Annotated in this window: 55 protein-coding genes, 2 tRNA genes, 2 pseudogenes and 2 riboswitches (2 of these 61 cut by a window edge); of the genes and pseudogenes, 21 read left to right on the forward strand and 38 right to left on the reverse strand. The window is 68.9% G+C overall.

The window, feature by feature from the left end; all coding sequences use genetic code 11:
- From HC028_RS07605 to mobA, 3 genes are all read right to left on the reverse strand, one after another.
- Positions 1–415 carry the start of a YbjN domain-containing protein gene (locus HC028_RS07605; protein WP_168074508.1) on the reverse strand. Its footprint begins 677 nt before the window's first position, so 415 of the gene's 1,092 nt are visible here — the first part of the coding sequence; the start codon lies at positions 413–415; its stop codon lies off the left edge, out of view.
- Between the two features lie 90 nt (positions 416–505).
- Complete coding sequence (locus tag HC028_RS07610) at positions 506–760, reverse strand: DUF6457 domain-containing protein (RefSeq protein WP_168074510.1); 255 nt, start codon at positions 758–760, stop codon at positions 506–508.
- Positions 744–1,376 carry a molybdenum cofactor guanylyltransferase gene (gene mobA / locus HC028_RS07615; protein ID WP_168074512.1) on the reverse strand — a complete coding sequence of 211 codons (633 nt, stop codon included), beginning with the start codon at positions 1,374–1,376 and terminating at the stop codon, positions 744–746. Before mobA ends, HC028_RS07610 begins: the two co-directional genes overlap by 17 nt.
- Before the next feature lie 60 nt (positions 1,377–1,436).
- Here mobA and fdhD point away from each other — a divergent pair, with 60 nt between their 5' ends.
- Positions 1,437–2,288: a formate dehydrogenase accessory sulfurtransferase FdhD gene (gene fdhD / locus HC028_RS07620; RefSeq protein ID WP_168074514.1), complete on the forward strand. Its 852-nt coding sequence runs from the start codon at positions 1,437–1,439 to the stop codon at positions 2,286–2,288.
- Positions 2,289–2,291: 3 nt separating this feature from the next.
- Here fdhD and HC028_RS07625 read toward each other — a convergent pair whose 3' ends face one another.
- Both HC028_RS07625 and HC028_RS07630 read right to left on the reverse strand, forming a co-directional pair.
- Complete coding sequence (locus HC028_RS07625; protein WP_168074516.1) at positions 2,292–3,431, reverse strand: DUF4192 domain-containing protein; 1,140 nt, start codon at positions 3,429–3,431, stop codon at positions 2,292–2,294.
- A gap of 128 nt (positions 3,432–3,559) precedes the next feature.
- The gene (locus HC028_RS07630; RefSeq protein WP_168074519.1) at positions 3,560–4,153 is read right to left on the reverse strand and encodes a GNAT family N-acetyltransferase; all 594 of its coding nucleotides are present in this window, start codon (positions 4,151–4,153) and stop codon (positions 3,560–3,562) included.
- Positions 4,154–5,313: 1,160 nt separating this feature from the next.
- Here HC028_RS07630 and pdhA point away from each other — a divergent pair.
- The 6 genes from pdhA (at position 5,314) to HC028_RS07655 (ending at position 11,381) form a co-directional block, all read left to right on the forward strand.
- The gene (pdhA, locus tag HC028_RS07635; RefSeq protein WP_168074521.1) at positions 5,314–6,453 is read left to right on the forward strand and encodes a pyruvate dehydrogenase (acetyl-transferring) E1 component subunit alpha; all 1,140 of its coding nucleotides are present in this window, start codon (positions 5,314–5,316) and stop codon (positions 6,451–6,453) included.
- Positions 6,450–7,427, forward strand: coding sequence for an alpha-ketoacid dehydrogenase subunit beta (locus HC028_RS07640; protein ID WP_168075120.1), 978 nt, complete (start codon positions 6,450–6,452; stop codon positions 7,425–7,427). The genes pdhA and HC028_RS07640 overlap by 4 nt, the downstream gene beginning before the upstream one ends.
- A 2-nt stretch (positions 7,428–7,429) precedes the next feature.
- Entirely contained in the window at positions 7,430–8,758 is a 1,329-nt protein-coding gene (locus HC028_RS07645; RefSeq protein WP_168075122.1) for a dihydrolipoamide acetyltransferase family protein, read from the forward strand.
- A 215-nt stretch (positions 8,759–8,973) separates the two neighbouring features.
- Complete coding sequence (locus tag HC028_RS28080; RefSeq protein ID WP_275408249.1) at positions 8,974–9,105, forward strand: hypothetical protein; 132 nt, start codon at positions 8,974–8,976, stop codon at positions 9,103–9,105.
- A gap of 188 nt (positions 9,106–9,293) precedes the next feature.
- Positions 9,294–10,694, forward strand: a complete 1,401-nt coding sequence (locus HC028_RS07650) for an LppU/SCO3897 family protein (RefSeq protein ID WP_168074523.1) — start codon at positions 9,294–9,296, stop codon at positions 10,692–10,694.
- Positions 10,695–10,817: 123 nt separating this feature from the next.
- A complete protein-coding gene (locus tag HC028_RS07655) occupies positions 10,818–11,381 on the forward strand; it encodes a class I SAM-dependent methyltransferase (RefSeq protein ID WP_239075265.1) in 564 nt (187 codons plus the stop codon).
- Positions 11,382–11,419: 38 nt separating this feature from the next.
- Here the strand turns inward: HC028_RS07655 and HC028_RS07660 are convergent, their stop codons facing one another.
- The 4 genes from HC028_RS07660 to HC028_RS07675 all read right to left on the reverse strand — a co-directional run bounded on the left by HC028_RS07660 (position 11,420) and on the right by HC028_RS07675 (position 14,558).
- On the reverse strand, positions 11,420–11,599 hold the full coding sequence (locus HC028_RS07660; protein ID WP_168074527.1) for an alkaline phosphatase PhoX: 180 nt from the start codon (positions 11,597–11,599) through the stop codon (positions 11,420–11,422).
- Positions 11,600–11,752: 153 nt separating this feature from the next.
- A complete protein-coding gene (locus tag HC028_RS07665) occupies positions 11,753–12,385 on the reverse strand; it encodes a TetR/AcrR family transcriptional regulator (protein WP_168074529.1) in 633 nt (210 codons plus the stop codon).
- Positions 12,280–13,659: a methyltransferase gene (locus HC028_RS07670; protein WP_168074532.1), complete on the reverse strand. Its 1,380-nt coding sequence runs from the start codon at positions 13,657–13,659 to the stop codon at positions 12,280–12,282. The genes HC028_RS07665 and HC028_RS07670 overlap by 106 nt, the downstream gene beginning before the upstream one ends.
- A complete protein-coding gene (locus tag HC028_RS07675) occupies positions 13,656–14,558 on the reverse strand; it encodes a hypothetical protein (protein ID WP_239075263.1) in 903 nt (300 codons plus the stop codon). Before HC028_RS07675 ends, HC028_RS07670 begins: the two co-directional genes overlap by 4 nt.
- A gap of 243 nt (positions 14,559–14,801) precedes the next feature.
- On the opposite strand from HC028_RS07675, the gene HC028_RS07680 reads away from it, so the two are divergent.
- Complete coding sequence (locus HC028_RS07680) at positions 14,802–15,227, forward strand: nitroreductase/quinone reductase family protein (protein ID WP_168074534.1); 426 nt, start codon at positions 14,802–14,804, stop codon at positions 15,225–15,227.
- Between the two features lie 38 nt (positions 15,228–15,265).
- Here HC028_RS07680 and HC028_RS07685 read toward each other — a convergent pair whose 3' ends face one another.
- The 3 genes from HC028_RS07685 to HC028_RS07695 all read right to left on the reverse strand — a co-directional run bounded on the left by HC028_RS07685 (position 15,266) and on the right by HC028_RS07695 (position 16,778).
- Entirely contained in the window at positions 15,266–15,613 is a 348-nt protein-coding gene (locus tag HC028_RS07685; RefSeq protein ID WP_168075126.1) for a type II toxin-antitoxin system HicB family antitoxin, read from the reverse strand.
- A gap of 98 nt (positions 15,614–15,711) precedes the next feature.
- Positions 15,712–15,906, reverse strand: a complete 195-nt coding sequence (locus HC028_RS07690; protein ID WP_168074543.1) for a DUF397 domain-containing protein — start codon at positions 15,904–15,906, stop codon at positions 15,712–15,714.
- A gap of 29 nt (positions 15,907–15,935) precedes the next feature.
- Positions 15,936–16,778: a helix-turn-helix domain-containing protein gene (locus HC028_RS07695; protein ID WP_168074545.1), complete on the reverse strand. Its 843-nt coding sequence runs from the start codon at positions 16,776–16,778 to the stop codon at positions 15,936–15,938.
- Between the two features lie 573 nt (positions 16,779–17,351).
- Here HC028_RS07695 and HC028_RS26985 point away from each other — a divergent pair.
- Positions 17,352–17,777, forward strand: coding sequence for a hypothetical protein (locus tag HC028_RS26985; protein ID WP_203981141.1), 426 nt, complete (start codon positions 17,352–17,354; stop codon positions 17,775–17,777).
- Here HC028_RS26985 and HC028_RS07705 read toward each other — a convergent pair whose 3' ends face one another.
- Together HC028_RS07705 and HC028_RS07710 are read right to left on the reverse strand one after the other, a co-directional pair.
- Positions 17,778–18,353, reverse strand: coding sequence for a DUF305 domain-containing protein (locus tag HC028_RS07705; RefSeq protein WP_168074547.1), 576 nt, complete (start codon positions 18,351–18,353; stop codon positions 17,778–17,780). It lies immediately after the preceding gene.
- A gap of 70 nt (positions 18,354–18,423) precedes the next feature.
- Positions 18,424–19,182 (reverse strand): lytic polysaccharide monooxygenase, encoded by a 759-nt coding sequence (locus HC028_RS07710; protein ID WP_168074549.1) that lies wholly within the window; start codon positions 19,180–19,182, stop codon positions 18,424–18,426.
- Positions 19,183–19,322: 140 nt separating this feature from the next.
- On the opposite strand from HC028_RS07710, the gene HC028_RS07715 reads away from it, so the two are divergent.
- Complete coding sequence (locus HC028_RS07715) at positions 19,323–21,146, forward strand: NHL domain-containing thioredoxin family protein (protein WP_168074560.1); 1,824 nt, start codon at positions 19,323–19,325, stop codon at positions 21,144–21,146.
- A 110-nt stretch (positions 21,147–21,256) separates the two neighbouring features.
- On the forward strand, positions 21,257–21,880 hold the full coding sequence (trhA, locus tag HC028_RS07720) for a PAQR family membrane homeostasis protein TrhA (RefSeq protein WP_168075128.1): 624 nt from the start codon (positions 21,257–21,259) through the stop codon (positions 21,878–21,880).
- 53 nt (positions 21,881–21,933) lie between these two features.
- Here the strand turns inward: trhA and HC028_RS27435 are convergent, their stop codons facing one another.
- Entirely contained in the window at positions 21,934–22,251 is a 318-nt protein-coding gene (locus HC028_RS27435; protein ID WP_239075261.1) for a DUF6458 family protein, read from the reverse strand.
- A gap of 96 nt (positions 22,252–22,347) precedes the next feature.
- On the opposite strand from HC028_RS27435, the gene HC028_RS07730 reads away from it, so the two are divergent.
- Positions 22,348–22,845 carry a SixA phosphatase family protein gene (locus HC028_RS07730; protein ID WP_168074562.1) on the forward strand — a complete coding sequence of 166 codons (498 nt, stop codon included), beginning with the start codon at positions 22,348–22,350 and terminating at the stop codon, positions 22,843–22,845.
- Between the two features lie 95 nt (positions 22,846–22,940).
- On the opposite strand, the gene HC028_RS07735 is transcribed toward HC028_RS07730, so the two are convergent.
- A complete protein-coding gene (locus HC028_RS07735) occupies positions 22,941–24,797 on the reverse strand; it encodes an acyl-CoA dehydrogenase (RefSeq protein ID WP_168075130.1) in 1,857 nt (618 codons plus the stop codon).
- Between the two features lie 169 nt (positions 24,798–24,966).
- Between HC028_RS07735 and HC028_RS07740 the strand changes: the two genes are divergently transcribed.
- Positions 24,967–25,188 (forward strand): hypothetical protein, encoded by a 222-nt coding sequence (locus HC028_RS07740; protein WP_168074564.1) that lies wholly within the window; start codon positions 24,967–24,969, stop codon positions 25,186–25,188.
- Here the strand turns inward: HC028_RS07740 and HC028_RS07745 are convergent.
- Together HC028_RS07745 and HC028_RS28085 are read right to left on the reverse strand one after the other, a co-directional pair.
- On the reverse strand, positions 25,181–26,338 hold the full coding sequence (locus tag HC028_RS07745) for a PP2C family protein-serine/threonine phosphatase (RefSeq protein WP_168074566.1): 1,158 nt from the start codon (positions 26,336–26,338) through the stop codon (positions 25,181–25,183). The two genes, HC028_RS07740 and HC028_RS07745, sit on opposite strands and share 8 nt — an antisense overlap.
- 79 nt (positions 26,339–26,417) lie before the next feature.
- Positions 26,418–27,086, reverse strand: coding sequence for a septal ring lytic transglycosylase RlpA family protein (locus tag HC028_RS28085; protein ID WP_168074568.1), 669 nt, complete (start codon positions 27,084–27,086; stop codon positions 26,418–26,420).
- A 369-nt stretch (positions 27,087–27,455) separates the two neighbouring features.
- Here HC028_RS28085 and HC028_RS28840 point away from each other — a divergent pair.
- Positions 27,456–27,756: pseudogene (locus tag HC028_RS28840) on the forward strand (site-specific integrase); the annotation flags it as partial.
- A gap of 85 nt (positions 27,757–27,841) precedes the next feature.
- Here the strand turns inward: HC028_RS28840 and HC028_RS07755 are convergent.
- From HC028_RS07755 to HC028_RS07790, 8 genes are all read right to left on the reverse strand, one after another.
- Positions 27,842–27,912, reverse strand: a tRNA-Gly gene (locus HC028_RS07755).
- Between the two features lie 37 nt (positions 27,913–27,949).
- Positions 27,950–28,441, reverse strand: coding sequence for a pyridoxamine 5'-phosphate oxidase family protein (locus HC028_RS07760; RefSeq protein WP_168074570.1), 492 nt, complete (start codon positions 28,439–28,441; stop codon positions 27,950–27,952).
- Positions 28,442–28,573: 132 nt separating this feature from the next.
- Positions 28,574–29,551 carry a C40 family peptidase gene (locus tag HC028_RS28410; RefSeq protein ID WP_168074572.1) on the reverse strand — a complete coding sequence of 326 codons (978 nt, stop codon included), beginning with the start codon at positions 29,549–29,551 and terminating at the stop codon, positions 28,574–28,576.
- Between the two features lie 56 nt (positions 29,552–29,607).
- Positions 29,608–29,748: riboswitch (cyclic di-AMP (ydaO/yuaA leader) on the reverse strand.
- A 413-nt stretch (positions 29,749–30,161) separates the two neighbouring features.
- Positions 30,162–31,163: a C40 family peptidase gene (locus tag HC028_RS28415; protein ID WP_168074574.1), complete on the reverse strand. Its 1,002-nt coding sequence runs from the start codon at positions 31,161–31,163 to the stop codon at positions 30,162–30,164.
- 11 nt (positions 31,164–31,174) lie between these two features.
- Positions 31,175–31,316: riboswitch (cyclic di-AMP (ydaO/yuaA leader) on the reverse strand.
- Between the two features lie 253 nt (positions 31,317–31,569).
- Positions 31,570–32,598, reverse strand: coding sequence for a hemolysin family protein (locus tag HC028_RS07775; protein ID WP_168074576.1), 1,029 nt, complete (start codon positions 32,596–32,598; stop codon positions 31,570–31,572).
- The gene (locus HC028_RS07780) at positions 32,591–33,940 is read right to left on the reverse strand and encodes a hemolysin family protein (RefSeq protein ID WP_168075132.1); all 1,350 of its coding nucleotides are present in this window, start codon (positions 33,938–33,940) and stop codon (positions 32,591–32,593) included. The genes HC028_RS07775 and HC028_RS07780 overlap by 8 nt, the downstream gene beginning before the upstream one ends.
- A 160-nt stretch (positions 33,941–34,100) precedes the next feature.
- Positions 34,101–36,287 carry a (Fe-S)-binding protein gene (locus tag HC028_RS07785; protein ID WP_168074578.1) on the reverse strand — a complete coding sequence of 729 codons (2,187 nt, stop codon included), beginning with the start codon at positions 36,285–36,287 and terminating at the stop codon, positions 34,101–34,103.
- 231 nt (positions 36,288–36,518) lie between these two features.
- Positions 36,519–36,800 carry a cell division protein CrgA gene (locus tag HC028_RS07790; protein WP_168074580.1) on the reverse strand — a complete coding sequence of 94 codons (282 nt, stop codon included), beginning with the start codon at positions 36,798–36,800 and terminating at the stop codon, positions 36,519–36,521.
- A gap of 227 nt (positions 36,801–37,027) precedes the next feature.
- Here HC028_RS07790 and HC028_RS07795 point away from each other — a divergent pair, with 227 nt between their 5' ends.
- From HC028_RS07795 to HC028_RS07810, 4 genes are read left to right on the forward strand one after another with little or no spacing between them, the layout of a single operon-like run.
- Complete coding sequence (locus tag HC028_RS07795; protein ID WP_168074582.1) at positions 37,028–37,828, forward strand: DUF881 domain-containing protein; 801 nt, start codon at positions 37,028–37,030, stop codon at positions 37,826–37,828.
- Between the two features lie 10 nt (positions 37,829–37,838).
- Positions 37,839–39,419, forward strand: a complete 1,581-nt coding sequence (locus HC028_RS07800) for a class E sortase (protein WP_168074595.1) — start codon at positions 37,839–37,841, stop codon at positions 39,417–39,419.
- Positions 39,420–39,424: 5 nt separating this feature from the next.
- Positions 39,425–39,727 carry a hypothetical protein gene (locus HC028_RS07805; RefSeq protein ID WP_168074597.1) on the forward strand — a complete coding sequence of 101 codons (303 nt, stop codon included), beginning with the start codon at positions 39,425–39,427 and terminating at the stop codon, positions 39,725–39,727.
- Between the two features lie 5 nt (positions 39,728–39,732).
- Entirely contained in the window at positions 39,733–40,377 is a 645-nt protein-coding gene (locus tag HC028_RS07810) for an aminodeoxychorismate/anthranilate synthase component II (protein WP_168075134.1), read from the forward strand.
- A gap of 7 nt (positions 40,378–40,384) precedes the next feature.
- Here the strand turns inward: HC028_RS07810 and pknB are convergent, their stop codons facing one another.
- From pknB to HC028_RS07845, 7 genes and pseudogenes are all read right to left on the reverse strand, one after another.
- Positions 40,385–42,124 (reverse strand): Stk1 family PASTA domain-containing Ser/Thr kinase, encoded by a 1,740-nt coding sequence (gene pknB / locus HC028_RS07815; protein ID WP_168074599.1) that lies wholly within the window; start codon positions 42,122–42,124, stop codon positions 40,385–40,387.
- Positions 42,125–42,537: 413 nt separating this feature from the next.
- Positions 42,538–43,782 (reverse strand): annotated as a pseudogene (locus HC028_RS07820) (serine/threonine-protein kinase); the annotation flags it as partial.
- A gap of 10 nt (positions 43,783–43,792) precedes the next feature.
- The gene (locus HC028_RS07825; protein WP_168074603.1) at positions 43,793–45,286 is read right to left on the reverse strand and encodes a penicillin-binding transpeptidase domain-containing protein; all 1,494 of its coding nucleotides are present in this window, start codon (positions 45,284–45,286) and stop codon (positions 43,793–43,795) included.
- Positions 45,283–46,818 carry an FtsW/RodA/SpoVE family cell cycle protein gene (locus HC028_RS07830; protein ID WP_168074605.1) on the reverse strand — a complete coding sequence of 512 codons (1,536 nt, stop codon included), beginning with the start codon at positions 46,816–46,818 and terminating at the stop codon, positions 45,283–45,285. The genes HC028_RS07825 and HC028_RS07830 overlap by 4 nt, the downstream gene beginning before the upstream one ends.
- Before the next feature lie 28 nt (positions 46,819–46,846).
- Positions 46,847–48,235 carry a PP2C family protein-serine/threonine phosphatase gene (locus HC028_RS07835; RefSeq protein WP_168074607.1) on the reverse strand — a complete coding sequence of 463 codons (1,389 nt, stop codon included), beginning with the start codon at positions 48,233–48,235 and terminating at the stop codon, positions 46,847–46,849.
- Positions 48,232–48,711, reverse strand: a complete 480-nt coding sequence (locus HC028_RS07840; RefSeq protein WP_168074609.1) for an FHA domain-containing protein FhaB/FipA — start codon at positions 48,709–48,711, stop codon at positions 48,232–48,234. Before HC028_RS07840 ends, HC028_RS07835 begins: the two co-directional genes overlap by 4 nt.
- 48 nt (positions 48,712–48,759) lie before the next feature.
- The gene (locus tag HC028_RS07845; protein ID WP_168074611.1) at positions 48,760–49,614 is read right to left on the reverse strand and encodes an FhaA domain-containing protein; all 855 of its coding nucleotides are present in this window, start codon (positions 49,612–49,614) and stop codon (positions 48,760–48,762) included.
- A 221-nt stretch (positions 49,615–49,835) separates the two neighbouring features.
- On the opposite strand from HC028_RS07845, the gene HC028_RS07850 reads away from it, so the two are divergent.
- From HC028_RS07850 to HC028_RS07860, 3 genes are all read left to right on the forward strand, one after another.
- Positions 49,836–49,918, forward strand: a tRNA-Leu gene (locus HC028_RS07850).
- A gap of 173 nt (positions 49,919–50,091) precedes the next feature.
- On the forward strand, positions 50,092–51,165 hold the full coding sequence (locus tag HC028_RS07855) for an NAD-dependent epimerase/dehydratase family protein (protein ID WP_168074624.1): 1,074 nt from the start codon (positions 50,092–50,094) through the stop codon (positions 51,163–51,165).
- Positions 51,162–51,968, forward strand: a complete 807-nt coding sequence (locus HC028_RS07860; protein ID WP_168075136.1) for a WecB/TagA/CpsF family glycosyltransferase — start codon at positions 51,162–51,164, stop codon at positions 51,966–51,968. Before HC028_RS07855 ends, HC028_RS07860 begins: the two co-directional genes overlap by 4 nt.
- A 44-nt stretch (positions 51,969–52,012) precedes the next feature.
- On the opposite strand, the gene HC028_RS07865 is transcribed toward HC028_RS07860, so the two are convergent.
- The 5 genes from HC028_RS07865 to HC028_RS07885 form a co-directional block, all read right to left on the reverse strand.
- Positions 52,013–52,321, reverse strand: a complete 309-nt coding sequence (locus HC028_RS07865) for a hypothetical protein (RefSeq protein WP_168074626.1) — start codon at positions 52,319–52,321, stop codon at positions 52,013–52,015.
- A 149-nt stretch (positions 52,322–52,470) separates the two neighbouring features.
- Complete coding sequence (gene add, locus HC028_RS07870; protein ID WP_168074628.1) at positions 52,471–53,472, reverse strand: adenosine deaminase; 1,002 nt, start codon at positions 53,470–53,472, stop codon at positions 52,471–52,473.
- A gap of 41 nt (positions 53,473–53,513) precedes the next feature.
- Positions 53,514–55,148 carry a S8 family peptidase gene (locus tag HC028_RS07875; protein ID WP_168074630.1) on the reverse strand — a complete coding sequence of 545 codons (1,635 nt, stop codon included), beginning with the start codon at positions 55,146–55,148 and terminating at the stop codon, positions 53,514–53,516.
- A 391-nt stretch (positions 55,149–55,539) separates the two neighbouring features.
- On the reverse strand, positions 55,540–55,977 hold the full coding sequence (locus HC028_RS07880; protein ID WP_168074632.1) for a hypothetical protein: 438 nt from the start codon (positions 55,975–55,977) through the stop codon (positions 55,540–55,542).
- Positions 55,978–56,128: 151 nt separating this feature from the next.
- On the reverse strand, positions 56,129–56,200 hold the 3' portion of the coding sequence (locus HC028_RS07885) for a DUF397 domain-containing protein (protein ID WP_168074634.1). 153 nt of this gene lie beyond the right edge of the window; only the last 72 of its 225 coding nucleotides appear in the window; its start codon lies off the right edge, out of view; the stop codon is at positions 56,129–56,131.

The raw sequence follows: 56,200 nt of genomic DNA on the forward strand, positions 1-56,200 counted from the left end.
GGTTGGCGTCGGAGGCGGGCAACCGCAGGCCGAAGTAGTCCCCGGAGCCCTCGACCACACCCGGCGGCGACCAGCCCAGCGCCACCAGGGCACCGATCGCGGTTCGGTCGAGCCGGTACCCGTCGGGCAGCGCGGCGTTGCTGACCGCCACGGCGGTCAGCTCGCCGGACTCACCGGCCGTGAGCCGAACCTCGTACACCGCGTCACCCGTGCCCGAGGCGGTCGGGTCGAGGGTCACGTCGAGGACGGTTCCGGGTGCCAGTTGCGGAAGAACCGCGGCGAACGCCCGCGCGAGGTCCTGCCAGGCCTCCCGGACCTTGCCTTTCAGGTCGGCGCCGGCGCTGGTGTCCTCCTCGTCGAGCAGGAGCGCCTCCGCGGGCAGCGGGCCGGCCGTGTCCATGGGCTCAGCAGTCATGATCTCCTCCGTCCCCCACGGCCCCACCCTACCGAGCGGCGCGCGATGCCCCGGTCCCTCACTTCCGGCCCGCCCGTGCTCACCCGTCCGTCACTCGTCGGCACCCGGGTGCTGGGCTGCCCAGCGGGCGGCGAGCTCGCTGATCGCGGAAGCGGACGTGACCGGATCGGCCCCGCGCCCGACGGCGAGGCCGAGCAGGTACGCGGAGACGGGCGCCGCCGGCCGGAGCACGCCGTGGGCGACATCGCGGGCGATGTCGAGGACGAGCTTGTGCTCGTCGGGGTGGGCCGGCGTCAGTTCCAGCGCGCCGCGTACCTCGGCCATCCATTCATCGAGCTGACTCATGCCCGCCCCACTCCATTGCTCGTCGGTAGTCGTCTTCGGTGTCGCAGTCGTACCACGGCGGTGGCCCGGTGACCTCGCGCCGGTCCATTTCACACGGGCGCAGCCCGGCCACGACGATACGCATCGACTGCCCGGCCAGCGGCCCCAGACCGGCGAGCCGGGCGCGGAGCGCATCGGCTCGCCAGACTCCACAGAGCCACTGCTGCCGGCCGCCGGAGTCGACGAGGACCGCGCCATCGTGGTCACCCGCTGCCGCGGCCCGCCGGAGAACGTCGACGTCCGCGGCCGTGAGGAACGGCAGGTCAGCGGCGAGCACCGCAACGAGCGCGGGGTCACCGCCGCCACCCTGTCCGGGGCCCGCGTCCAGGGCCGCCAGCCCCGCGGCGAGAGCCGCGACCGGCCCACCGCCGGGCGGTTGCTCCCGCACCTGGCGAACATCCGGAGGTAGGTCAGGCCGCGATGGCCCGACCACGACCCGCGGCGACGCACCGGCCAGTGCGTCGAGGACGCGGTGCAGCATCGACCGGCCACCGACCGGCAGCGCTGGCTTGTCGCGCCCGCCCAGCCGACGACCGCCGCCTCCGGCGAGCACTATCGCCGCGTACCCCGCTGTCATCGGTCCCAGTCTGCCGGGTCGATCATGATGTCCGCGTCCCGGTGTGCGCAGAATAGACGAATGGCACGCCGAAACGTCAGGCACACGGTGACCCGCATCGACACTGCTGGCGCCACTCCGACCATCCGCCGGGCCCCGGACCACGTGGCGACCGAGGAGCCGCTTGAGATCCGGGTGGGCCCGGCCGGACCGGCCAAGCGCAGCCCGCTCGCCGTCACCATGCGTACCCCCGGCGACGACATCGACCTGGCGATCGGGTTCCTGCTCACCGAGGGGATCATCGGTAGCGCCGAGGACGTGTACACGGCCCAGCTGTGCGCCGGTGACGACGCGCCGAACACGTACAACGTCGTCGACGTCGTGCTGTCGCCCGGCGTCCCGGCGCCGGAGACCGACCCGACGCGCAACTTCTACACCACCTCCTCGTGCGGTATCTGCGGCAAGGCCAGCATCGACGCCGTACGCACCCGCTCCCGTTTCGACGTCGCCGCCGACCCGACAGTCGTCCCGGCCGCCCTGCTCGCCGACCTGCCGGACCGGCTGCGAGCCGGCCAGGTCGGCTTCGAGCGCACCGGCGGCCTGCACGCGGCCGGCCTGTTCACCACCGAGGGCGAGCTGGTCTGCCTCCGGGAGGACGTCGGCCGGCACAACGCGGTCGACAAGGTGGTCGGGTGGGCCGTCCGCCAGCGCCGGCTGCCGCTCGCCGGGCACGTGCTGATGGTCAGTGGCCGGGCCAGTTTCGAACTGACCCAGAAGGCCACGATGGCCGGCATACCAGTGCTCGCCGCCGTGTCGGCGCCGAGCTCGCTCGCTATCGAACTGGCCGCGGAGGCCGGTCTCGGGCTGGTCGGCTTTCTGCGTGGGTCGAGCATGAACGTGTACGCCGGCGAGAAGCGGATCGCCACCGACTGACCGTCAGCCGGTGCGCGTGGGCCGGCCTCGACGACGCCGCCGGCGGCGCTGGTCCGCGGGTTGCTCGTCGAGCAGCGACGGCGGCAGCGCCCGGTCGAGCGCCTCGCCGAGCAGCAGCGCCAACGAGTACGCCGGGTTGGAATCCAGAGCTCGCTGCACCGCGATCCAGGCGAGCGCCCCATCGCCCGAGCGCCACGCGGTATACCCGAACAGCGTTGCCGGAGCCGCCACCAGATCGGCCCGCGCGCGGCGGGTCACGTCGCGCCACAGGCGCAGGTGCGCTTCAAGCTGATCGCCGGCGACGGTGATCCGCGCCCAGCACAGGTCGCGCACGTCGATGCGCACGAGCAGCAGGGCCAGCCGGGCCACCTCGTCGTCGGTCAGCCGGCCGCCGTCGGCGTAGCGGCGCACCGCCAGCGTGAGCGCCCGCGCGCCGGCGCGGCGCCGGTCTCTCACCGGGCCGTCCCTGTCGCCCGGGTCGTCTTCGCCGCCGTCGCCCGGGTCGTCTTCACCGCCACCGGCCGGGTCACCCGGGGCGCCGCGGCCGGCCTGCTCAGCTTCCTCGCCGAGTTCGGAGGTGAGGGCGCGCGCGGCCCGCTCGGTGGCCCGCTCCATCGCCTCCCGTTCGGCACCCTCGGTCGGGGTCAGGCTGCGCTCCAGCGCCGCCCGGTCGGGCAGTGCGACCCGGCCGGCGTACGTGGCCGCGGCGGCCACCTCGGTGCCGGCCACGTCGTACGGGGTGCCCTCGGCAGGGCAGCACCGCACCGACTGGCAAAGGTAGGACCAGTAACGTGCGCCGTCGGCGCGGAGCATCTCGCCCACTGCCACGCCGTAGCCCCGCAGGGCGTCGCGCAGCGCGAACACGGTGCGGGTGACGGTCGCCGCCTCGCCGTAACCGATGATCAGGGCTATGTCGACGCGCTGACCGGCGAGCACCTCGCCCAGCTGGTCCGCGAGAGCGAGGGCCTCGTCCGGCGGCGCCTGGGAGGTAGGCAGGTCGGCGCGTGCGGTGAAGACGACCCGGGTGCCGGCCAGGCCGACGACCACCACGCTGTCCGCTGGATGGAAACCGAGCAGATACGGGACGGCGGCCAGGAGATCGGTCGGTGTGTGCAGAGTGACGCGTGACGTCGGAAAGCTCATAGCCGTTGAGCCTGGCCCGGTCGCGGCCATGACCGACACAGCGAGTTTGTTCTGTGGACAGCTCGTCCACAGATCCGTAGTCGACGATTGTGGTCGGGTACTTCATCCGGTATTGGACGCACCCCGAGTCAGTACCGGAAGGGGACTCCGTGCAGGTCGAGGCCGTCGCGCCAGTGGCCGTCACGTCCGGTCAGATCGAGGGCGAGCGTCACCGTCGCGGCCGCGTGGAACCCGGCCCGGTAGAGACACCTGATCGCTTCGAGGTTGCGCAGCGCGGGCGAGATCGTCAGATCCCGTATGCCCCGGCGGCGAGCCTGGTCGGCGACGTGCCCGATCAGGGCCCGGCCGATGCCCTCGCCGCGGTGCTCGGCGGTAACCACCACCGGGTCGACCGCACCGGCACGGCCCTGCAGGATCAGCCCGACGAACCCCATCACTCCCTCGTCGGCGTGCTGGGCCACCCACATGCCGGACAGATCCAGCCGCGTCAGGTACTCCTCGAAGCCGGCACCGCTCGCCGCGTCGGCGTCGGTCGCCGCGAGCCCGAGCTCACCCACCGCCGGAGAGGTCGCGGCGGGCACCTGCTGGCTGGCCGGGTAGAGCCGGCGGTGCTCGGACGTCAACTCGGCCCACAGACGCCGGCATGCACTGTGGTCGGCCGGCCGGTAGCCCCGGATCGCCACCGCGGCCGTCCCTCGCCTGGACGGAAGAGTTTGCGTCATGCGCTCATCGTCGCCCCGCTGCCGCGCCAGCGACACCCTCTATGACGCCAGCATGTCTACCAGTCCGCCTACGGCGCTGGTCAGGCCCGTGCCGGCTCCGGCCACCGGCAGCGAACTGATGGGCGCGTTCGACAGGATGCCGGGCAGGCTCGGCAACGGGATAGGAGGCACAACCGGGAGCGGGCCGCCCGACGACGGACTTCCCGACGACGAACTTCCCGGCAGCGGAGCACCCGGCAGCGGAGCACCCGGGGCCGGATTGCTCGGCGGACCCGCCGGGGAGCCACCGGTGCGCGTCGGCCGTGGCACCGGAGGCGTCCTGCGCGGGGCCACTCCGGGGCGCGCATCGGAGCCGCCACGGCCATACTCCCATCGCGAGGCCGGCTCGGTCGCGGCTGCCGGGTCGGCCGACGAGATCGCCGCCGTTGCCGATGACCCCGTGGTCGGTACAGCCCCGGCAGTCGGTACAGCCCCGGCAGCACCCCCGTCGGGCACGACGACCGGGGCCTGCGACGCCTCACCCAGGACCGGGGAGCGGGGGCCGGACGTGGTCCGGAGCGACTCCGATCCGGCTAGAGCCGCGGCGAGCACCGGGACAGACGCGAGCGTGACAAGTACCGCGACGACGACGGGGTACGGGCGGGCGATCTCCATGAAGCGGCGCCGGGGCGCACGGTGCCGCACAATCTGGCGTGGCTCAGGGGCGAACACGCGTGGACTCCTTCAGTGCGGGGCGCGCGCCTCCATGCCGAAGGCAGCGAAACGCCGAACCGGCCGAGACCCGGGAGCTGTCTAAAGAACAGTCCCTTATGTTCAACATGCGCTATGTGGCCACGGCTCGGCGTGAGAGTGGCGAGTTTCCGACCGTACGAAACGAGAACGTTTGTCCGACTTAAGGATTAATAAGGCCCAGAGAACGCCGGTCCACACTGTGGCGATGGTCACCGATTCTGCCATGCTGAGGGCGACGGCACCGGCGGTGGCTTGCATACCCTGCGATCAACGCTCCGGGGTCGTCGCTCCCGGAGGTGACGGGTTCCGCGAAGTCCCGCCACTTCCGAAGCTGCGCGCCGCCCCGACCGGGCCGACCGCGCCAGCTTGCAATCCGCTGGTCGGCAGGGCCACCCCGTGCCGACGCGAGAGACGACAGGGAGATACGGATGGCTAAGGGCGACGTAGCCCGGGCCCGAACGACGCGCGGGGCCAAATCCGCGCCGGCGCCGGAGTTCGTGCAACTTCTCACCCCCGAAGGGGAACGGGTCGACCACCCGACGTACGCGGTCGACTTCACCGACGAGGAGTACCGCGGCCTGTACCGCGACCTCGTCGTCGTCCGGCGGCTCGACGCCGAGGCGACGGCCCTGCAACGCCAGGGCGAGCTTGGGCTCTGGGCCAGCCTGCTGGGCCAGGAGGCGGCCCAGGTCGGCTCCGGTCGGGCACTGCGCGTACACGACATGGTCTTTCCGACCTACCGTGAGCACGGCGTGCTCTACTGCCGGGGCATCGACCCGATCATGCCGCTCGGCCTGTTCCGCGGCGTCGACCAGGGCGGCTGGGATCCGAATCAGTTCAAGTTCAGCATGTACACGATCGTCATCGGCGCCCAGACGCTGCACGCGACCGGGTACGCCATGGGCGTCGCCAAGGACGGCAAGGTCGGCAGTCCGGACGGCGAAGCGGTCATCGCCTACTTCGGGGACGGCGCGACCAGCCAGGGCGACGTCAACGAGGCGTTCGTCTGGTCGAGCGTGTTCAACGCGCCCATCGTCTTCTTCTGTCAGAACAACCAGTACGCGATCTCCGAACCCCTGGAGCGCCAGACCCGGGTACCGCTGTTCCAGCGGGCCGCCGGCTTCGGCTTCCCCGGGGTCCGCGTCGACGGCAACGACGTACTGGCCGTGTACGCGGTGACCCGCGACGCGCTTGACAATGCGCGGCAGGGCCAGGGCCCGACGCTGATCGAGGCGTACACGTACCGCATGGGCGCACACACCACCTCCGACGACCCGACCCGCTACCGCATCGCCAGCGAGGTCGAGGCCTGGCAGGCCAAGGACCCGATCAAGCGGGTACGGGCGTTCCTGGAGAAGCAGAAGTTGGCGGACTCGGCGTTCTTCGACGCTGTCGACGAGGAAGCCCGGGCGCAGGCCGTACACCTGCGCGAACGGGTCCTCGCGATGCCCGACCCGCAGCCGCTGAGCCTGTTCGACCACGTGTACGCCGAGGGCTCGCCCCTACTGGACGAGCAGCGCGAGCAGTTCGGGGCTTACCTCGCGTCGTTCGAGGGGAGTGGACACTGATGACCGAGACCCTCACCCTCGGCAAGGCCCTCAACCTCGGCCTGCGCCGCGCCCTCGAGCGCGACGACAAGGTGCTCATCATGGGCGAGGACGTCGGCAAGCTCGGCGGCGTCTTCCGCATCACCGACGGCCTGCAGAAGGACTTCGGCGAGGAGCGCGTGATCGACACGCCGCTGGCCGAGTCGGGCATCATCGGCACCGCCGTGGGCCTGGCAATCCGCGGATACCGGCCGGTCTGTGAGATCCAGTTCGACGGCTTCGTGTACCCGGCGTACAACCAGATCGTGTCCCAGGTCGCGAAGATGCACTACCGGTCGCAGGGCAAGGTCCGGATGCCGATCGTCATCCGGATCCCGTTCGGCGGCGGCATCGGCGCGGTCGAGCACCACTCCGAGTCCCCCGAGGCGTACTTCGCCCACACCGCCGGGCTCAAAGTGGTCACGTGCGCCAACGCGGGCGACGCGTACTGGATGATCCAGCAGGCCATCGCGTCGGACGACCCGATCATCTTCCTCGAGCCCAAGCGGCGGTACTGGGAGAAGGGCGAGGTCGACACCTCCGCCGAGTCGTACCCGCTGCACGCCACCCGCGTCGTGCGCGCCGGCACCGACTGCACCGTCGTCGCGTACGGGCCGATGGTCCGCACTGCGCTGGACGCGGCGTCGGCCGTCGAGGACGAGCGCTCACTCGAAGTGATCGACCTGCGCTCGCTGTCACCGCTGGACCTCGGGCCGGTGTACGAGTCGGTACGCAGGACCGGCCGGCTGGTCGTCGTCCACGAGGCGCCGTCCAACCTGGGTATCGGCGCCGAGGTGGCCGCCCGTGTGACCGAGCACTGCTTCTACTCGCTGGAAGCGCCGGTGCTGCGGGTGACCGGGTTCGACACGCCGTACCCGGCCGCCCGGGTCGAAGAGGATTTCCTGCCCGACCTGGACCGGGTGCTCGACGGCGTAGACCGGACGTTCGGGTGGTGACGATGACGCGAATCAAGGAGTTCCCGCTACCCGACCTCGGCGAGGGTCTAGCCGAGGGCGAGATCCTCAAGTGGCTGGTGGGCGTCGGCGACACCATCGAGCTCAACCAGCCGATCGTCGAGGTCGAGACGGCGAAGGCGGCGGTCGAGATCCCTGCGAAGTGGGCCGGCCAGGTCAGCGCCATCTTCCATGCGGAGGGCGAGACGGTCGAGGTCGGGACGCCGATCATCGCGATCGACACCGACCCGGGTGCGGGGCCGGCTGACCAGCTTGCTCCGTCGGCCGAGTCGCTCGCCGCGGTGACGGTCGCCCCGGCCGAGGGCATGGTCGAGCCCGGCATGACCGGCGGGGGGCGCACCCCGGTGCTCGTCGGGTACGGGCCGAGGAACGGGGCCGCCAAGCGGCGCGCACGGGTCACCGAGCCCGCCGCGCCAGCTCCGCCGCAACAGGAGAAGCCGGCCGCGACCGTGGACCGGCCCCTCGCCAAGCCGCCGGTGCGCAAGCTGGCCAAGGATCTCGGCGTCGACCTGTTCACGCTGACCGGGACCGGGCCGAACGGCTCGATCACGCGCGACGACGTACAGCAGGCGGTCCAGCGCCCGGCGGTGCCGGCCGCGCCGAGCTTCGGCCCGGGCCGGGAGCAGCGCATCCCGGTCAAGGGTGTCCGCAAGCTCACCGCGGCGAACATGGTCGCCAGCGCGTTCACCGCGCCGCACGTCACCGAGTTCCTCACGGTCGACGTGACCCGTTCCATGCGCGCTCTCGACCGGCTGCGGGAACTGCCCGACTGGCGGGGCGTACGCGTCTCCCCGCTACTGCTGGTCGCGAAGGCGGTGCTGGTAGCCATCAAGCGGTACCCGATGGTCAACTCGTCGTGGGCAGGTGACGACATAGTCGTCAAGGAGTACGTCAACCTCGGGATCGCGGCGGCGACCGAACGCGGCCTGATCGTGCCGAACATCAAGGACGTCGGCCGGCTCACCCTTCGTGAACTGGCCGATGCCATGAGCGCACTGGTCACCACCGCCAAGGAAGGGCGCACGTCGCCGGCCGACATGACCGGAGGCACGTTCACGATCACGAACGTCGGCGTGTTCGGGGTCGACACCGGCACGCCGATCCTGCCGCCGGGCGAGGCGGCGATTTTGGCGTTCGGTGCCGTTCGGGAAATGCCGTGGGTACACAAGGGCAAGATCAAGCCACGGCCGGTGACCACCCTTGGGCTGTCGTTCGACCACCGCATCATCGACGGGGAGTTGGGCTCGAAGTTCCTTCGGGACATCGGCGTCTTCCTGTCCGACCCGGAGGCGGCGCTACTCGCCTGGGGCTGACACCCGTGCACCTCAACGGCCTCCGGGGCTCGGCACACAGCCGACCCCCGGGGGCCGTTTTCGCACCAGCCACCCCTTTAGCAACCCAGGCGCTACGACACATAAACCTTCGAATCTTCGCTCGGTGCGGCAGATCACCTAACAATCGATAGAGCAGCAACTGTTAATCAGCTTTAATGGATTCACCGCACACCGCACTACCTGGAGCAAACGCCATGAGCACCTTGCTTGACCGGTACCGCGCCCGGCGCGCCGCGATCCGCCGCCGGGAAGCGATCGAGCGCGCCCTTTCCCAGATCCCGTCGCGCGCCGTCCGCGCCGAACTGATGGACCTCGCCAGCCGCTGACCGTTCTCCTTCGACCGCCGTCGACCCGGCCGGGAATGCCCGCCGAGTCGACGGCTTTTGGTTGCGATCGCCACGCCCTCGCTCCGGCCATGGCGTGTGCCAGGTAGGTTGAGCACTGCCATCCTGCTGGCGACCCCGTCGCCGCGCGGCGATCCAGGGTGGTCAGGTACGCGAAGGAGGAGGCACGCATGTCGCACGACGCCAACCCGAGCGGCCACGAGCCGTCGGAGGGCCACGCGGGTGCGGGCTCACCCTGGGCATCCGCGCCCGATCCGGACGAGCCCAACGCTGCCGAGAACAGCAGCCCGGCTCGTGCCCGCGCCTCGGTACCGCCGGTCAGGGGAAGCGCGTCGGTGCAGCCCCCCGCGCCACAGCCGGCGATCGGCGAGCGCGAGGACTGGCAGAACCCACCGGCCGAGCAGAGCAGCCGGCCCGGGCCGTTCCCGCCCGCCGGCCCGTCGCCGCAGGGGTACATGACGCCCCCGCCATCGGGCAGCGCTTCGGTGCCACCGCGGCCCGCCGGCTCGGCGCAGGTTCCCGGCATGCCGCAGCCCGGACCGGCCCAGGTCTCGCCCGCCAGCGGCTACGCCCAGGTTTCGCCGGCGGCTGGACACGCCCCGGTCTCGCCGGCGGCTGGACACGCTCCGGTCTCACCGCCACCCGGCTTCCCCCCGGGCGCGCCGCCGCAGACCTACGGGTCGCCCGCGCAGGATTACCGCCAGCCGACCCAGCCGATCAGTCGCAACCGCGAGTACGGCCAGCCCACGCAGGCGTTCAACCCGGACCAGGAGTACAGCCAGCCACCGCAGGCGTACCACCCCGACCAGGAGTACAGCCAGCCACCGCAGGCGTACCACCCCGACCAGCAGTACAGCCAGCCCACGCAGGCGTACCACCCCGACCAGGAGTACAGCCAGCCACCGCAGGCGTACCACCCCGACCAGCAGTACGGCCAGCCCACGCAGGCCTTCAACCCGGACCAGGAGTACAGCCAGCCACCGCAGGCGTACCACCCCGGCCAGCAGTACGGTCAGCAGTACGGCCAGCCCACGCAGGCCTTCAACCCGAACCAGCAGTACGGCCAGCCGAGCGAGGACTACCAGCCGCAGAGCCCGGCCGGCTACCCGGCTCCCCCGTTCCAGCCGCAGCGCGAGATGCCGACCAACGTGTACGGCACGCCGAGCGGTCCGCCCGCGCCCGGCTACGACCTCCAGGGCCAGGCGCCGCAGGGGTACAGCGATCCGGCATCCGGTGGCGACGACGAGTTCGCCCCGGAGGGCGAGGGCAAGAAGAAGCGCCTCCTGCTGATCCTCGCGCTGGTGGCGGCGGTCGTCGTGCTCGCCGCCGTCGGCACGGTGGTCACGTTGGTCATGCGTGGGTCGAACGCGAACTTCGCGATCAACGACTGCGTGAAGCAGAGCGACAGCAAGGCGGTCAAGGCCACCTGCTCCGACAGCGGCGCGTACAAGGTCGTCAAAAAGGTCAAGAAGCAGGAGGACTGCTCCGACCCCAACCAGCCGTTCGTCATCATCTCGAACAAGGGCGGCAGCGACGACGTGCTCTGCCTGCGGCCGGCCAACCAGCAGTAGCCGAGCGGCCACCCGGTCCCGGCGGGCTGACGGCGGTAGCGTGAGCGGATGCCAAGCCCGTCGGGCCGAGATGAGCGGTTACGCCGCCGTTGGGACCGGCACGCGAGGTCCTACGACAATCAGATGGCCTTCGCCGACCGGCGCTTCTTCGGCGACACCAGGCACTGGGTGTGCTCCCAGGCCACCGGTGACGTCCTGGAGGTGGCGATCGGCACGGGGCTCAACCTTGCCCACTACCCGGACGGGGCGCGACTGACCGGGGTGGAGTGGAGCCCGGCGATGCTCGACGTCGCCCGGCGTCGGGCGGCCGACCTCGGCCGCCCGGTGGACCTGCGCCAGGGCGATGCTCAGTCCCTGGACTTTTCCGCCGACTCCTTCGACACCGTTGTGTGCACGTTCGGGCTGTGCGCGATCCCTCACCACCAGCAGGCACTGGTCGAGATGGCGCGTGTTCTCCGCCCCGGCGGCCTGCTCCTGTTGGCCGACCACGTGGAGTCCGCGTCACGGCCGGTCCGCGCCGCGCAGTGGCTCGCCGAACTGGTGAGCGTCCCGCTCGGGGGTGAGCACTGGCGCCGCCGGCCGATCCGACACGTGCAGGCGATGGGCTTCACCATCGAACGCCACGAGCGGTTCAAACTCGGCATCGTCGAACGACTCGCCGCTCGCAAGCCCGTCAAGGCGGCATAACCGGGTGGAAGCCACGTGACCCCCACCCGGCAGGCGGACTACGCCGCTTCGGCCCTCTTCCAGGGGCCGGTGATCGCGTACGTGATGCCCGGCGTCTGGACGCTGGCGAACAGTGTCTTGCCGTCCGGGGAGGACACCACGCCGGCGAACTCCGAGTCGTTGAGCTCGTTGCGCGTGAACGTGTAGGCCTGGCCCGCTGGAAACGTCAACCAGGCCAAGGGCGATCAGGACCCGTCGACCCGGCAACCGCCGCTGTCGTCGTACCGATGCACCTACGCGAAAATGTGGACCCGGTCGAAGTACCGCTGGGGACTCAAGCTCCAGTCGGCGGAGAAGAGCGCCCTGCAGAGCATGCTCAACACCTGCGCGAGTTAGCTCGCTCGTGCCGCGCGGTTGATCTTCGCTTGTAGCGCCCGCCTCGCCAGGGGTCCCAGGTCGTCGACGATTTCGACGAGAACCGCCAGTTGTTCGAGGGCTGCCATCGCCTGTATCGCGCCGGCCTGGTCCACCCCCTCGTAGAGTTCGAGGCCGACGAACGCGGCGGAGACCGCACGGGCGAGGCCCGGAATGTCGGCGATCTCGGCGAACGGGGAGCCGGCCAGGATGCGCTGCAGCACCGACTCGATCTCGTCGATCCACAGCTGCAGCGAATCGGCGGTCGGTCCGGCGAGCCGCTCGTCGCTCTGCGCGCCGGCGAGTAGCTGGGCGAGGACCGAGACGTTCCCGAGCGATCGCTCCTGGGCATGCAGGTCACGACCGACGTCGAGCAGTTCGCGCAGTGACCGTACGGTGGCGAACCGCTCCGAGTAGTGCTTGACGCGTTCGGCGGTGCTGCTGGCGCAGGCCGCGGCGAGCAGGTCGTCGACGCTGCCGAAGTGGTAGAACACCAGCGCCTGGTTCACGCCGGCGGCGGCGGCGATGGTACGGGCGGAGACGCCGGCGATGCCGTGCTCCCGGACGGCGGCGAGTGCCCCGGTGAGCAGTCGAAGCTTGGTGTCGGACATCCCTCTCCTCGCGTACGGGCTGCGGGCGGGCCGGCGAGGTGCGGCGGCGCGATCATCGCGTCGGTCACGACCTGCGCCAACCAGCCGATCCCGGGTAGTCGCAACAGCCAGCCCACGTAGGCCCAGCCCAGGTTGACATGTTCCAGCCCGCGGGCGACGGCGGCCACCCCCCGTTCGCTGTGGCCGTCGCCGCCCGCGTACTGAGCTCGCCACAGCGGCCGCTCGTACTCCTGGGCCGGCGCCAGGGTCAGCCGACCGGGGCGCCGGCGTCGAAGGAAGCCCGCGGTCGCGGTGCACGGTCCGCAGTCGTCGTCGAGCCACAGCACCGCCGGGGTCCCGGGCAGGTACGGCGTCCACCGTGGCCACCAGTCGCGCACGTTTCGCCGGTACTCGTGCCAGTCCTGCCCGAGCCGGTTGCTCAGGTCGTCGTGCTCGTGGGGCCCCGCCACCCCGGCGGAGAACGCCACGGCGATCAGCGCCGCGGCGACGAGGGAGATACTGCGGGTCACGGCCGCGATCAGCAGCACGAGCGTGACGGCGCTGACCTGCATGGGGTTGGCGAGGTAGGCGTACGGGCCAGTGGCGACCAGCCGCCGCGGCGGGTCCCACGGGTACGGCGTCCCGCCACCCCGGACGGCGAACTCCCACACCGCGCTCAACGCCGGTACAGCGAGGAGCAGACCGACCTGGGCGATGACGAACAGCCACCGTCCGGACAGGTGGGTCAGCCGCGCCCAGGAGCCGTCGCCGAGTTCGAACGCCGCGGTCGGTACGAGCCACAGTGTCATGCCCGCGAACACCGTCAACTGCAGCAGCACCCGGGCGCCGAGGTGGCGCCGGTCGGCAGACCAGCGGCCGAGCAGTTGCGCCGGCAGCGCCACGGCCAGCAGACCGACGGCCTCGCCGAGCAGCCAGTGCGGCCCGAGGTGGACCAGCGGACGCAGCGCCGGCATCGTCGCCGCGTCCAGCCACAGCAGCAGGCCCAGTGCTACCGGCAGCGGCACGACGCGCCGCAGCAGCACGGGCACCGGCCCCCACAGCGCCGACCACCCGAGCCACAGGTCGACGGGCATCCCCCGGAACGCCCCCTCGACCGGGGCGAAGGTCCACCAGTTGGCCGGTCGTGCGACGTCGTGCAGCGCGGCCAGCCCGACGGCGACCGCGACGAAGGACAGCAGCGCGGCGGCCCGGGCGCCGCGCTCGCGTTCCACCTTCGCGGCGACGAGCGTCAACGCAACGGGAACCGCGAGACAGAGGTAACGCACGAGCGTCACTTCATCGCCATCGTGTCCATCAGGTGCCCCATGCCCTGGTGCATCAAGGCGTCCTGCAAGGGTCCGAAGTACCACGACGGGTCGAGGCGCCGCCGGTAGTTCACGGTCAGCCGTACCTCGGTGTGCTGGGGATCGATGGCACGCCACCTGACGTCCGCCTGCTGCCAGGCGAGCCAGCGAGCCGTGATCGAGCTGTCCTCGACGAACGCGAACGAGAGGTGGTCGGGCTCCGCCGTACGGACCTCGGCCACGATCTGCCCGCCGGGCCCGTGCGACGTCCCGTGGTACCCGAACGTCCACCTGTCGCCCGGCTTCAGCTTGCCGCCACTCACGTGCTCCGGCATCGGCACGGCGAGCAGCCGCAGTGGCACGGACCGCACCCGGGTCGGCTGTGGACCCGCGGCGAGGTGCGAGACGACTCCGCTGACCGGCATCGCGACAACCCTGACCACCTGTACGGACTGGTCGGGGCTGATCCGCAACGCGGTGGTGGTGCCTTCGACCGCCACCAGGAGCAGCAGCGGCACCGGCAGGATCGCGTACATCCCCGACGTCCGGGTGCACCAGCGGATCAGCGCCGTCGTGCCGTGCGCGACGAGGTAGACCAGCGGCGCCGCCAGAATCACGCAGATGGCCCCCTCGTGCAGCACCACCGCCGCGAGCAACAGGAAGACGGTCGTGAACCGGAAGACCCGACCGTGAGTGGTGCGCGACGGCGAGACGGCCAGCGCCGCGGCCAGCAGTACGGGTAGCCCGACGAACAGCAGCGCACTGTCGCCCCGCCCGCTCCGCACCGCGATCACGAACAGGACCGCGCCGAACACACCGATGAGCCCGGCCAGGATCCAGTTTGCGGTGCCCGGCCGCGACAGCGGCCCGCCGCCTCCGTACTCCGACACGTTATTCCCCCGTTCCCACCAAGTTGAGCAACTGCTCAAAGTGGAGCGTAGAAGAGTTTGAGCGACTGCTCAATAACAGACTGAAGATCGCTGAGCGCCCATCCGGCGATGGACATAAAAGGTATTTACCGGAAATCAGCTACAAATAGGTGGAGTTCCGGCTCGACAGGCGGCATGCCATGCTTGGCTTGCGCGCCGAGCTGAGCAGGCAGCCCGCAGAACCGCAGAATCCGGGAGGCATCCGTGCCGGACGCGAACGACTGGAACAGCAAGATCATTGCCGAGTTTCGCGAGAACGAGGGAAGAGTCGGCGGGCAGTTCGAGGGCGCGCCGCTGGTGCTCGTTCACCACAAGGGCAAGCGAAGTGGACGCGACTACGTCTCGCCGATGATGTACCTCCCCGGCGAAGGCGACCGCATCTACGTGTTCGCCTCGAAGGCCGGCGCTCCGACGAACCCGGACTGGTACTACAACCTGACCGCGGCGGGCCGCGCGACCGTCGAGGTCGGCACCGACACCTACCCGGTTACCGTCACCGATTTGGCCGGCGAGGAACGTGCCCGTGTCTTCGCCGAGCAGGCGCGACGCTATCCCGGTTTCGTGGAGTACGAGGAAAAGACGAAGGGCGTACGTCTGATCCCGGTACTCGCACTTGACCGTGTCCGCTGACCCGCCAATCACCCTCGGGGAGTCGGGCCCTTTCGCGTTCAACAGGTGGCGGTGAGCTTCCGTAGGACGTACTGGTTGAGGCTCATGCCATCCTCGGCGGCACGGATAGCCAGCTCGCGGTGCAGGCTCTCGCCGACGCGGAGGTTGAACTTGCCGGAGTATGTACGTTCAGCGAATGGCTGCGGCACCGGCTCGCCCTGCTCCTCCATGTCCGCGATCACGTCACGAAGCAGATCCTCAAGCCCCCGTAGAGCCTCGATCTGGGAGGAAGCCAGCCACGAGAGGGACGGGAACTCGGCGCAGGTGGCGAGGAACTCGCCGTCCTCAGCCGACCACGTAACGCGGTAGGTGTAGTGGGACACCTCAGGACGGGCAACGTTCTGCATCACATGCCCTCCTTCTTGTCGATCGCCTTGAGCACTTAGGCCCGGCGGGCGATGGAGTCCCCGAGAATGACCTCGGGGACTCCGTGGTGCGACCGTCCTCAGAGGTCGAACTCGCCCTGCTTGAATCCGTCGACCGCCGCTTCCCACTCGGACACCGTGAACCGGAGCACGTGGCCGCCAGTGACCTTGTCGTCCCCGACCTCGATCATCCCGTCCTCGGCACGCCGGACAATCATGCAGTCGCTACCGTTAGCGGAACGGCTGGGCTTCCGCCAGTTCTCGTCGAGCGGCATGGTCGCCGCCTCCCATCCCTGTACTCATGTCACCGCAAGACTCTCGCCGCCTCCTCGATCAAACGGATCGACTCGTCGGGGTGGAGCCCGGCGGCTCGCAGGCCGTTGAAGTGCAGCGTATAGGGGCGCGCGGAGTCCCCTTCCAGGAACTGGTCGGCGGTCGCGCCCTCGACATACACCACCTCAGGGTCACTGGCGAAGCTGAGAATCGTGAACGCGCCAAGCATCCCGGCATGGCCACCCGCAGCGAAGGGCAACACCTGTACCGTCACGTTCGGCAACCGCGCGGCCTCGACGAGCCGTTCCAGTTGGGCACGCATGACCGCAGGCCCGCCAACGACCCGACGAATGACCGCCTCATCGAGAATTGCCCAGAAGCGCAGCCCTTCCGCGAGCCGGCCCTGTCGCTCCATCCGGACCTCAACGCGCCGGTCAACTTGCGCCGCTGGGAGGTCGGGGCGCCCAGAGTGAATGACGGAGCGGGCGTAGTTCTCGGTCTGCAGCAGGCCGGGCACCACCAGCGCCCCGTGAGTCAGGACTTCTACGGCGCTGTCCTCGAAGCCGATGAAGGTGGCGTATCCACTGTCGATGACGCTCGCGTACGCACTCCACCACCCGCGCGTACGACCCTCACGAGCCATCTGCTCAAGGTCCGCGCGGATCGGGTCGTCCGGCTTGACGCCGTAGAAGTCCAACAACTCCCGTACCGTCTTCGCCCGGATGCCGCCGCGCCCCAGCTCAAACCGGCTGATGGTCTGAGCGGTCACCTCCATGTAGGCCGCCGCCTCGTCCCGGGTCTTCCCTGCCGCGTCGCGTAGCTCCCGGAGCCTCATCCCCAACCGCCGCCGCTTGACGGTTGACCCATCCGCCATGCCGGTCTCCCTCGGTCACCTCGTGGCGCGGCCATTCTCCGCCGCGGATGGAGCCGACACAACTCGTTAACTTCGATGGCGCTCACCAATTGCGCGCGCAGTTTTTGCGTGGCAATCTGTGCGTACCCGGCCGGGGCAGCGAGTGAGATCAATCCCTATCGCGACACGACTGAGCACGATGAGGGCTCCCAGGACGAGAGCGTGGCGGCTTCACAGAGCTGGGATTCGCAGGCCGACTGTCGTCCCCCGGCGGCGCGCCGGCCGTCACGCTCTCCCTCCCACGAAACTCCCGCGAGACTCCGCAAAACTCCCCAACGGAACTCCCGACGAGCGGCAGGGAGACCAGATGAAAACACGATCTACTTCGTACGCGCCCATGCACCGCCGCGACCGGCGCCGCTTCTGGCTCTGGTGCATCTGCGGCCTCCGTTGGCCGTGCCAGGACCGGTTCACCAAGGCGCGGGCCAGCGCACCCGCTCCACATTGGACCGCTCCCACTGAAGCGCACCCGAACGTCGGCCGGACCGGCAGCCTGACGGTCGCCGGTCGGTGGCGGGCGAACAGGGGTAGGTGGTGAGCCATCTCCCCCAGCGCCCCGACTGGCACTGCCGCGCCTGCCGGGAAGACTGGCCCTGCCTCGGGGCCCGCGCCGACCTGCTCACCGAGTACGCCAACACCCGTCCGAGCCTCGGCATGTACCTGGCCGCACAGATGATGGACGCCGTCCTCGACCTCGGCCATCCCCTCGACGCAGCAATGTACGACCGCTTCCTGAGCTGGGTGCGGCCGCGAGAACCGAAGCCGGCGTGGTTGGCCCCCACACCGAGGCAGTCCTACAGCAGGCGGGACATCGTCCAGCGCGCTCAGCAGATCCTCGACACCCACGTACGACTGCCGGCCACCGGGCTATGCGCGGCCTGTGGCGCGGACCGGTGCCCGCGCCGCGCCGGAGCGATCAGGATCTTGTACTCGCGGTACGGGCGCCTGCGCTGCGGCTGATCAGGGCTTCCCGAGGTACCCGAGCATCTGCGAGATCTGCGCGGTACCGGACTTGTTGATGCGCTCGGCCAGCGCTTTCGCCCCGGGATTCACGCCTTCACCGGTCTCCATCCGGGCCAGTTCGGTGGCGCCGTGCTGATGGCCGACGAACAGGCTCAGGAACTCGCGGTCGAACTCCTCGCCGCTCTTCGCCTTCAGGTCCGCGACCTCCTTGGGGCCCACGGCCGGCTGCCCGCCGTGGTTGGCGTGGTCAGCGTGCGAGCCCGGGCCGGCGGACGGCGGTTGCCCCCAGTTCCGCAGCCAGGCGGCCATCGTCTTGACCTCATCGGTCTCGGTGGCGTCGATGGCGGCAGCGAGCGTACGCACGTCGTCGCGGACAGCCTTGGTCTCCGCCAGCCGGACGAGCTCCAGCCCCTGCTCGTGGTGCGCGACCATCATCTGCGCGAACATCACGTCGGTGGCGTTGAAGACCGGCGTGGCCGAGGCGCTCGGGGTAGCGCTCGCGCTCGAGGTGGCGCCGCAGCCGGCGAGCGGCAGCAGGATGGCGAGGGTCAGCGCGGGAACGTAGCGCTTCATGGGGCTCTCCAATTCGGACGCGGGCGACGCGGACCCCCGACCCGTTGGGGGCGAGGGTCCGCAGGGACCGTCAGACCTTCAGCCAGAGCGCCGGGGTGTTCGGCGGCTCCCAGCCGGCCAGCGCGGTGTGCGCCTGCCGGCACTGGTACGTCGCACCGCCGTAGGTCACCTTGTCGCCGACCTTGTACGCGGTGCCCGCCGCCCAGGTGCCGCCCGGCTGGGGCGCGGAGGTAGGCGCGGGCGTGGCCGTCGGCGTGGGGCGCGGGCTGGGGGTCGGTGCCGCCGTCGGAGTCGGGGCCGGGTTACCGCCTCCCCCACCGCCGATCTGCACGTCGATGCAGGAGTAGAACGCGTTCGGGGTGTCGGCGATGTTCCACACGGCGAGGATCATCTGCCGCCCGGTCCGGCCACCCAGGCTGACCGCGTGGGAGACCGTGGCGTTCGGTTGCCTGCCGCCGTCGTCGAACGAGGCGATCCGGCTGCCGCCGATGAAGTACTCCCAGGTACTGGTGGCGTGGCGAGCGGTCAGCACCCAGTTGAACGTTACCGAGTTGCCGACGGACGTGGCCGGCCACGCCTTGTTCGGATCGTCGAGCTGGGCGAACCGGCTGTTGCCGCCGCTGCAGCTACGCAGGCCCTTGGGCCCCTCGACGCTCTGCGGCTCGTACACGATCTCGCCGCAGTCGGCGACGCGCCCCTGGGCGCACATCGCCTGCCGGCTCGGCGGCGAGGACACGTATCCATGCGCCGAGGCGGGTGCGGCGGCCACTGTAAGAGAGGCGCACACGGCGACGAGCGCCAGCAGCGGTAGGGCGATCTTTCTTCGCATCGGAGCTGCTCCTTCGCGTAGGTCCGTTCCACCCACGCTATGGGCAACACTCTTTACAGTAAATACTCTTAATCGAAAATTATCGATTGGAGCACCAGGCCGAATCAGGCCGGAGACGGCCCTCCGGCACACTGGACGCCATGGCGGAGACCCCTCGCGTACGCGCCCCCGAACTTCGGGGCCGCGCCTGGCTCAACACCGGCGGGAAGGCGCTGACCCTCGCCGACCTGCGCGGCAAGATCACGATCTTGGATTTTTGGACCTTCTGCTGCATCAACTGCCTGCACGTGCTCGACGAACTGCGCCCGCTGGAGGACAAGTACGCGGACGTGCTCGTCACCATCGGCGTGCACTCGCCGAAGTTCGAACACGAGAAGGACCCGCAGGCCCTGGCGGCAGCCGTGGAGCGGTACGGCGTGAGCCACCCGGTGCTCGACGACCCCACACTGCGGATGTGGCAGGAGTACGCGGCGAAGGCCTGGCCGACGCTGACCGTCATCGACCCCGAGGGGTACGTCGTCGCGTCGATGGCCGGCGAGGGGCACGCCGAGGGCCTGGCCCGGCTGCTCGACGAGCTCATCGCCGCCCACGAGGCGAAGGGCACGCTCCGCCGGGGCGACGCTCCGACCGTACTCGTGAATGAACCACCCACGGCGCTGCGCTTTCCCGGCAAGGCCGCCGTGCTCGAGGGCGGCACGTTCCTGGTCGCCGACTCGGCGAACCATTCGCTCGTCGAGTTGGCGACCGACGGGGAGACCGAACTTCGCCGCATCGGTACGGGTAAGCGGGGGCGGACCGACGGCAAGCCGGGCGCGGCCGAGTTCTCCGAGCCCAGCGGCCTGTGCGTGCTCCCGCCGCGCGTCGCCGAACTGGCCGGATACGACGTGGTCGTGGCCGACACCGTCAACCACCTCCTGCGTGGGGTACGGCTGGACACCGGCGAGGTGTGCACGGTCGCCGGCAGCGGCCGGCAGTGGCGCGGCACGGTCGACTTCGGCACCCACGACGCGCTCGCCGTCGACCTGTCCTCGCCGTGGGACGTGGCCTACTTCGACGACCGGGTCGTCGTCGCGATGGCCGGCATCCACCAGCTGTGGTGGTTCAACCCGGTGACCCGGACGGCGGGCGTCTACGCGGGCACGACCGTGGAGGCGCTGCGGGACGGTCCGCTGGACCAGGTGTGGATGGCGCAGCCGTCAGGGCTGTCGACCTCACCCGACGGTACGAAACTGTGGATCGCCGACAGCGAGTCGAGCGCGCTGCGCTGGATCGAAGGCGGCGAGATGCACACCGCCGTCGGGCAGGGACTGTTCGACTTCGGGCACGTCGACGGGCCGGCCGCGGAGGCGCTCCTGCAGCATCCGCTGGGCGTGCTGGCTCTCGCCGACGGGACCGTACTGGTCGCCGACACCTACAACGGCGCGGTACGCCGCTACGACCCGGCGACGCAGCTGGTCACCACGGTCGCGACCGGCCTGGCGGAGCCGAGTGACCTGGTCAGGACGGCCGGCGGAGACGTGTACGTGGTCGAGTCGGCCGCGCACCGCCTGGTCGCCGTGGATCCGGCGTCGGTCGTGGTCGAGGGTGCGAGACACCGTACCAAGCGGCCGGTCACCGACCTGGCGCCCGGCGAGATCGTTCTCGACGTGGTGTTCTCGCCGGCGCCCGGGCAGAAGCTGGACGACTCGTTCGGGCCGCCGACCCGCCTGGTGGTGTCCGCGTCCCCGCCGGACCTGCTCATCGAGGGGGCCGGCGAGGGCAGCGACCTGCGCCGGCGGCTGGTCATCTCGGAGGCCGTTCCCGGAGGCGTCCTGCAGGTGGTCGCGCAGGCCGCCACCTGCGACGCCGACGCCGCGCACGCCGCATGTCATCTCACGCGGCAGGACTGGGGCGTTCCGGTACGCGTCGCCACGGGCGGCGCGGTACGGCTACCCCTGGTGCTGCGCGGGCTTGACACCGATTGACGAGCGTGGTTCAGCTCACGGCGACCAGCTAACCTACGGTACCGTAACCTGGAACGGTGACCACGGAAACCGCTCGCCGGCTGCGGCCGGTTGACATCGGAAAGCCGCGGATGCGCGGCTGGCTGCACGCGTACGCTGCCGGCGTCGCTGCCGTCTGCGGCATCGTGCTCTGCTCGCTCGCCGCGACCCGGCCCGGCTGGGCGCCACTGCTGAGCTGCCTCATCTACAGCCTCACGGTGTGCGCCCTGTTCGCCACCAGCGCTCTCTACCACCGCCGGGTGTGGTCGGAGCGCGGCTACCAGATCATGCGGCGGCTCGACCACTCCATGATCTTCGTCTTCATCGCGGGCACGTACACACCGTTCTGCGTACTGCTGTTGCCGGTGAAGCTGGCGACGATCATCCTGGCCGTCGTCTGGGGCGGTGCGATCGCCGGCGTGACCATGAAGATGGCGTACCCGAACGGCCGGCGCTGGCTGTCCGCGCCGCTCTACCTCGCGCTCGGCTGGGTGGCGATCGCCGTCCTCCCCGATATTCTGCACAAGGGTGGAGTCACAACCCTCGTCCTGCTGCTGGCCGGCGGTGCCGCGTACAGCGTCGGGGCCGTCTTCTACGCGCTGCGCCGGCCCAACCCCTGGCCGACCGTATTCGGCCACCACGAGTTTTTCCACGCCTGCACCCTCGTCGCGGCGATCTGCCACCACATCGCGATCTACTTCGCCCTGTATGCCTGAACAACAGGTTCACCACAGCGCACCCGAGCGGCGCTGTGGTGAACCTGTTGGAACTACTGGTAGTGCCGCTCCGGGGGCGCCTCCACGTAGCGCTCCTCCGCGATGACCTCGCGTTGCTGGGGCGGTGGCGCCTGGACAACCCGCCGCCGCTCGACGCGCTCCACCGTCGGGGACACGGTCGGCGGCACGGCGACGACGCGGCGCCGGCGCGAGTTCCACACCCACAGCGTGATGAGCAGGCCGGCGAGGCCGGCCAGCATGAGCACCCAGCCGATGACGGTCAGATCGAAGGGGCCGAGATTCTGGTCGCGCACCCCGAAAGCGATGATCGCGCCAACGGCGATGAGGAAGATGCTCCCACCGATTCCCATTGGTAGCCTCCTTTGTCACCGTTTGACCGGCTGTCTTTCGGTGACTTGACTCAAGAGGTACCCAGCGCGGAGAAAACCCAATCAGGCAGGCTGACCATGACCGATCGAAAGTTGGTGCTGCTGAGACATGCAAAAGCGGCCCATCCTGAGCACAACGCCGACATGGAGCGCGCACTGACCCCGCGCGGGCAAGCCGACGCCGAGGCGGCCGGTCGCTGGCTTGCCAATGAGCGGGTCGTGCCCGACATCGTGCTCTGCTCACCAGCGCGCCGGGCCCGCGAGACCTGGCACGCTCTGGCGAGCACTCTCGGCGCCGAGGCCAGCCACACGACCGTCCTCTACGAACCGGGAATTTACACGGCAGTTATCGGAGAGGAGCTACTCCCCCTGATCAGCTCGACCCAGCCGGAGGCGACGACGCTCGTGGTGATCGGGCATAACCCCCCGCTGTCCATGCTGTCAGCACTGCTCGACCCCACCCTCGACGAGGGACTCCAGACGTGCGGAATCGCCGTGCACCGAGTAAACGGGGGCTGGCACGACCTGACGCCGGGCAACGCACCGCTCACGGACCTGCACACCGCACGGGCCTAGAGACCGCACGGGGCTAGCGACCGCAGAACAGAACCGGCCGGTGACGAGGGGGACTCGTCACCGGCCGGTTCCGGCGGGAACTGCAAAGTATTTTGTTAGAAGGCCTCTTCGGGCAGATCCATGATGTCGAGCGTGGTGGCCTCGATGACCTTGCGGTCGCTGCCCAGGCGCGGCAGCACCTCCCGGGCGAAGAACCGCGCTGCGGCGATCTTGCCCTCGTAGAAGGCCTTGTCACTGTTGGAGACGCCCTCGCGGGCCAGCGCGGCCAGTGCCACCGCCGCTTGGCGCTGCAGCAGCCAGGCGACCACGACGTCGCCCAGGGCGAGCAGCAGCCGACGGCTGTTCAGGCCGACCTTGTACAGCTCGCGGGCGTCGCCACCCTGCGCCGCGGTGAGCCAACCCATGAACGTGCCGAGCATGCCCTGCACGTCTTCGAGCGCGGTGGCCAGGGCCGCCCGCTCCTCCTTGAGCTGGCCGTTGCCGGCGTCGGAGCTCACGAACTCCTGGATCTCGGACGCGAGGACCATCAGCGCCTTGCCCTGGTCCTTCACGATCTTGCGGAAGACGAGGTCGAGGCTCTGGATGGCGGTCGTGCCCTCGTACAGGGTGTCGATCTTCGAGTCCCGTACATACTGCTCGATCGGGTAATCCTGGAGGAAGCCGGAGCCGCCGAACGTCTGCAGCGACTCGTGGCCGAGCAGCTCGTACGCCCGCTCGGAGCCGCACCCCTTGACCAGCGGCAGCAGCAGGTCGTTGACCCGCTCGGCGTACCGGACGCCCTTCTCGTCGCCGGCGGCCTCAGCGAGCCGGGACTTGTCCTGCCAGGACGCGGTGTACAGCGCCAGGGCGCGCAAGCCCTCGGCGTACGCCTTCTGCAGCGCGAGCGAGCGGCGCACGTCCGGGTGGTGGGTGATCGTCACGCGCGGCGCGGTCTTGGTGTTGTTGAGAAGGTCGGCGCCCTGCACCCGGCTCTTGGCGTACTCGAGCGCATTGAGGTAGCCCGTCGACAGCGTCGCGATCGCCTTCGTGCCAACCATCATCCGGGCGTTCTCGATGATCAGGAACATCTGGCGGATGCCGTCGTGCACGTCGCCGAGCAGCCAGCCCTTGGCCGGGGTGCCGTGCTCACCGAAGGTCAGCTCGCACGTGTTGGAGACCTTGATGCCCATCTTGTGCTCGACGTTGGTGACGAACACGCCGTTGCGCTCGCCGAGCTCGCCGGTCTCGTCGTCGAAGTGGTACTTCGGCACGATGAACATCGACAGGCCCTTGGTACCGGGGCCGCCCGCGCCCTCCACGCCGACCGAACGGGCCAGCACGTAGTGGACGATGTTGTCGCTCATGTCGTGCTCGGCGCTGGTAATGAAGCGCTTGACACCCTCGATGTGCCAGCTGCCGTCGGGCTGCGGAATCGCGCGGGTGCGGCCGGCGCCGACGTCGGAGCCGGCGTCGGGCTCGGTCAGCACCATCGTGGAGCCCCACTGCTTCTCGACGAAGAGGCTGGCCCACGCCTTCTGCCGCTCGTTGCCCTCGCGGAACAGAACGTTCGCGAACGACGGCCCGGAGGCGTACATCCAGATCGGCGCGTTCGCGCCGAGCACCATCTCGGCGAGCGCCCACCAGAAGATGCGCGGCGCCGGCGTGCCGCCGATCTCCGCCGGGAGGTCGAGGCGCCAGAACTCGGAGTCCATGAACGCCTTGTACGACTTCTTGAACGACTCCGGCAGCGGCGCGGTGTGCGTCGCCGGGTCGAAGACGGGCGGGTTGCGGTCAGCGTCGGCGTAGCTTGCGCCGAGGTCCTCGCGCGCGAGCCGGTCCACCTCCGCCAGGATGCTGCGAGCAGTGTCGGCGTCAACGTCGGCGAACGGTCCGGTGCCCAGCACCTTCTCGGTGCCGAAGACCTCGAACAGGTTGAACTCGAGGTCTCGCAGGTTGCTCTTGTAGTGGCTCATCTCGCTGGTCTCTCCCGTCTCGCAGCTCGCAGCGGCGGCGGTCATTCGGTCGTGACGAATGATTGCTGGCCTATGTTACCAGCCAGTAACAGTCACTGTATTACTCGCCAGTAAGCATCGGCAAGGCGTCGCAGGCGGTGAACACAATCACAGGATTAACTGATCCAGAGTGGGGCATATAGCGCTGTGGCTGCGCGAGATGCGGCTTAAGCCCGAAATGGACGCGCTCCATGCCCGCACGAAGGAGATCAACATGCTCGCTAAGTGGATGGACACGATGTTCGCGCCGAAGCAGCTGCGCACCTACATCTACACCGGCCGTCACCGGGCAGCGAGGGTATCGAAGCCCGCCTATGGCGTCGCGGGCGCATCCGACCTCCTCGTCAGGTGAGCGCGGGCGAACTCGCGCCGCCAATCTCCCACCGGGGCAGCGGATCGGCCGGCCCGTGCGCGCCGGCGTACTCCATCAGCACCAGCGCGATGTCGTCGTCGAGCTGACCGCGGACCCACTCAATCAACGCGCTCTCCAACGACGCCAGCCCGTCGGCCACCGTACCGTGCCCCAGTAGGCGCCACGCCCGACCAGCGGTCGGGAAGAACTCGCCGTCACGGCGAGCCTCAGCCAGGCCGTCGGTATAGAACAACAGCCGGTCACCGGGCTCCAACCGCTCCACCCTCGGCCGAACCACCGGCATGAACCCGAGCGGCGGCGCGGACACGGGCGGCGTCAGCTCGATCACCTCGCCGCGGCGCAGGAGCATCGGCGGCGGGTGCCCGCAGTTGACAATGGTCAACGTTCCGCCGCGCTCCTCCACCAGCGCCGCCGTCACGAAGTCCTCGTCACCCACGCTGCGGGCGACCGCCCGGTCGAGGTCGGCGACGATCGCACGCAGATCGGCTCGCTCGTACGCGATGTGCCGGTACGAGCCGAGGACGATGCTCGCAAGGCGGACCGCGTCCAGCCCCTTGCCCCGCACGTCGCCGATGATCATGCGTACGCCGTAGGGCGTGTCCAGCGCCTCGTACAGGTCGCCGCCGATGTCCGCCGCGGCGCTGGCGGAGATGTACCGGGCAGCGATCGACAACTGTCCGAGTTGCGGGCCGAGCGGCCGCAGCACCGCGCTCTGGGCTACCGACGCGAGCTTCGACAGCTCGATGAAGCGCTCGGCCTGCCGCTGCCGGTAGAGACCGACCACGGCGGCGATACCGGTACCGAACACGATCAGGGCCACGCTCACGAAGTTCGAAAGCATCAACCTGGGGTTCGCGGCGTCCGGCACGGAGAAGAGCGCGCCCATCCCGGTGGCTACGACCCCGACCGCAAGCGCCTGCCGCCATGACGCGAGCGCCGCGGCAAGCATCGGCGCGGCGGCCAGGACCCCGATGTGGCGGCCCTGCGCAGCGTCAAGCAGCTGGATCAGCGAGACCAGTGCGATGAGCGCAAGCGCCGCCCCGAGGCCGACGCGGCCTTCGGAGATCATCTCGCGGCTCGTCGGACGCCGTCCCGGCACGCGCAGCTTGGTCGCCACGGCCATCAGCATGCCATCCGGGGTTGCGGTAACCGATCACACATTCGGCCGGAGTACCAATCGATGGCGGGAATAGGAATGAAACGGGCTTTTAGCCCTGCAAGACCTCGTACTTGACGGTCGCGACCCCGGCGCTCGTGCTGGAGATCGTGTTGAACGCCGCCGGGGACAGGTCGAGGCAACGGCCGGAGACGAACGGGCCGCGGTCGTTGATCCGGACCACCACTGACTTGCCGTTGCTGACGTTGGTCACGCGTACCTTCGTGTTGAACGCCAGCGTCTTGTGCGCGGCGGTGAAGTCCGCTGTGTGGAAGGTCTCGCCGTTCGCGGTACGCCCACCTTCATCGGTGTAGAACGAGGCCTGGCAGCTTCCGGTGCCGACCACCGCGCCGCCACCGGACGGGGGCTTGGGCGCCGCCTTGCTGGCCGCCTTCGACGGCGTTGGCGCCGGCACCGTGACCGAGGGCGAGGCGCTGCTCGGCACCGCCGTCGGCGTCGCCGATGGGGTCGCGGACGGGGTCGTGGACGGAATGGCCTCGGGAGACGCGAGACGCTGCACGCTGCGGTCGGCACGCTGCTGCGTGCGGTCCGCAGATACGAGTTGGGCCGCATCGGCGCGGGTGTCCCGGGCCGAGGGGCCCCACCCGAGCGCGGCGACGCTGGTGCCCGTGACCACCGCGGCGACGGCGACGCCGGCGAGGAGAGGAACAGTTCTTCTGGACGGTCGTGAACTACGCCCGCGGGCGTGCTTGCCGGCCAAAGTCCTACCCTCCGCTAGACAACTGGGCTCAGCGACCGTATCGAGCGCCCTCTGCGCGCTGTCAATTCCGAGCGGCAACTCCGGGCAGTTTGTCCTTCGATGTCCGACCGTTCGGAGGAGCCCAAACGCCTTACCAAAGACAACCTAAAGGTTCACTGGCATACGTCGATTCGTAATTATCTTGTTACGCACAGCGTTTGGTTTATCTATTTCAGAGGGTCGCTTGTGGACCATGTTGGGGCGCCCTGGCCGGGCGCTGCCGGATCCCCGCGAGCCTTGTGAAAGTAGCGGTTGTCCGACGGCGGGGTCAGCAGGTCTCCCCCCGCCGCGCCGACAAGAAGCGACTATCCCGCTCGGCCCAGTCAGCCTTGGCCGGCGACCGTCGCGGAGCTCGGTCGTCCCGGTCTGCACTTCCACGACCTTCGCCACACCGGGAACACGCTCGCGGCCGCGACCGAGACGAGCCTGCGGGACCTGATGGCGCGAATGGGCCACGACCAGCCCGGACGCCGCGCTGATCTACCAGCACGCCACGAGCGCGGCGGATCGGGCGATCGCGAAGGCACTGGGCGAGACGATGACAAAGTGGCCGGCGATGACGACCAGGGCGATGACGACCCCGCCGACGGGGCGGCCGGCGCAGTGGCCCGGGCGAGCTAGTGGCCCGTAGATGGCCCGTAGAGATCGAATGGCCCTCGGAAACATCAAAGGCCCGGGCCGGGATCATGTCCCTGACCTGAGCCTTCGAGCAAGAGAGCGGGTGAAGGGAATCGAACCCTCACTGTCAGCTTGGGAAGCTGATGTTCTGCCATTGAACTACACCCGCAAACGGAGCGGCCACTACTCTAACCGACTCGGCCACCTCAGTGCACCTCGCATCCGACAGTTTGCCGTGGGTCGCGCCAGATCTGGTGATGCAGCGACCTCTCCTGAGCGGCCGAGCCGGCCAGCCTGGAGTGACGCACGACCATGGCGACATCGATACTGAACTCGAAGAGCCGCCAGTCGACCAGCGGCTCCGCCCGCATCTCCGCGGCGTAACGCTGCACCCGTTCAGGATCGGTGACCAACCGCGCCAGGCCCGACACGTACGCCTCGTCGTCGGTGATCTCGGGAGGAAATGAGTGCAGCGCATACCGCCCGTCGCGCTCGAGGTCACGGCGCTTCGGCGAGTCGATGACGAAGCAGAACAGGCCGTCGTGCGTGATGAACGGCGACACCGGGTGGATCCGCGGGCCGCCGTCGGGCCGAACGGTCGCCAGGTAGCCCAGGCCGGGACCGTACTGATGGACCAGCGCGTGGATCGACGCCGCAAGCTGCGGCGCGGCGACGGCGAACTGCGACCAGGAAGCCATACGGAAAGTTTATCGAACACATGTACGAGTTGGGTACCGTTCCTCGAACGGATGACCGACCTTCGGTCAAAGCAAACGGGGTGGCGACGCGGCTCCCGCCGCACCACCACCCCGCCAGGGACCTGTGAGCCGTCAGCCCGGCCGGCCGAGCCCGGAGATGGGCATCTGATCCATGCGGACCATCCGGACCACGTCCCCGGAGGTCGGCGCGTGCAGCACCCAGCCATCACCGACGTACATACCCATGTGGTGCATGTCGCCGAAGTAGAAGACCAGGTCGCCTGCGCGCAACTGGTCGCGGGTGACGCGCTTCGTCTGCTGGAACTGCGTCACGGTGTAGTGGTAGAGGCTGACCCTGCCGCCCGTGGCCTGCTCCCAGGCCCACTTGGTGATGCCCGAGCAGTCGAAGACGTTCGGACCCTCCGCGCCGAAGACGTACGGGCGACCGATCTTCCCGCAGGCGATCTGGGCGGCCTTGGAGCCGATGCTGCCGTCGTAGGTCGCCGGGCACGGGGCGGGGCGCTGACTGCCGGGCGCGATCGTCGTGCCGTACGCGTCCAGTCGCATCTTGTTGTACTGGGTGATCTGGTCGTTGATCGTCTTTTCCTGCTCGGCGAGCTGCTTCTCCTGCGCCGACAGCTTCTTGACGAGTTCGTCGAGCGGCTTCTTCTGCGTGTCGTACTCTTCCTTGGCCTTGGCCACGTCAGCGATCCGCGATCGCTCGCTCTTCGCCATCGCGTCGAGCAGTGAGAGCTGGTCAGCGAGGGTCGTCGGCTCGCTGCTCGTCAGCAGGGCGTTCAACGCGGACGCCTGGCCCTTGATGTACGCCCGCGCGGAGATCGAGCTGACCCGCCCCATGGCGAGGTCGACCTGCAGCTGCAGCGGCCGGATCCGCTCGGCGAGCTGTGCGGCCTTGGCCTGATTCTCGGCGAGCTGCGCCTTCACGTTGTTGTGCTGCTCGATGAGCGGCTCGAGCTTGTTCCAGGCCGAATCGATCTGAGCCTCGATGTCACCGGGCGACGCGGGCGCAGCGTGGGCGCTGGTCGACAGTCCTAGCGCGATAACCAGTCCGGCACAGACCGCCCCAACCGTACCGAAGAATGCACGCACGGGTTTCAGGCGCGACCCGGAAGGCCGCATCGTATGCAATTCCACCGGGGTCCGGCTCCTTCTTCCTGACCGCCTACCGGGTTAGCTGACGGATTCGGGCGGGAAGTGTCGCCCTACCGCTGCGGACAGCGGATTCACCCCGATGTTGTGGTTGGGTCCCCGGCTCGTGGACATCAACGATTAAGCGGTGCCGCATGGCGCACCCGCTTTGAGTACGGACTTCCATCCGGCAGAAACACGCTATTGGCCACCAAGGGTTGTGGCAAGTCCCGAGCGCCCCCGAGCGGATGGTGCCAATGCCCGCGATCCATGAGCCGTCTGACCTGCTCATCGACGGGGCGAGCCAGTTGAAGGTCGTCACGGAGCGGATCTTCTTCATCCACGGAGCGCATTGTGTCACTTGCCACAACGAATGGCGGTTGCACGACCGGAGGCACATATGAAATGCACTGACTGCAACTAAGTGCGAGTCTGTACATTTAGGACATTGAATGCATGACTGGGTAGCGACCGGTTCCACAGAGTAAAGAGACAAAAGCACCAAGAGCGCCGGTGGCAGCATCGCCACCGGCGCTCTTGCGGTCGGGTTGCCGCGATCGGGGTACCGCGATCAGCCCGGCCGACCGTACCCGGATACGTTTTTGGCGTAGTAGCCGGCGAGCTGCACCATCCGGACGTAGTCGCCGGTGTGCGGGGCATGGACCATCCAGTTGCCGCCCACGTAGATGCCCACGTGGTGAGTGTCGGAGCCGAAGAAGATCAGGTCACCCGTACGGAGGTCCGCCCGGCTGATCCGCCGCGACTGGGCCCGCTGGGAGCTCGCCAGGTGATCCAGGTTGACGCCCGCCGCGGCCCAGGCAGCCATTGTCAGCCCGGAGCAGTCGTACCCGCCGGGGCCGGCCGCCGCCCAGATGTACGGCTTACCGATCAGGCTGCACGCCTTCTGCGCGGCCTTGCCGCCCGCGCCGCCGGTGTACTCGACCGGGCAGGCGACCGGCTTCAACGCACCGGTGGCGGCGCCGCTCGACCCGTACGCCTGCTGCCGCAGCCGCTGCAACTGATTGATCTGGTCCTCGATCTGCTTCTTCTTCGCCGCGAGGTCGGCATCCTGCCTGGCCTGCTGAGCGATCAGGGCCTCGAGTGCCCGCTTGTCGGCCGCGTACTTGTCCCGCATCGTGGCGACGGCGCTGATCTGGGCGTACTGCGTACGCGCGATCATGTTCAGCGTGGCGAGCTGATCGGCGAGCGACGTCGGCGAGCTACTGGCCAGAACCGCATTGACGGTCGATCCGCGGCCACCCTTGTAAACACCTGCCGCGATGTCGCCGACCTTCGACATGGCGATATCGACCTGGAGTTGAAGTGGCTGCAACTGCACCTGAAGGGCCTGCGCCTTGGCCTTGTTCGCGGTGAGCTGGCCGTGAACGGCGTTGTACTGCTCGATGGTGGGTTCTAAGGCGTTCCACTTCTGCTCGATCTGGGCCTCGATGTCGCTGGGCGTCGGGGTGGGATCGGCGTAGGCCGGCGTGAACGAGACGAGAAGTACCGCGGCGCCCGCAACAACGGCGGAGGCGACGGCACGAAGTGCTGTGAACACACGTTTTGGTGCCACCGGAGTCTGGCTCCTTCTTCCCTGACCGCCTACCGAGTTAGCTGTCGGGCTCGGACGGGAAGCACGCCCTACCGCGGCTGGGGGACCGCGGATTCACCCCGAAGGAAATATTTGGTTTCCCGGTTCGCTCGCGCGATTCGGCGGTGTCCGGCCGCGGTCGCTGGGGGGGGAAGACGACCTCGGTACGGTCGGACGGTACCCGAGAGTAGTGAAGGTCATGTGTCGCAAGCAAGCCAGCGGCCAACCCTATTCGCAATGCACCCGGATGAATACCGACGGTGGCTGAAACCGGTGCGGCGTAAGGGTTTTCAGCGCGGTCTCAGTTACTGAATTCGATGCAACCGGTTACCCAAATCGATATCTGGCGTCACCCAGGCCGAGACACTCGTTTACTTTCCTCGATGGCCTAGACAGCCGGACTCGAGGCCGGAACCAGCTCACCGACCACCGCGTTCAACACGTCGTCGAGAGTCACGATGCCCAGTGGCCGTCGGCCGTCACTGACGAGCACGATGTGGCGCCGCTCGCGCCGCATCGCCAGCAGTAGCTCCGCAAGGGTGCGGTTCGGCGGGACAACGGCGAGCGGCCGGATGATCTCCGGCGGAATGGGCGCGCGCCGCTGGGGTCCGACGATGCCGAGGACGTCCTTGACGTGCACGAAGCCCAGCACCCTCCGACTGGCCCGCTCAACGACGGGGAACCTGGACCGGCGGGTACGCGTGGCGAGCACCTCCAGCGCCGCCGGTGACACGTCCTCGGTCACCGTCGTGACCCGCGACCAGGGTCGCAGCGCATCAGCGGCGGTGCGTTCGTTCAAGGCGAGCGCCCCGGTGAGGCGCGCGTGCTCCTCCGGATCGAGCAGGCCCTCCGTGCGCGCCTGGCCGACGAGGCCGGCCAGCTCCTCGGCCGTGAACACGGTCTTCACCGCGTCGGTGGCCTCGATGCGCCACAACCGCAGGATCACCCGGGACGCCCACCGCATCGCGACGAGCACCGGCTTGGTGGCGACGCAGAACGCGTACATCAGCGGGCCGAGCCAGAGCACGGCGCGCTCCGGGCCGGCGAGGGTGAGGTTCTTGGGCACCATCTCGCCGATGACGGTGTGCGCGTACACCACGACCCCGAGGGCGAAGACGAACGCGACCGGGTGCGCCAGGTCGTGCAGGCCCGCCGCCTCGAGGGGCCCGGTGAGAAGGTGCGCGAACGCGGGTTCGGCGATGGCGCCCAGCGCCAGCGAGCAGATCGTGATGCCGAGCTGGGAACCCGCGATCATGAGCGGAATCTCGTTCATCGCCCGTAGCGCCAGCCGAGCCGCCCGGGACGTCTCCGCCAGCGGCTCGATCGCCGTACGTCTGGCCGCGATCAGGGAGAACTCGGCGCCAACGAAGAACGCATTGCCCAGCAACAGCAGGATCGTAATCAGGATCTTAGTCATCGGTGGGCTCCGCCCGCACGACGCGCACCTGCTCGATCCGGCGCCGCTCCACCTCGACGACGGTGAACTCCCATCCGTCCTCGACGAAGCTCTCCCCGGCGACCGGAATGTGGCCCAGCCGCGCCATCAGGAAGCCTGCGAGGGTCTCGTACGGGCCTTCGGGCAGCCGGAAACCGGTGCGCTCGGCCACTTCATCCTCCCGCAGCACCCCGTCGACCAGCCACTCGTGGGCGCCACCGCCGTTGGCAGCCGGAAGGATCACGTCGTACGTGGTGGCTTCCTCCGGTGGCGGCGCGACGTCGTGCTCGTCGGCGATCTCGCCGACCAACTCCTCGACCAGGTCCTCCACGGTCACCACGCCGTCAGTGCCGCCGTACTCATCGACGACGATCGCCATGTCGGCTGCGCTCGCCCGGAGGGCGTGCAGCACGCCGTCGAGATCGAGGCTCTCCGGCACGTAGATCGGCTCGCGCGCCACCGCGGCCACCCGGGTGGTCGCTCTCCGCACCGGGGGTACGCCCAGAGCATCCTTGACCGTGGCCACCCCGGTGACGGTGTCGAGCGTCTGCTCGTACACCGGGAATCTGCTGTGTCCGGTGTCGCGCGCGGCGGCGAGCAGATCCGCGACGGTGGCGTCGGCGCGTAGCGCCTCCACGTCGACGCGGGGAGTCATCGCCTCCGCGGCCCGCTTGTCGCCGAATCGGATCGTGCGGCGCAGCAGTACCGCGGTCTCCGCCGGCAACGCCCCGGCCTGGGCGGACATGGCGGCGAGCAGGCCGAGCTCCTGCGGTGAGCGGGCGCTCGCCAGCTCCTCCTGCGGCTCCACGCCCAGCCGGCGGACGATCCAGTTGGCCGTGCCGTTGAGCGCCTTGATCATCCAGGCGAACACCCGGGAGAAGACCCGCATCGGCCCAGCGGTCGCCCGGGCGATCGGCATCGGGCGCGCCAGGGCGGCGTTCTTGGGCACCAGCTCACCGAAGAGCATGGAGAAGAGGGTGGCGACCACGAGGGAGAGCACGTGGGTGACGCCGGTGGTGGCGGTGCCGGCGACCGGGTGTACGAGCGGCCTGAGCAGGTTGGCCAGCGCCGGCTCGGCCAGGTAACCGGTGAGCAGCGCGGCGATCGTGATTCCCAGCTGGGCACCGGAGAGCTGGAAGGACAGCTCGCGCAGTGCGTCGCGGACCGTACGCGCAGCACGGTCACCCGCTGTGGCCGTCCGATCGATCTCCGCCCGGTCGACGGTCACCAGTGCGAACTCAGCCGCCACGAATCCCGCGTTGGCCGCGGTGAGTAGGAGGAACGCCAGGAGCGGTAACAGCGTCGTCAGTAGTGTGCTGTCGATGATCTCTCACCTCGGACCCAATTGTTCCATGAGTCCCCAGTTGCGTCCGCATACGTGGCGGGCGTGTGCGGAGCGCATATTGAGGAGGGCGCCCCCCTCACGGGATAGACCGTAAGAGGGGCGCCCTCCTCAGCAAGCGGGGAAGATCCCGGCTGGCCTGCTACTCCGGCTTGAGCGACCGCAACAGGACGGTCGCCACGTCGACGACCTCGACGTCGGTGCTCGCCTCGCCGACCGACTTCTTGGCCGTCACGCCGTCGCCGATCATGGTCAGGCAGAACGGGCAGCCGACCGCCACGGTCTGGGCGCCGGTCGCGAGGGCCTCCTCGGTGCGCTCGATGTTGATGCGCTTGCCGATGCGCTCCTCCATCCACATACGGGCACCACCGGCGCCGCAGCAGAACGAACGCTCGGCAAACCGCTCCATCTCGGTCACGCCCGCCGAAGCGTTGCCGTTGCCGTTGGCGCCGACCGCCGCCTGGAGGACCTCCCGCGGGGGCTCGAACACCCGGTTGTGGCGACCGAGGTAGCAGGGGTCGTGGTAGGTAACGCCGCCTTCGATCGGCTGCACCGGGGTGAGCTTGCCCGAATCGACCAGGTGGGCCAGCAACTGCGTGTGGTGCACGACCTCGAAGTTCCCGCCGAGCTGGCCGTACTCGTTGGCGAGGGTGTTGAAGCAGTGCGGGCAGGTGGCGACGATCTTCTTGGCGCCGGCCTCGTTGAGCGTCTCCACGTTCTGCTGCGCGAGCATCTGGAAGACGAACTCGTTGCCGATGCGGCGGGCCGGGTCACCTGTACAGGTTTCGCCATCGCCGAGAATCGCGAAGCTGACGCCCGCCTCGCGCAGCAGCGTGGCCACCGCGCGGGTGGTCTTCTTCGCCCGGTCCTCGAACGCGCCGGCGCAGCCGACCCAGAACAGGTACTCGAAGTCGCCGCCGTCGGCCACCTTCGGCACCTCGAAGCCGAGGCCCTTGGTCCAGTCCTCGCGGGTGTTCGGCGCGGCGCCCCACGGGTTGCCCTTGTTCTCCAGGTTACGCAGCATGACGCCGGCCTCACTGGGGAAGTTGGACTCGATCATCACCTGGTAGCGGCGCATGTCGACGATGTGGTCGACGTGCTCGATGTCGACCGGGCACTGCTCCACGCAGGCGCCACAGGTGGTGCACGACCAGAGCACGTCCGGGTCGATGATGCCGCCGTCGGCTTCGGTACCGATCAACGGGCGCTCGGCCTCGGCGAGCGCCAGCACGTTGACGTTCGCCAACTGCTCCTGGGTGGCCTTCTCCTCACCGGTGAGGTCCTTGCCGCCACCGGCGAGCAGGTAGGGCGCCTTGGCGTACGCGTGGTCGCGCAGGCTCAGGACGAGCAGCTTGGGTGACAGGGGCTTTCCGGTGTTCCACGCGGGGCACTGCGACTGGCACCGGCCACACTCGGTGCAGGTGGTGAAGTCGAGCAGGCCCTTCCAGGTGAACTGCTCCACCTGGGCGACACCGAACTGGTCCTTCTCCGGATCGGCCTCTTCGAAGTCGAGCGGCTTGCCCTCGCTCAACATCGGCCGCAGGCCACCGAGCGCGGGCTTCTCGCTCGCCGTGCGCTTGAAGAAGATGTTGAAGAACGCGGAGAAGCGATGCCAGGCCACGCCCATCGTGATGTTGAGGGAGATCGTGATGAGCCAGGCCATACTGATCAGGATCTTGACCACCGCGGTGAGGGTGACGGCGGTGTGCGCGGCGTCCACGGACAGCCCGCCGAACGCGGCGCCGAGGGCGTGCGAGACGGGGGCCACCGCGACCGAGTACGGAAGGTCTCCGGCCGCCGCCTTGAAGCCGCGGATCAGGAAACCGCAGATCAGGACGCCGACGATCGTGTACTCGACGTAGTACGCCTGCCACATGGTCGAGCCGGTGAAGCGGGACCGGCCGCCGGTCCGCGTCGGCAGGTTGCGCAGCCGGATTCCGATCAGCACCAGGATGCCGATGAAGCCGAGGACACCGATCCACTCGGTGACGAACCCGTAGACCGCCCAGTGACCGATGATCGGCAACTCCAGCTTCGGGTTGACCACCTCGAAGTAGGCGCCCAGGACCAGCGTCGACAGGATGACGAAGCTGACCATGACGAACCAGTGCGAAACCCCGACCACGGTCCACTTGAGCATGCGGGTGTGACCAAGGATCTCTTTGAGCATGGTCGCGGTGCGCTGACCCTTGCGCTCGAAACGCTCGGGGTCGGGCTGGCCCAGCTTGATCACGCGGACCATCTGACCAACCGTGCGGACCGCGAGGACCACGGCAGCGACGGTCACCAACGCCGCGATGATGGTCGAGACGATCTGTACCGGTCCCATACCCGGGCCTCCTGGTTATGCCTGGTCTCCAGAGCGGAGCTTAGTCGCTGGGTTACCCACAAGTAACATGACAGCCGCCACAGTGACCATACAAACCAAACCACCCGCCATGCCAACAAGAGGCATATGGGTGGTTTGCCCGTTCCTATGCACAGTGTGGATGAGGCTGTGGAGAACTACACCGGTGTAGTACGGCTGTGGCGTCGGCCGTCAAGCCGTTAAGCCGTCACACTACCGCCATTTGGACAGCAGGATCAGCGCGCCGATCATGGCACCGAACCCGATCGCGAAGTTCCAGTAGCCGATGTTCGCGAGGAACAGCAATGCCGGCGCGTCGACGAAGCCCTGCGTCAGGTAGAACAGCACCATCCACGCTATGCCCAGCACCAGCAGCGCCACAGCGGTGGCCGGCACCCAGACCGGGCTCGGTCGCTTCGACGCAGCCGTGGACTGCGGACGCAGCTCGGCTGGCGGCGTGTAGACCTTCTTCTTACGTACTTGGGACTTCGGCACGGCGCTCTCCCGGGGAGGATCGTCTCGCAGAACACTATGCCAGGCACCCATGCTGGTGACCCTGAATAATGTTCTCCGATTAGCGTAATCAAGGCGGCACGTCAACGGCGGGAAGGGGCACCGTGAGCGCGAGGAGCGAGGATTCCGGGCCCATCCGCGCGGAGCGCCATGGGGCTGGAAGCCTCGGAGAGCGGAGCGAGCCCCGCAGTCGCGAACAGGTTGAGACCGTGAGTGAGGATCCCTCGTCCTGGGGGCGGGCGCTGCGCCGTGCCGGTTCCGCGCTGCTACCCCGCCGGCCCGCCGACCGGCGCCAGGGCTGGTCCCTACTCGTACCCGTGACGCTCCTCTGCGCCGGAATGCTGCTCACGACCACGGCGAACACGGCCAACGGCACCGACCTGCGCAATGACCGCCGGCCGGAGCTGGCCAGCGTGATCACCACCAGGAAGAGCGAGGTAGCGGCCGCCGAGCGGCGGGCTTCCGCACTGCGGCGTGAGATCGAGGCACAGACCAAGGCGCAGGCCGGCTCTGAGGCCCCGGTGGCCGAGCAGCGCGCTCGCGGCGAGGCCCAGTTCGGACCGGCCGGATTTGTAGCTGTACACGGACCGGGAGTGACCGTACGACTCAATGACGCGCCTCGGCGTGCGGACGGCAGCCGACCCAGTGCTTCGCCGGACGACCTTGTCGTCCATCAGCAGGACGTACAAGCGGTCGTAAATGCATTATGGTCCGGCGGTAGCGAGGCAATGTCAATCATGGGAGTCCGGGTGATCTCTACCAGCGCGGTACGCTGTGTCGGCAACACCCTGCTTCTGGACGGCCGGGTCTACTCACCCCCGTTCGTGGTGACGGCGATCGGTGACCCTCGGTCGCTCCAGCGCGCGCTCGACGCGTCGGATGGCGTACGTGCCTTCCGTAGCGCGGCGACCGACTTCGGCCTCGGCTACGAGGTGAAGGTGGAGGGAGACGTCACTGTGCCGGCGTACGAGGGATCGGGCATCCTGCGATCTGCACGGCGAGCGTCGTGAGGTCCCCGCGATGATGGACCAGCCGCGCCAGAACGGTCACCGGCCGCGCCACAGCGCGTCCGACGAGGACCCCACCGCCACAGCATTCCTGCCCCGGGTCGCCGACGACTCCGCTCAGCAGGTGGCGAGGGCCCGGCAGGCGATCTCGCCGCAGCCCATGCCGGCAGCGGCGACGCCGGCTCAGTCCCCGCCGCCTCAACCCGTGCCGCCACAGCAGGCTGTCGTACCCGCGGAGGGCACGCCGATGGATGGGCCCGCCCCACTGCCCAAGCGGACGGCGGAGGCGCGCGGCGCCCGGCCCGTCAGCCCAGGGATCATCTGGAGCGTCGATCCCACCGAGGATGAGCCCACGGCCATCCACCCTCCGATACCACAGGAACTGCCGCGTCGCGTGGTCAAGCGACCCGTGACCGGCCCAGCCGCCGCCCGCGTGGCGCCTGAGCCGGCCCGCTCCGCTCGCGCGGAGCCGGTGGATCCACCGACGCTGGGCGGCTTCGGCGGTGCGCCGGGGCTGGTTCAAGCCGCTCCGTTCGACGCGCCGACCGCCGTGATCCCCACTGTTGCGGCGCAGGCCCACTCCGCCGCCCCCGCTGACCCGGAGGCGACCGCGCTCCTCCCACGGATCCGGGCGAACGCGGGCACGCCGCAGCCGAACGCCGTGCTGCCTCAGCGGGAACCGGACGCCGACGCCACCGCGGTCATCCCGAAACTTCGCGCACCAGCAGCCAACGGGGCAGCCACCCCGGTACCGGCTGCGGCCGGTCCGTCCTCGGAAGACAGTCCCGCGGCCGACAAGGCCGAGGAACTGCCGCGCGGTGTGAAGGTCGTTCCGCTGCGGCCCGTCCGCACCGAGGAGGGCTACCGCAGCGTGTACTCACACTTCACCCGGAGAACCCCCGCGACCGTGTTCCGCGAGGTCGTGCGCGGCGTGGGCGAACTGTGCATCACCCTCGGTATGATCCTGCTGCTCTTCGCCGCGTACGAGGTCTGGGGCAAGACCGCGGCGGTCAACGCCCACCAGACTGAGCTGGACAAGCAGCTCGCACAGGCTTGGGACCCGTCGTCCTCACCCGCCGTCGGCCCGACCCCGAGCGCCAGTGCCAGCTCGTCGGCGAGCGCGCTGCCGCCGCCGGACGGCAAGGCCATCGCGCGGATGTACATCCCGCGGATGGGCAAGCAGTGGATCGTGGTGCAGGGAGTGACCCCGGCGGACATCCGGTTCGCGCCCGGGCACTACCCGACCAGCGCGATGCCGGGCCAGGTCGGCAACTTCTCGGTGGCCGGCCACCGTACCCCCGCTATCTTCTGGGACCTCGACCAGGTCAAGGACGGTGACGAAGTCGTCGTCGAAACCAAGGACACCTGGTACGTGTACCGCGTGAACGAAAGCCACATCGTGCTTCCGACCGCTGTCGAGGTGGTCGCGCCGGTGCCCAACCAGCCGGGTAAGAAGCCCACGCAGGCGATGCTGACCATCACCACATGTAACCCGAAGTTCAACAACTACCAGCGGCTGATCGTCCACGCCGTCCTGGATCCGAGCCAGACCCGCACCCGCGCCCAGGGCCGCCCCGCCGTGTTGGGGAGCTGAGCACGATGTACTCCTGGATCTGGCGCCACCTGCCGTTCGGCCTCCCCGGCCGGATCATCGGCTCGCTCCTGATCGTCGGCTCCGTCGCCGCGCTGCTCTGGTACCAGGTGTTTCCCGACATCGAGCAGTACATGCCGTTCACCGACGGGCAGATAGCCGGCACGGCAGAAGGCGGCGAGGCCCCCTCCGGTGCCCCCGGAGGCGCTGACGTGGTCACTCCCCCGTCGGCATCTCCCGGACTCCCGCCGCCCGACGTCATTCCATACTCGACCGTCTCCAACGAACCCGCACCAACAGCGACCAGGTGACTTCCTTGCGTGTCCTCGTCATAGACAACTACGACTCCTTCGTCTTCAACCTGGTGCAGTACCTGGGCCAGCTCGGTGTGGAGTGCCTCGTCCGCCGTAACAACGAGATCTCGCTGTCCGAGGTCGGCACCGTCGGGGCCGGCGGCATCCTGCTATCCCCCGGCCCGGGGACCCCGGAGCGGGCGGGCATCTGCATGTCGGTCATCGAGGAGTACGCGGGAAAGCTGCCCATCTTCGGCGTCTGCCTGGGACATCAGGCGTTCGGAGCCGCGTTCGGCGCGACGGTCGAGCGCGCGCCGGAGCTGCTGCACGGCAAGACCTCGATCGTGCAGCACATCGGCGCCGGCGTGCTGTCCGGCCTGCCGGACCCCTTCACCGCGACGCGATACCACTCCCTGGCCGTCGTCGAGTCGACGCTTCCGCCAGAGATCGAGGTGACCGGACGGACCGAGTCCGGCATCGTCATGGCAATGCGCCACCGGACGCTGCCGATCGAGGGCGTCCAGTTCCACCCCGAGTCAGTCCTCACCCAGGGTGGCCATCTGATGCTCGCCAACTGGCTCGCCGCGTGCGGGTACCCGGAAGCGCTGGAGCGTGCGCCGCGGCTGGCCGCCCAGGTCGAGGCCCGGCGGCTCGCCGCTTTCGTTTAAGCCAGCGTCAGGGGATAGGCCGGTTCGACGCGCTCGGCCCCGCGCTGGCGCTCGGCGCCGCTGACGGCGGCGGCGGCGGTGGCGCCGTCGCCCTGCCGACGATGATCGTCACCGTCTTGCCTGCCTCCGCGGTGGTGTCTCCGTCCGGGTTCTGGCCGATAACCCGGCCGACCTGGCTCGGATCCGCCGCGTCCTGCGGAACCACACTCGCTTTGAACCCGGCGGCCTGGATCGTCGCCCGCGCCTCGGTCTCGGTCTTACCGGTGACGTCCGGGACCTTCCTGACGTTGCCCTTGGAGATGACCAGGTCGACCGCGTTGTTCTGCTTGATCGCGGTCCGGGACTTGGGGTTCGAGTCGATCACCGTGTTCGCCGGTTGGTCGCTGTTGGCCTCGGTAACGCGCCCCACGGCCAGATTCGCGTCCTTGAGCGCCTGGGTGGCCGACTCACGGCTCAACCCGACCAACTGCGGCACGGTCGTCTGGCCCGGCCCCAGACAGACCCGGTACTGCACCACGGTGCCGGCCTCGACCCGGGAGTTGGCGGTCGGCGACTGGTCAGCGACGGTGTTCTGGGCACAGTTGGGGTCGGTGAACTCGCTGGGACTCGGCTTCAGTTTCGCCTGTGCCAACAGGCTCTGGGCCTCGGCAGAGTTTCGGCCCTTCAGGTTCGGTACCGCGACGAACGACTTCTTGTTGGCCACGTAGAGACCGACGGCGAGCGCGCCGACGGCCAGCAGACCCAGGAGGGTCAGGGCCACCGCGACCCAGGTGTTGTTGCGTCGCGGCGGTGGCGCGACCCGGGCTACCGGGCGCGTCTGCGGCCCCGCCTGCGCGGCGGGCTGCGGCGCGATCATCGCGGTGCGCTCGTCGTCGCGCATGACCGGGGTGGCCAGTACCGGGCGCCCAGCGGCCGCGCGCAGCAGGTCGGCCCGCATCTCGCCGGCGCTCTGGTACCGGTTGGCAGGATTCTTCGCCAGCGCCTTCAGCACGATGGCGTCGATCGGCGGCGTGACATCCGGGTTGCTGCTGCTCGGCGCCCGGGGATCCTCGCGGACGTGCTGGTACGCGACGCTCACCGGGTTGTCGCCGACAAACGGCGGGTGCCCGCATAACAGCTCGTAGATCACACAGCCGGTCGCATAGACGTCACTGCGCGCGTCAACGGACTCGCCGCGCGCCTGTTCCGGCGACAGGTACTGAGCCGTACCGATCACAGCTGACGTCTGGGTCATCGTGCTCGCGCCGCTGGCAAGTGCCCGGGCGATGCCGAAGTCCATCACCTTGACCTGTCCGGTCTGGGTGAGCATGACGTTGCCCGGCTTGATGTCCCGGTGGATGATGCCGTGCCGGTGGCTGAACTCCAGCGCCGAACAGATGTCCGCGACGATCTCGAGCGCGCGACGAGGCATCAGTCGCCCCTCGGCGCCCAGCACCTCCTTGAGGGTCCGGCCGTTGACGAACTCCATGACGATGTACGGAAGCTCTTCGCCGCTGGGGCCGTGCTCCTCGCCGGTGTCGTAGACAGCGACGATCGCGGGGTGGTTGAGGGCGGCGGCGTTCTGCGCCTCGCGGCGGAAGCGCAGTTGGAAGATGGCGTCCCGGGCAAGATCTGAACGCAGCGTCTTGATGGCGACGTCACGGCCGAGTCGGAGATCGCGGCCGCGGTGCACCTCGGCCATGCCGCCATAGCCGAGTAGCTCGCCGACCTGGTACCTCCCACCGAGGAGGCGGGCCTGCGCGGTCATCTCGTCTGTCGTCCTTCGTCTGGTCGGTTCGTCATCAGCAACCCTCACCGCTGCTCTTGCTGCTGCTGCGGCCGGCAACTGGCGAGGTTGCGCGGGTCGGCCGGGTTGCACGATCCCCCTGGGTTGGCCGTCTTCGCGTCATCGCCCGTGAACACGCGCAGGGTTACCTCGGTCTCCTCGGGCTGTGACCCGCATGGCGAGATCGAGGCGACCCCGCCCTTGCGCCCGCCGGGCTGGTCCTGGGTGACCTTCACCGTGTAGTTGTCGTTCTCGAGCTGCTGGCGGACGACGTCGACGTCCTTGCCGACAAGCCGCTCGCAGTCGATGAGGTGCGCTGCGGGCGCGGCGGTCGTCTGCTTCGGCTTGCTCGGCTTCGCCGTTGCCGCTGCCGTCGGCGGCCGGGTGGTTGCGGTGCTCGTCGTGGCCGACGGCGTCGGCACGACCGCCGATTGCTGGTTGTTGGACTTGTCCTGCAACAGTAGCCACCCGCCGCCCGCGCAGAACAGCAGCACGAGGACGACCGCGAGCACCGCCCAGGGCGCGACACTGCGCTTACCTCTGTCGGGAGTCGCGGACGGCGCTGGCGCCGCGTACGTCTGGTCGGCAGCCGGAGCCGCCGGAGCCGCCGGCACCGCGGCGGCGCCCCGTATGTACTGCCCCTGCCGCTGGGCCGCCGGGCTCATCGCCCCGGTCGCAGGGTGGGCCGCACGCGGCATGACCCGGGTGCCGGCAGGCGCCGTCGGGGCACCGAAAGCCGGGGACACGGGCGCGCCGGAGATCGGTCGGGTAGGGCCGGCCGGGCCACCCGAGGTAGGGGCCACACCCGCGACGCCCGCCCCGGCCGCGGACTGCCCCGTGCGCCGAGCCGCCTGCGCCATCGCCGCCGCCGACGGGTACCGCCCGTTGGGGTCCTTCGCCAACGCGCGCTCGACGATCTGCCGGACCGCTGGGGGAATGTCGCCGGGCAGCGGCGGCGGCATGTCGCGCACGTGCCGCATCGCGATCTCGACCGGGTTGTCGCCCTCGAACGGTCGCCTCCCAGCGAGGCACTGGTAGGCGACCACGCCGAGCGCGTACACGTCCGACATTGGGGACGCCGTCTTGCCCGCCGCCTGCTCCGGGGAGATGTAGGAGGCGGTGCCGAGCACCGATCCGGCCTGCGTGAGCTGGGCGGCCCCCGCCAACCGGGCGATGCCGAAGTCGGTCAGCACGAGGGTGCCGTTGGGGCGTACGAGCAGGTTGCCGGGCTTGACGTCGCGGTGCACGATGCCGTTTTGGTGTGCGGCGTGCAGCGCGTCGGCGGCCTGTGCGATGAGCGCCATCGCGCGCGCCGGGGTCAGCCGATGGACGCGGCTGAGCGTACGGGAGAGCGCCTCGCCCTCCACGTACTCCATGACCAGGAACGCGGTGCCATCCTCGCTGCCGTAGTCGTAGACGTCGACCACGCCGGGGTGGTTGATGGTGGCCATGGTTCGGGCCTCGCCCCGGAACCGCTCGGCGAAGCCCGGCTCCTGCAGCAGCGCCGGTAACAGGATCTTGATGGCGACCGTCCGGCCGAGCACCTCGTCGGTGCCGCGCCAGACGTCACCCATGCCTCCGCCGGCGATCCGCTCGTCGAGGCGGTACCGCCCGCCCAGGGTCACACCGGGGCTCACCATGTTGCACACCTCATCTCGAGCCCCGTTCCTGGATAATCGCGCGCATCACGTTGCCGGCGATCGCGGCGGCGTCATGGCTGCCGCCCGAGCCCGCCTGCTCGAGGAACACCGCCACAGCGGCTACCGGTTTGCCATTCTTGATCGCGAAACCGATGAACCAACCGTGGTCCGGATTGTTCCCGTTCTCAGCCGTACCGGTCTTGCCGCCGACCTGCACACCGGAGATCTTGGCGCTCGTACCGGTGCCGTTCTCCACGACGCTGACCATCATGTCACGCAGCACGTCAGCGGTCTGCTGATTGATCGGCCGGCGCTGCTCCTGTGGCTTGGCCACGTACGTGGGGATGCGGTCGGCCGCGAGTTCCTTGTCTATCAGGTACGGGCGCATCTGAGAGCCGCGATTGGCGACGGTCGCCGCGATCAGTGCGCCTTGCAGCGGCGTCATGCGCACGTCGCTCTGACCGATGGCGGACAGCGCCACGGTCGGCTTGTCGAGCTCGCCGTTCGGCCCGAGCATGGCGCCGGTCTCGCTGGTCGCGACCCGCAGCACGTTCTTCGGGTCCTGGTCGAACGTGGTCTGCGTCTCGAACCCGAACGCCTGCGCCATCTTCTTGATGGCGTCGCCGCCCAGCCCCTCGGCGGCCAGCCTCGAGAAGGCGGTGTTGCAGGAGACCCGTAACGCGTCCTTGAGGGTGATCTGTTCCGGGCAGACCACGCCGGGCGCGTTCGGGATCACGTGCGTCGTACCGGGAGCGGTGTAGCCCGTACCGCCCTGGAGCACCGAGTCCGGCTGTTCCCCGTTCACCAGGGCCGCCGCCGAGTCGATCACCTTGAACGTCGAACCGGGCGGGTACGTCTCAGAGAAGGCCCGGTTGAGCAGCGGCTTGTTGGGGGCCTGCTCGAGTTGCTTGGCGGCGTTGTCGGCGGCCTTGGTGTCGTGGCTGACTAGCGGGTTGGGATCGAAGCTGGGCGACGAGACGGCGGCCAGCAGCGCTCCGGTGGTCGGATCGAGCGCGACGACGGCGCCCTTGCGCACGTTCCCCTTGTTCTGCAGCGCCTCGAACGCGGTCTGCTGCGCCGTCGGTGACAGCGTGAGCAGCACGTTGCCGCCGGACGTCCGCTTACCGGTGAGCATCGCCAACCACCGGTCGGCCACCTGCGAGTCGGCGTTGCCCTGCAGGTAGGCGTTCTCGAGCTTCTCGATCGCGCTGCTGCCGAGGTTGACGCCCTTGAACCCGACGAGGTGTGCGTACTGGAGCGCCAGCGGGTAGGTGCGCTGGTACTTCAATTCGTCACCGGTCACCGTGCTCTGTGCCAGCACAACTCCGCCGGACGCCTCGATCGAACCCCGCTGGCGCTGGTACTCGGAGATCTGGACCCGCGGGTTGTAGTCACTGTTGCGATACTCGTCGGCCTTGTAGGCCTGGACCCAGTTGAGGTTGGCGAACAGCAGGCCGAACAGGACGAGGACGACCACGCCGGCGCGGCGTAGCGGGGCGTTCATGACTTCTCTCCATCACGTTGGCTGGCCCCGCTCGCGTGGATCATCTCCGTGGGAAGCTCCTGGAGCTTGACCGGGCCGCCGGACGCGGGAGCGCCGCCACGGCCGGAGCCTGAACCGTCGCCGGGCCGCCGGGCCGCGTCCGAGATTCTCAGCAGCAGCGCGACCAGCAGCCAGTTGGCCACCAGCGACGAGCCACCGGCGGACAGGAACGGGGTGGTCTGTCCGGTCAGCGGGATCAGGCTGCTCACTCCGCCCACGATGACGAACACCTGCAACCCGAGGGTGAAGGCCAGTCCGCCGGCGAAGAGCTTGCCGAACGAGTCGCGTACGCCGATCGCCGCCCGCAGCCCGCGCTCGACGATGAGCAGGTAGACCACGAGGAGCGCGGCGAGGCCGAACAGGCCGATCTCCTCGCCCATACCGGCGAAGATGAAGTCGCTCTCGACCACCGGCAGCATGTCCGGCCGCCCGACCCCCGGGCCGGCACCGAACATGCCGCCCGTACCCAGCGCCAGCAGTGACTGTACGAGCTGGTAGCCCTGCCCGTGTGGGTCGGCGAACGGGTCGAGCCAGATGTTGGCGCGCAGGTGGAAGTTCGCGAACGGACCGCCGATCAGCCCACCCAACACGTACGCCGTGTAGGCCCCACCGAGGAACAGAACCAGGCCGATGATCAGCCAGCTGACCCGCTCGGTCGCGATGTAGAGCGTCACCACGAACATGCCGAAGTACATCAGCGACGTGCCGAGGTCCTTCTCGAAGATCAGGACCATGAGGCTGAGCAGCCAGACGGTGACCACCGGACCCAGGTCCCGGCCGCGGGGAAAGTCGATGCCGAGAAACCGCTTACTCGCCAACGACAGCACCTCGCGCTTACGGACGAGGTAGTACGCGAAGTAGACGAGCAGCATGATCTTGGCGAACTCGCCGGGTTGGATCGCGAAGAAGCTACCGAACTTGATCCACAGCTTGGCGCCGTTGATGGTCGAGAACCGGGCCGGCAGGAACGCCGGGATCATCACCAGGACGATGCCGGCCAATCCCAGCGTGTAGGCGTAGCGCGACAACGAACGGTGATCGCGCACGATCGCGAGCGCCACGACCGCGCCGGTCACCGCCAGCAGAGTCCACATGAGCTGGCGGCCGCCCTGGCCGCCGAAGATGGAGATGCTGGCGCCGCTCTGGGCGTCCGCGGCAACGTCGAGCCGGCGCAGGAACATCACGCCGAAACCGTTGATCAATGCCACGGCCGGCAGCAGGACCGGGTCGGCGTGCGGCGCTAACCAGCGGAACAGCAGGTGAGCGACGAAGAGGATCCCCGCGAAAGCGATCAGCGGGCCGAGGAACCCGAAGGAAAAGTGACCGACGAGCGCCGCCTCGGCCGCGGCGGCATACCCCCCGACGAGCACCATCGCGAACGCCAGCAGGCCCAGTTCGGCGTTGCGGCGTCCGCCCGATCGCGACGGCCGGGCAGCAGTCGCCCCGTCGCCCTGATTGATGGGCGGCGGGGCCGGAATGGCAGGGGCTGTCACGACGGTGAATAGTCCTCGGGAGGTCAGATCAGCGGTTGCGGCAGCTGATCGTCGGCAGGGGCGTCGGGGTGGTGTCGGCGGTCGGGCCGGCCGACGGGGTGGTGTCGGCGGTCGGGCCGGCCGACGGGGTGGTGCTCGGGGCCGTACTCGGGTCCTGGGACGCACCGGACGGCTGAGCCGACGCGCTCGGCTGGCACTCCGGCAGCTTGTTGCTGTTGGTCGGATCGTCACTGGTTAGCTGAGTGAGCTTGCGCCGGGCATCGGCCACGTTGGAGGCCGGGATGCCCTGCTTGACGGCATCCTGCGCGGTCTTGGTCAACTCGTCGAGGGTGGTGGCGCTGCGCTCCTCCTCCGAGGAGAGCCGCAGGCCGGCCACCTGCCCCGGCACGCCACGGAACACCGCGATCACACCGTCTTCGGTTGCGCCGACGTAGTACTGGGACTGCGTGTAGCGCCAACCGAACCAGACCCCGCCACCGAGCAGCCCGACAAGGACCACCAGCAGCAGGGCCGTTAGTGCGGGATGGCGACGCGGACGATCATCGTCGTCGTCCTCGTCCGAGGCAGCCTCCGGTGCGGCGGGTCGGGGAGCGGTCAGGGCGGACGCCCGCGCGGCCGGCGTCGAACTGTCCGCCGAGGTCGAGTTGCCGCGGTCGCGGGCCGCCGCGCCGCCCACGATCGGCGCCTCCTCGACGATGTCCTCGTCGGTCACGTCCGCGATGATCACTGTGATGTTGTCGGGGCCACCGCCGCGCAACGCGAGTTGGACCAGCCGCTCGGCGCACTGGTCCGGGTTGGTGTACTCGCGCAGCGTCGACTCGATCGTCTCAGCGCTGACGACGCTGGAGAGTCCGTCGCTGCACAGCAGGTACCGGTCGCCGGCCGTGGCCTGGCGCACCGAGTACTCGGGCTCGGCGTCCCGGCCGTCCAGGGCACGGAAGAGCAGGTGCCGCTGGGGGTGGGTGTCGGCTTCCTCAAGGCTGATGCGGCCCTCGTCGACCAGCATCTGCACGTAGGTGTCGTCCTTGGTGACCTGGCCGAACTCGCCGTCGCGCAGTAGATAGGCGCGCGAGTCACCGATGTGCACCATGCCGAACTTGCTGCCGCCGAACAGCATCGCGGTCAGGGTCGTACCCATGCCTTCCATCGCCGGGTTCGCCTCGACGGTGTCCCGGATCTGCTGGTTGGCGTGGTCGACGGCCCCACGCAAGGCATCGATCACGGCATTGCCGGGAACGTCCTCGTCGAGCGGCGCCATAGCGGCGATCACGATGTTGCTGGCGACGTCACCGGCGGCCATGCCGCCCATACCGTCGGCGACCGCGAGTAGCCGTGGTCCGGCGTAGACGGAATCCTGGTTTCCGCCTCGGATGAGACCGCGGTCGCTGCGGGCCGCGTAGCGCAGAGTGAGGGTCATGACCGTAACTCGAATGAAGTGCGGCCGATGCGAATCGGCACGCCGAGGGGTACAGGAGTCGGTGCGCTGACCTTAGCGCGATCGAGGTAGGTCCCGTTGGTCGATCCCATGTCCTCCAGGTACCACTGCCCGTCGCGAGGCACGAGCCGCGCGTGGCGGGCCGAGGCGTAGTCGTCCGTGGTGACCAGCGTGCAGTCCTCTGCCCGTCCGATCGTGATCGGCGACTCCCCGAGCGTGATCCGGGTGCCGGCGAGCGCTCCCCCGGTCACCACCAACTGACGCGCGGCCCGGCCCCGCTTGACCTTCGCGGGCTTACCCGCAACGGTCGGCCCGATCCCGCGCGGAGCGGCGACGAGACGACTGGAGCGCGCGCCGGCGAAGAGGTCCCGTCGGATCACGCCGACCACCGTGAACACAAAGATCCACAGCAGCACGAGGAACCCGTACCGAGCGACCGTAAGGACTATTTCAGGCATACAGTTCTCGATCCGAGCCTGGTGGACTGGTCACCTCGTGCACGGCGCCTAACCGTCAGCCCGGAAGGTCAACGTCGTCGTACCGAGCTGGATCATGTCGCCCGGGTTGAGCGCAACAGCGGAGACCCGCTGCCCGTTGACCATCGTGCCGTTGGTTGACCCCAGATCGGTCAGCACGACCTGCGCACCGTCGAAGTCGATCCGGGCATGGCGCCGCGAGATGCCGACGTCGGGCAGGCGCAGGTTCGCCTGGTCGCCCCGGCCGATGACGGTCGAGCCGATCGACAGCGGGTAGCTGCGCCCGTCACCGGAGATCAGGCGCGCGCTGCGCGCCGGACCGCCGCCACCGTGCGCCGGCGGCGCGCTGTGGGGAGCGTAGGGGTTCTGCTCGTACGGGTTCTGGTCGTACGGGCTCTGCTCGTAGGGGTTCTGCTCGTACGGGCTCTGGTCGTACGGCGGGTAACCGGGCGGCGCCTCGTACGAGGGCACCGGCGGCACGTCCCCGCCCGTGTAGACCTCGGCCGTGACCCGGAACATTCCGGTGTCCAGGCCGTCGCCGCGCTCGATCTCGACGATGACGTCGCCGTAGACGGTCCAGGCCTGCTCGCCGATGAACTCGGCCTGCGACTGGGCGAGCTCCTGCGCCAACGCGGCGGCGTACGGCGCCAACCGGCTGTGGTCGTACGGCGAAAGGTCGATCACGTATCGGTTCGGCACGAGAGTTCGGCCACCGGCCAAGATCGCCTTGTGCGCCTCCGCCTCCCGTTGCATGGCGTTCAGGATCTCCACAGGGTGAACCACACCCTTGAAAACCTTGGCAAATGCCCCTTCGACAAGGCCCTCTAGGCGCTTCTCGAAGCGCTGCAGCACACTCACCGGCTCCTCCTCGGGTCCCGAGGTCATGATGGTATCTGGCGCGCGCTCTCTTGCACCCGCACCAACCGGCCCAGCTCGTGCTACTCTTCCGGGGCGCCTACGGCAGCCTAGCCCTTACACGTGCGTTGTGCGCGGTTGGACTAGGCTATCGGACTAAAGGGACGGGACCTTAACCGGTCCGGCTCCCCTGGCGTGACCGCTTGGACCGCGTGATATCGTTCTCACGCTCCGTTAGGCGGTGCCACTTCGGGGAAGTGGCGGAATGGCAGACGCGCACGGTTCAGGTCCGTGTGCCCGAAAGGGCGTGAGGGTTCAACTCCCTCCTTCCCCACCGCAACAGGCGGCCCACCGGGTCGCCTGTTTTGTTATCTACGTGACAATCGGCGCCCGAGCCGGCGGCACGGCACCCACGCGGTGGGACAACGCCGGCGCGGCTGCCGCGGGCATCGATGGCTGGCCGCCGTTAGACTCACTGCGCAATAACGCCGAAACTTGGAGTTGCTTGTGAGCGTCGCAATCGTGACGGGATCGGCCGGGCTGATCGGCTCCGAGGCGGTGCGACACTTCGCCTCACTGGGCCTCGACGTTGTCGGGATCGACAACGACATGCGCAAGGAGTTCTTCGGCGCCGAGGCCTCCACCGCTTGGAACGTGCAGCGCCTGGCCGGTGACCTGGGCGAGCGCTACACCCACCACGAGATCGACATCCGCGACCGCGATGCGCTTGCCAAGATTTTCGCGCACTACGGCCGCGACATCGCGGTCGTCGTCCACACCGCGGCGCAGCCCAGCCACGACTGGGCGGTGCGCGACCCGTTCACCGACTTCGACGTCAACGCGGGTGGCACCCTCAACCTGCTGCAGAACGTGCGCGAGCACTGCATCGAGGCGCCGTTCATCCACTGCTCCACCAACAAGGTGTACGGCGACCGCCCCAACTCGCTGCCCTACACCGAGCTGGAGACCCGCTGGGAGCTCGAGCCGGGCCACCCGTACTACCAAGGCATCACCGAGGACATGTCGATCGACCAGTGCCTGCACTCGGTGTTCGGCGCGTCCAAGGTCGCCGCCGACATCATGGTCCAGGAGTACGGCCGGTACTTCGACATGAAGACGGCCGTGTTTCGCGGCGGCACGCTGACCGGCCCGGCCCACTCCGCGACGGAACTGCACGGCTTCCTCGGCTACCTGATGCGCGCGAACATGGAGCGCCGCACGTACCGGATGTTCGGCTACCAGGGCAAGCAGGTGCGCGACGCGATCCACAGCCACGACGTGGTTGCGGCATTCGAGGCGTTCTTCCGCAACCCGCGCTCGGCCGCGGTCTACAACCTGGGCGGCGGGCGGCACTCGCACACCTCCATGCTGGAGGCGTTCACGCTCGCCGGGGAGATCACCGGCAACGAGATGATCACGGAGTACGTCGACCAGAACCGGATCGGCGACCACATCTGGTGGGTGGGCTCCAACGCGGCGTTCCAGGCCGACTACCCGGGCTGGAAGCAGGTGTACGACGTTCCGATGATCCTGCGGGAGATCTACGAGGCGAACGTCGACAAATGGCTGCCGACCAAATGATCGACCAAGGCAAGCGGAACGTCCTCGGCGTACTCGTCAACGTCATCGACTACGCGGCGGCCGCCGAGAAGGTCCTCGCCGCAGCCCGCGAGCAGCGGCCGTTCGCGCTGACCGCACTCGCCGTGCACGGCGTGATGACCGGCGTGCAGGACCCGGCGCACAACGCCCGGCTCAACGCGTTCGACGTCGTCACCCCGGACGGGCAGCCCGTTCGCTGGGCGCTGAATCTGCTGTACGGCGCCGGCCTGGCGGATCGGGTTTACGGGCCCAGCCTGACCCTCGAGGTGCTGCGCGGCTGCGCCGCCGAAGGCCTGCCGGTCTACCTGTACGGCTCGACGACCGAGACCCTCGACCGGCTGGTGCCGGCGCTGACGGAACTTTTCCCGGCACTGAAGATCGCCGGCGTCGAGCCCTCGAAGTTCCGGTCCATCCGCCCAGGCGAGGACGTGGAGATCGCCGAGCGGATCAAGTCGTCCGGCGCACGGGTGGTCCTCGTCGGGCTGGGGTGCCCGCGCCAGGAGATCTTCGCGTACGCGATGCGCCCGCTGATCGACGCGCCACTGCTCGCCGTCGGGGCGGCGTTCGACTACCACGCGGGGCAGCTTCGCAAGCCGCCGGCGTGGATGCAGAAGTACGGCCTGGAGTGGCTGTGGCGGCTCGGCCTGGAGCCGGGCCGGCTGTGGAAACGCTACCTGCTGCTCAACCCGGCGTACGCGACGCGCCTGGTCGCCCAGAAGCTGAGGCTGTGGCGGGCGGTTCCGCCAGTGCCGGCGACCGAGCGCCCGGCGACCTTCGCGGTCTAGCTAGCGATCTTGGACACCGACCGGTGTCCAAGATCGACAAGCTTCTACTGCTCTTCAGAGCCCTTGAGGCGCTTCAGGTGCGCGCGGCGCTGGCGGATCTCAAGGCGCATGCGCATGGCACGGTCGGCCGGGAGCAGCAGGAGCGCGAACGGCGCCGCCATCCACCAGCGGCCATAGAGAACGAACCCGACCACGGTGAGCAGCACGCCGACGACATACAGGCTGATCAGCCAATCGACCCGCTTCTGGTGTGCGTTGCGCTTGTGGTACGCGTCGAGCACACCAAAGGCGCCGATGCTGAAGGCCAGCATTCCGACGCCGCTCAAAACCGCATAACTTGTCGTCACATCCATGAAGCCGCCTTTGTGGGACAAAACCAAACGGAAGCAAGAGTAGGCCGGTGTTCTGTCAACCGACCATCAACGATGAGCGCCGCTCGGCGGCATGATCGGACTTTCCAGCCAGCCGTAAGGTTCACTTCTGTCTAGGCGCGACCGGCCGTTCAGCCGATAGACAGGCTGCCCAATTGGCGCAATCGGGCACGAGTCGCCTCATCGCACAGCGCCCCGGCGACCCCGGCCGCGTACGCCTCGGCCGGCGACACCCCCAACTGCGCGGCCACCTCGTACTCATGGCCGAGATCTGTGCCGAACATCGCAGGGTCGTCGGTGTTGATGGTGCAGCGGATCCCCGCCTGGCGTAGTAGCGGCAGCGGGTGCTCGGCCAGGCTCGGCACGACCCGGGTACGCAGGTTTGATGTTGGGCACACGTCGAGCACGAGGCCCCGGTCGGCGATCTCCTTCATCAGGGCCGGATCCTCGACCGCGCGGATCCCGTGCCGGATGCGGGCCGCCCCCAGCTCCATGACCTCCCGGATCGACTCGGGTCCCGCGCTCTCACCGGCGTGCGGTACCACCGCCAAGCCGCCATCGCGGGCGATCTCGAAAGCCCGGCGGTACGTGGACGCCGGCGTGGCCGTCTCCATCCCGCCCAGCCCCAGGCCGACGATGCCCCGGTCGCGGTAGCGCACTGCCGTCCGCGCGCACGCCTCGGCGAGGTCGAGGTCGAGGGTGCGGTACATGTCCGGGGTGAACCGGATCTCCACGCCGTACCGCTCGCGCGCTTCGACCGCGCCCTCGACGTACCCGGTGAAGATCTCGTCCCAGTCCAGGCCCCGCTGTACGCGCTCGGCGGGCGAGAAGATCCCCTCCAGGTACACGGCGCCGAAGGACGCCGCCTCGGCCGCGTAGTTGACGACGACCTCGCGGAAGTCCTCGGCAGTGCGCAGGCAGTTGGTGGTGAGGACCCAGACCTCGATGAAGTGCTTGAAGTCGGTGAACTCGTAGAGGGCGCCCAGGCCCTCGACCGTGTCAGCTGGCAGCGGCAGGTTGTTGCGCCGGGCGATGTCGAGCAGCGTCGCAGGGCGGATCGTGCCCTCGAGGTGGACGTGCAGCTCGATCTTTGGCGCGTGAACGGGATCAGGGAGAGTTCGAGTCGTTGTCACAACCCAAACTCTCCCTGATGACGGAGTGAGTCAGCGAGCGGTCAGACCGTGAGGGTCCACGCGTCGATGTACCCGCTGTCGGCCGCGTACCTGTCCTGCACCTTCAGCTTCCAGGTGCCGTCGGCGGCCTTGACCGAGAGGTTGACGGTGTAGGTGGTGTCGACGTTGTCGGCGCTGTCATAGCTTTCGGTCTTCAACCGGTACGACGTGCCGTCCGGCGCCACCAGGTCGATGCGCAGGTCACCGCGGTAGGTGTGCTTGATGTGCACCTCCACCTTCGACGTCGCCGACGCGTTACGGGCACAGCCGGAGATGGTGATCGAGCTGGTCACCGCCGGGCCGGCATCCGGGATCTGGGCATCCGTGCCGTTGGTACCCGAGCACCCTGCGGGCGGCGGTGGCGGAGGCGGCGTGCTTCCGCTGCCGACGAACAGCAACCGGTTCGGCGAGCCGGTGCCCGGGCTGGTGACGACGTTCGGCGTGGCGTTGTTGACCAGCGTGTCGCGTACCTGCGCCGGGGTGTAGGTGGGGTTGGCGGACAGCACCAGGGCGGCGGCACCCACGACGTGCGGGGTCGCCATCGACGTGCCACTGATCGTGTTCGTCGCGGTGTCGTTCGTGTTCCAGGAGGAGGTGATGTTGACGCCCGGCGCGAAGATGTCCAGACAGGTGCCGTAGTTGGACCACGACGCCTTCTTGTCGGTGTTGTCGGTCGCCCCCACCGTGATCGCCTCGGGCACGCGCGCGGGCGAGGCGGCGCAGGCGTCCTGGGCGATGCCCAGGATGTTGCCGTTACCCGCGGCGACACCGTACGTCACACCGGACGCGATCGACCGTTGAACGGCGGAGTCGAGGGTCGCGTCCACGCCGCCGCCCAGGCTCATGTTGGCCACGGCCGGCTTGATCGCGTTGGCGGTCACCCAGTCGATACCGGCGACGACGCCCGAGGTGGTGCCGCTGCCGTTGCAGTCGAGTACGCGTACGGGCACCAGCGCGACGCCCTTGGCGACGCCGTACGCGTTACCGCCGACGGTGCCGGCGACGTGCGTGCCGTGGCCGTTGCAGTCGTTGGCGGTACCGCCGCTGGTGACGGCGTCGAAGCCCGTCCCCACCCGGCCGCCGAGGTCGCTGTGGGTGGCCCGGATTCCGGTGTCGATGATGTACGCGTGCACGTTCGACGCCGTCGTCGGGTACGTGTAGCTGTTGTCCAGCGGCAGGTTGCGCTGGTCGATCCGGTCCAGGCCCCACGACGGCGGCGAGGCCTGGGTGCCCTGGATCCGGAAGACGCCGTCCTTCTGCACGTAGGCGACGGCCGGATCGGCGGCGAGCTTGCGGGCCTGCGTTTCGCTCATGCCCTTGACCGCGAAGCCACGCACGGCGCTGCGGTAGGTGTGCCCCAGTATGCCGCCGAATCTCTTGGACAGGTCGCGCGCCGGTGCGTCGACGCCTCGGGTCTGCGCGACCGCGTCCTTGAGGACGACCACGTAGCTGTTGGGTACCACAGTGACGGTGCCCGCGTCGCGGATGATGCCCTCGGCCAGTGGGGCCGCGACCGCGGCCCCTCCTGTGGTCAGGGCCGCGGCGGTGGCGGCAACGGTAGCGAGACCGAGCAGCGCCGCCCGACGACCCAAACCTGTTTCTCGGGGGCTTGGCCTCGCTGTGTCTGGGAGCCTCATCTCCCACTCCTCCCTCTGGTGGACCGACCCGCTCAAGTTGTGCGGTCGCCGCAGCGGAGCCGGTCCGGTTGGGAAGAGGGTATTGGCAAACCTTTTACATGAATAGATATTTCGTTTCGTAGATCAGATGACATTCCAGCGGCCGGGTCACGCCTTGACGATCACGTTGAGTAGCAGGCAATACGCACGTCCACCGCGGCGGGAACAGATCTCGACGTGGCGCTGCCGCCAGGCGGCGATCAGTCGTCTGGACCGACGGCGGCACATGCGGTTATCCACACGGTGCGTAATCAGGTCATACGTCCACAGTGGCCGCTCGGCCGCGAAAGCCCACTGTCGGGTGATGCCGGCGAGGGTGCCGTAAAGGGTTATACGGCACCGGATGCGGGCGTCAGCGCCGGCCGGCGTGCTGGGCGTACAGCAGTTCCAGGATGGAGCGCGCGGCCTCGAACCAGCGGTCCAGCCACTCCTGGGGAGGCGTGCTGCCCTTCGGCGGCAACTCCATGAGCAGTCCGCGCAGCAGCGGGTGGTCAGTGAGCGACTCGCCGCTGACCGTGTCCTTCCACTTGTCGAGACTGAAGATGGACTCGTCCAGCTTCGGCTCGACGAGCTCAGGCGTCCGGAACGATGAGGCGATCGAGCCCGTCGGTTCCAGGCCACCGTTCCCGCGGTCGGTCGTCGGCGTGGAACCGTTGCGACGAGCGAGGTCTTCGCCGTTCGCGTGCGGCAGTACGGCGCTGTCCCGGCGCGCCGGACGGTACGCGCTCAGCTGCGACGTGAAGTCGGGGTTCACCGAACCGTTGCTGTAGTTTTCCGGGCTTGTCGTCATCGCACGTCACCTGTCTCCGGTCTCCGTCGGCCGCTCGCGTGGTACGCCGCGCGAGCGTCCTGGCCCCGGCACACGCCGGACCATCTTGCACAACGAAGATCTCGGACCGGGGACGTCAGCCCTTCGGTCGGGTTTTGAAAGCAGAAGTCGGTTATAGGTCGAATTCGCCGTCCTTTGCGCCCTCGACGAAGGCGTCCCACTCGCCCCGGGTGAACAGCAATAC

It is taken from the genome of Planosporangium flavigriseum, from assembly GCF_011947225.1.
In the GTDB taxonomy this organism is placed as follows: domain Bacteria; phylum Actinomycetota; class Actinomycetes; order Mycobacteriales; family Micromonosporaceae; genus Planosporangium; species Planosporangium flavigriseum.

Bases quoted from the DNA above. Each gene is read 5' to 3' on its own strand.
- fdhD (WP_168074514.1), top strand. From the start codon at position 1,437: ATGGCACGCCGAAACGTCAGGCACACGGTGACCCGCATCGACACTGCT.
- HC028_RS28080 (WP_275408249.1), top strand. From the start codon at position 8,974: ATGAGCACCTTGCTTGACCGGTACCGCGCCCGGCGCGCCGCGATCCGC.
- HC028_RS07610 (WP_168074510.1), bottom strand. From the start codon at position 760: ATGAGTCAGCTCGATGAATGGATGGCCGAGGTACGCGGCGCGCTGGAA.
- HC028_RS07760 (WP_168074570.1), bottom strand. From the start codon at position 28,441: ATGGCTTCCTGGTCGCAGTTCGCCGTCGCCGCGCCGCAGCTTGCGGCG.
- HC028_RS07665 (WP_168074529.1), bottom strand. From the start codon at position 12,385: ATGTCCGACACCAAGCTTCGACTGCTCACCGGGGCACTCGCCGCCGTC.
- HC028_RS07845 (WP_168074611.1), bottom strand. From the start codon at position 49,614: ATGACCTCGGGACCCGAGGAGGAGCCGGTGAGTGTGCTGCAGCGCTTC.
- HC028_RS07775 (WP_168074576.1), bottom strand. From the start codon at position 32,598: ATGACTAAGATCCTGATTACGATCCTGCTGTTGCTGGGCAATGCGTTC.
- HC028_RS07805 (WP_168074597.1), top strand. From the start codon at position 39,425: ATGTACTCCTGGATCTGGCGCCACCTGCCGTTCGGCCTCCCCGGCCGG.
- pknB (WP_168074599.1), bottom strand. From the start codon at position 42,124: ATGACCGCGCAGGCCCGCCTCCTCGGTGGGAGGTACCAGGTCGGCGAG.
- HC028_RS07695 (WP_168074545.1), bottom strand. From the start codon at position 16,778: ATGGCGGATGGGTCAACCGTCAAGCGGCGGCGGTTGGGGATGAGGCTC.
- HC028_RS07745 (WP_168074566.1), bottom strand. From the start codon at position 26,338: ATGCTGATGGCCGTGGCGACCAAGCTGCGCGTGCCGGGACGGCGTCCG.
- HC028_RS07715 (WP_168074560.1), top strand. From the start codon at position 19,323: ATGGCGGAGACCCCTCGCGTACGCGCCCCCGAACTTCGGGGCCGCGCC.
- HC028_RS07840 (WP_168074609.1), bottom strand. From the start codon at position 48,711: ATGCCTGAAATAGTCCTTACGGTCGCTCGGTACGGGTTCCTCGTGCTG.
- HC028_RS07800 (WP_168074595.1), top strand. From the start codon at position 37,839: ATGATGGACCAGCCGCGCCAGAACGGTCACCGGCCGCGCCACAGCGCG.
- HC028_RS07625 (WP_168074516.1), bottom strand. From the start codon at position 3,431: ATGAGCTTTCCGACGTCACGCGTCACTCTGCACACACCGACCGATCTC.
- mobA (WP_168074512.1), bottom strand. From the start codon at position 1,376: ATGACAGCGGGGTACGCGGCGATAGTGCTCGCCGGAGGCGGCGGTCGT.
- HC028_RS07650 (WP_168074523.1), top strand. From the start codon at position 9,294: ATGTCGCACGACGCCAACCCGAGCGGCCACGAGCCGTCGGAGGGCCAC.
- pdhA (WP_168074521.1), top strand. From the start codon at position 5,314: ATGGCTAAGGGCGACGTAGCCCGGGCCCGAACGACGCGCGGGGCCAAA.
- HC028_RS07705 (WP_168074547.1), bottom strand. From the start codon at position 18,353: ATGAAGCGCTACGTTCCCGCGCTGACCCTCGCCATCCTGCTGCCGCTC.
- HC028_RS07690 (WP_168074543.1), bottom strand. From the start codon at position 15,906: ATGCCGCTCGACGAGAACTGGCGGAAGCCCAGCCGTTCCGCTAACGGT.
- HC028_RS07685 (WP_168075126.1), bottom strand. From the start codon at position 15,613: ATGCAGAACGTTGCCCGTCCTGAGGTGTCCCACTACACCTACCGCGTT.
- HC028_RS07785 (WP_168074578.1), bottom strand. From the start codon at position 36,287: ATGGGACCGGTACAGATCGTCTCGACCATCATCGCGGCGTTGGTGACC.
- HC028_RS07825 (WP_168074603.1), bottom strand. From the start codon at position 45,286: ATGAACGCCCCGCTACGCCGCGCCGGCGTGGTCGTCCTCGTCCTGTTC.
- HC028_RS07730 (WP_168074562.1), top strand. From the start codon at position 22,348: ATGACCGATCGAAAGTTGGTGCTGCTGAGACATGCAAAAGCGGCCCAT.
- HC028_RS07860 (WP_168075136.1), top strand. From the start codon at position 51,162: ATGATCGACCAAGGCAAGCGGAACGTCCTCGGCGTACTCGTCAACGTC.
- HC028_RS07835 (WP_168074607.1), bottom strand. From the start codon at position 48,235: ATGACCCTCACTCTGCGCTACGCGGCCCGCAGCGACCGCGGTCTCATC.
- HC028_RS07645 (WP_168075122.1), top strand. From the start codon at position 7,430: ATGACGCGAATCAAGGAGTTCCCGCTACCCGACCTCGGCGAGGGTCTA.
- HC028_RS07735 (WP_168075130.1), bottom strand. From the start codon at position 24,797: ATGAGCCACTACAAGAGCAACCTGCGAGACCTCGAGTTCAACCTGTTC.
- HC028_RS07865 (WP_168074626.1), bottom strand. From the start codon at position 52,321: ATGGATGTGACGACAAGTTATGCGGTTTTGAGCGGCGTCGGAATGCTG.
- trhA (WP_168075128.1), top strand. From the start codon at position 21,257: ATGCGCGGCTGGCTGCACGCGTACGCTGCCGGCGTCGCTGCCGTCTGC.
- HC028_RS07655 (WP_239075265.1), top strand. From the start codon at position 10,818: ATGGCCTTCGCCGACCGGCGCTTCTTCGGCGACACCAGGCACTGGGTG.
- HC028_RS07630 (WP_168074519.1), bottom strand. From the start codon at position 4,153: ATGACGCAAACTCTTCCGTCCAGGCGAGGGACGGCCGCGGTGGCGATC.
- HC028_RS07875 (WP_168074630.1), bottom strand. From the start codon at position 55,148: ATGAGGCTCCCAGACACAGCGAGGCCAAGCCCCCGAGAAACAGGTTTG.
- HC028_RS27435 (WP_239075261.1), bottom strand. From the start codon at position 22,251: ATGGGAATCGGTGGGAGCATCTTCCTCATCGCCGTTGGCGCGATCATC.
- HC028_RS07880 (WP_168074632.1), bottom strand. From the start codon at position 55,977: ATGACGACAAGCCCGGAAAACTACAGCAACGGTTCGGTGAACCCCGAC.
- HC028_RS07710 (WP_168074549.1), bottom strand. From the start codon at position 19,182: ATGCGAAGAAAGATCGCCCTACCGCTGCTGGCGCTCGTCGCCGTGTGC.